General features: G+C 32.1%; 64 protein-coding genes (1 of these 64 running past the window's edge). 25 read left to right on the plus strand and 39 right to left on the minus strand.

Annotated elements, in window-relative coordinates; genetic code table 11:
* Positions 1-155: 155 nt before the first annotated feature.
* The 6 genes from VDP25_RS13935 to VDP25_RS13960 form a co-directional block, all read right to left on the minus strand.
* Complete coding sequence (locus VDP25_RS13935; RefSeq protein ID WP_334470786.1) at positions 156-1,181, minus strand: cytochrome-c peroxidase; 1,026 nt, start codon at positions 1,179-1,181, stop codon at positions 156-158.
* 68 nt (positions 1,182-1,249) lie between these two features.
* Positions 1,250-2,116: an MbnP family protein gene (locus tag VDP25_RS13940; protein ID WP_334470788.1), complete on the minus strand. Its 867-nt coding sequence runs from the start codon at positions 2,114-2,116 to the stop codon at positions 1,250-1,252.
* Between the two features lie 41 nt (positions 2,117-2,157).
* Complete coding sequence (locus VDP25_RS13945) at positions 2,158-2,544, minus strand: hypothetical protein (RefSeq protein ID WP_334470790.1); 387 nt, start codon at positions 2,542-2,544, stop codon at positions 2,158-2,160.
* A 4-nt stretch (positions 2,545-2,548) separates the two neighbouring features.
* A complete protein-coding gene (locus tag VDP25_RS13950; RefSeq protein WP_334470792.1) occupies positions 2,549-4,543 on the minus strand; it encodes a TonB-dependent receptor plug domain-containing protein in 1,995 nt (664 codons plus the stop codon).
* Positions 4,544-4,545: 2 nt separating this feature from the next.
* Positions 4,546-5,469: a hypothetical protein gene (locus tag VDP25_RS13955; protein WP_334470794.1), complete on the minus strand. Its 924-nt coding sequence runs from the start codon at positions 5,467-5,469 to the stop codon at positions 4,546-4,548.
* 308 nt (positions 5,470-5,777) lie between these two features.
* A complete protein-coding gene (locus VDP25_RS13960) occupies positions 5,778-6,143 on the minus strand; it encodes a hypothetical protein (RefSeq protein ID WP_334470796.1) in 366 nt (121 codons plus the stop codon).
* Positions 6,144-6,406: 263 nt separating this feature from the next.
* On the opposite strand from VDP25_RS13960, the gene VDP25_RS13965 reads away from it, so the two are divergent.
* The gene (locus tag VDP25_RS13965) at positions 6,407-7,363 is read left to right on the plus strand and encodes a bile acid:sodium symporter family protein (RefSeq protein WP_334470798.1); all 957 of its coding nucleotides are present in this window, start codon (positions 6,407-6,409) and stop codon (positions 7,361-7,363) included.
* Between the two features lie 12 nt (positions 7,364-7,375).
* Here VDP25_RS13965 and VDP25_RS13970 read toward each other — a convergent pair whose 3' ends face one another.
* Complete coding sequence (locus VDP25_RS13970; protein ID WP_215924424.1) at positions 7,376-7,528, minus strand: hypothetical protein; 153 nt, start codon at positions 7,526-7,528, stop codon at positions 7,376-7,378.
* Positions 7,529-7,539: 11 nt separating this feature from the next.
* Entirely contained in the window at positions 7,540-8,904 is a 1,365-nt protein-coding gene (locus tag VDP25_RS13975) for an NAD-dependent succinate-semialdehyde dehydrogenase (RefSeq protein ID WP_334470800.1), read from the minus strand.
* A 198-nt stretch (positions 8,905-9,102) separates the two neighbouring features.
* Here VDP25_RS13975 and VDP25_RS13980 point away from each other — a divergent pair, with 198 nt between their 5' ends.
* The 10 genes from VDP25_RS13980 (at position 9,103) to VDP25_RS14025 (ending at position 15,580) form a co-directional block, all read left to right on the plus strand.
* Positions 9,103-9,435: a YtxH domain-containing protein gene (locus tag VDP25_RS13980; RefSeq protein WP_334470802.1), complete on the plus strand. Its 333-nt coding sequence runs from the start codon at positions 9,103-9,105 to the stop codon at positions 9,433-9,435.
* A gap of 3 nt (positions 9,436-9,438) precedes the next feature.
* Positions 9,439-9,786, plus strand: a complete 348-nt coding sequence (locus VDP25_RS13985) for a hypothetical protein (RefSeq protein WP_334470804.1) — start codon at positions 9,439-9,441, stop codon at positions 9,784-9,786.
* Between the two features lies 1 nt (position 9,787).
* Positions 9,788-9,994 carry a DUF6327 family protein gene (locus VDP25_RS13990; protein WP_334470806.1) on the plus strand — a complete coding sequence of 69 codons (207 nt, stop codon included), beginning with the start codon at positions 9,788-9,790 and terminating at the stop codon, positions 9,992-9,994.
* 256 nt (positions 9,995-10,250) lie between these two features.
* A complete protein-coding gene (locus VDP25_RS13995) occupies positions 10,251-10,685 on the plus strand; it encodes a hemerythrin domain-containing protein (protein WP_334470808.1) in 435 nt (144 codons plus the stop codon).
* Between the two features lie 160 nt (positions 10,686-10,845).
* Complete coding sequence (locus VDP25_RS14000; RefSeq protein ID WP_334470810.1) at positions 10,846-11,295, plus strand: ferritin-like domain-containing protein; 450 nt, start codon at positions 10,846-10,848, stop codon at positions 11,293-11,295.
* Positions 11,296-11,500: 205 nt separating this feature from the next.
* Complete coding sequence (locus VDP25_RS14005; RefSeq protein ID WP_215924438.1) at positions 11,501-11,662, plus strand: DUF1328 family protein; 162 nt, start codon at positions 11,501-11,503, stop codon at positions 11,660-11,662.
* A gap of 296 nt (positions 11,663-11,958) precedes the next feature.
* Positions 11,959-13,755, plus strand: coding sequence for a tetratricopeptide repeat-containing sensor histidine kinase (locus VDP25_RS14010; protein WP_334470812.1), 1,797 nt, complete (start codon positions 11,959-11,961; stop codon positions 13,753-13,755).
* 3 nt (positions 13,756-13,758) lie between these two features.
* Positions 13,759-14,406 carry a response regulator transcription factor gene (locus VDP25_RS14015; RefSeq protein ID WP_334470814.1) on the plus strand — a complete coding sequence of 216 codons (648 nt, stop codon included), beginning with the start codon at positions 13,759-13,761 and terminating at the stop codon, positions 14,404-14,406.
* A gap of 109 nt (positions 14,407-14,515) precedes the next feature.
* On the plus strand, positions 14,516-14,938 hold the full coding sequence (locus VDP25_RS14020; protein WP_334470816.1) for a hypothetical protein: 423 nt from the start codon (positions 14,516-14,518) through the stop codon (positions 14,936-14,938).
* Positions 14,939-14,968: 30 nt separating this feature from the next.
* Positions 14,969-15,580 (plus strand): hypothetical protein, encoded by a 612-nt coding sequence (locus VDP25_RS14025; RefSeq protein WP_334470818.1) that lies wholly within the window; start codon positions 14,969-14,971, stop codon positions 15,578-15,580.
* A 94-nt stretch (positions 15,581-15,674) separates the two neighbouring features.
* Here the strand turns inward: VDP25_RS14025 and VDP25_RS14030 are convergent, their stop codons facing one another.
* Complete coding sequence (locus tag VDP25_RS14030) at positions 15,675-16,154, minus strand: hypothetical protein (RefSeq protein WP_334470820.1); 480 nt, start codon at positions 16,152-16,154, stop codon at positions 15,675-15,677.
* Between the two features lie 161 nt (positions 16,155-16,315).
* Here VDP25_RS14030 and trxB point away from each other — a divergent pair, with 161 nt between their 5' ends.
* The 5 genes from trxB (at position 16,316) to VDP25_RS14055 (ending at position 20,468) form a co-directional block, all read left to right on the plus strand.
* Positions 16,316-17,299: a thioredoxin-disulfide reductase gene (gene trxB, locus VDP25_RS14035; protein ID WP_215924450.1), complete on the plus strand. Its 984-nt coding sequence runs from the start codon at positions 16,316-16,318 to the stop codon at positions 17,297-17,299.
* A 15-nt stretch (positions 17,300-17,314) separates the two neighbouring features.
* Positions 17,315-17,719, plus strand: a complete 405-nt coding sequence (locus tag VDP25_RS14040) for a lipocalin family protein (RefSeq protein WP_334470823.1) — start codon at positions 17,315-17,317, stop codon at positions 17,717-17,719.
* 183 nt (positions 17,720-17,902) lie between these two features.
* Positions 17,903-18,493, plus strand: coding sequence for a YceI family protein (locus VDP25_RS14045; RefSeq protein ID WP_334470825.1), 591 nt, complete (start codon positions 17,903-17,905; stop codon positions 18,491-18,493).
* A gap of 38 nt (positions 18,494-18,531) precedes the next feature.
* A complete protein-coding gene (locus VDP25_RS14050) occupies positions 18,532-19,809 on the plus strand; it encodes a hypothetical protein (protein ID WP_334470827.1) in 1,278 nt (425 codons plus the stop codon).
* Positions 19,810-19,871: 62 nt separating this feature from the next.
* Positions 19,872-20,468, plus strand: a complete 597-nt coding sequence (locus tag VDP25_RS14055) for a YceI family protein (protein WP_334470829.1) — start codon at positions 19,872-19,874, stop codon at positions 20,466-20,468.
* A 9-nt stretch (positions 20,469-20,477) separates the two neighbouring features.
* Here VDP25_RS14055 and VDP25_RS14060 read toward each other — a convergent pair whose 3' ends face one another.
* The 5 genes from VDP25_RS14060 to VDP25_RS14080 all read right to left on the minus strand — a co-directional run bounded on the left by VDP25_RS14060 (position 20,478) and on the right by VDP25_RS14080 (position 25,076).
* Entirely contained in the window at positions 20,478-21,314 is an 837-nt protein-coding gene (locus VDP25_RS14060; RefSeq protein ID WP_334470831.1) for a GIN domain-containing protein, read from the minus strand.
* Between the two features lie 246 nt (positions 21,315-21,560).
* On the minus strand, positions 21,561-22,289 hold the full coding sequence (locus VDP25_RS14065; protein WP_334470833.1) for a head GIN domain-containing protein: 729 nt from the start codon (positions 22,287-22,289) through the stop codon (positions 21,561-21,563).
* Positions 22,290-22,387: 98 nt separating this feature from the next.
* Positions 22,388-24,175, minus strand: a complete 1,788-nt coding sequence (locus tag VDP25_RS14070) for a PspC domain-containing protein (protein ID WP_334470835.1) — start codon at positions 24,173-24,175, stop codon at positions 22,388-22,390.
* Entirely contained in the window at positions 24,172-24,513 is a 342-nt protein-coding gene (locus VDP25_RS14075; RefSeq protein ID WP_215924464.1) for a PadR family transcriptional regulator, read from the minus strand. The genes VDP25_RS14070 and VDP25_RS14075 overlap by 4 nt, the downstream gene beginning before the upstream one ends.
* 116 nt (positions 24,514-24,629) lie before the next feature.
* The gene (locus VDP25_RS14080; protein ID WP_215924466.1) at positions 24,630-25,076 is read right to left on the minus strand and encodes a DUF4870 domain-containing protein; all 447 of its coding nucleotides are present in this window, start codon (positions 25,074-25,076) and stop codon (positions 24,630-24,632) included.
* 146 nt (positions 25,077-25,222) lie between these two features.
* Between VDP25_RS14080 and VDP25_RS14085 the strand changes: the two genes are divergently transcribed.
* From VDP25_RS14085 to VDP25_RS14095, 3 genes are all read left to right on the plus strand, one after another.
* Positions 25,223-25,678 (plus strand): DUF4442 domain-containing protein, encoded by a 456-nt coding sequence (locus VDP25_RS14085; protein ID WP_215924468.1) that lies wholly within the window; start codon positions 25,223-25,225, stop codon positions 25,676-25,678.
* Between the two features lie 126 nt (positions 25,679-25,804).
* Positions 25,805-26,629, plus strand: a complete 825-nt coding sequence (locus VDP25_RS14090; RefSeq protein WP_215924470.1) for a TIGR00266 family protein — start codon at positions 25,805-25,807, stop codon at positions 26,627-26,629.
* Between the two features lie 224 nt (positions 26,630-26,853).
* A complete protein-coding gene (locus tag VDP25_RS14095) occupies positions 26,854-27,051 on the plus strand; it encodes a hypothetical protein (protein WP_334470840.1) in 198 nt (65 codons plus the stop codon).
* A gap of 51 nt (positions 27,052-27,102) precedes the next feature.
* On the opposite strand, the gene VDP25_RS14100 is transcribed toward VDP25_RS14095, so the two are convergent.
* Complete coding sequence (locus VDP25_RS14100) at positions 27,103-28,041, minus strand: LysR substrate-binding domain-containing protein (RefSeq protein WP_215924476.1); 939 nt, start codon at positions 28,039-28,041, stop codon at positions 27,103-27,105.
* A gap of 104 nt (positions 28,042-28,145) precedes the next feature.
* Here VDP25_RS14100 and VDP25_RS14105 point away from each other — a divergent pair, with 104 nt between their 5' ends.
* Entirely contained in the window at positions 28,146-28,625 is a 480-nt protein-coding gene (locus tag VDP25_RS14105) for a Dps family protein (RefSeq protein ID WP_215924477.1), read from the plus strand.
* Positions 28,626-28,696: 71 nt separating this feature from the next.
* Here VDP25_RS14105 and VDP25_RS14110 read toward each other — a convergent pair whose 3' ends face one another.
* The gene (locus VDP25_RS14110) at positions 28,697-30,013 is read right to left on the minus strand and encodes a hypothetical protein (protein WP_334470844.1); all 1,317 of its coding nucleotides are present in this window, start codon (positions 30,011-30,013) and stop codon (positions 28,697-28,699) included.
* Positions 30,014-30,146: 133 nt separating this feature from the next.
* Between VDP25_RS14110 and VDP25_RS14115 the strand changes: the two genes are divergently transcribed.
* From VDP25_RS14115 to VDP25_RS14125, 3 genes are read left to right on the plus strand one after another with little or no spacing between them, the layout of a single operon-like run.
* Complete coding sequence (locus tag VDP25_RS14115) at positions 30,147-30,659, plus strand: RNA polymerase sigma factor (protein WP_334470846.1); 513 nt, start codon at positions 30,147-30,149, stop codon at positions 30,657-30,659.
* A 48-nt stretch (positions 30,660-30,707) separates the two neighbouring features.
* Positions 30,708-31,628 carry a FecR family protein gene (locus tag VDP25_RS14120; RefSeq protein ID WP_334470848.1) on the plus strand — a complete coding sequence of 307 codons (921 nt, stop codon included), beginning with the start codon at positions 30,708-30,710 and terminating at the stop codon, positions 31,626-31,628.
* 2 nt (positions 31,629-31,630) lie between these two features.
* A complete protein-coding gene (locus VDP25_RS14125; protein ID WP_334470850.1) occupies positions 31,631-33,931 on the plus strand; it encodes a TonB-dependent receptor domain-containing protein in 2,301 nt (766 codons plus the stop codon).
* A gap of 77 nt (positions 33,932-34,008) precedes the next feature.
* Here VDP25_RS14125 and VDP25_RS14130 read toward each other — a convergent pair whose 3' ends face one another.
* The 7 genes from VDP25_RS14130 to VDP25_RS14160 all read right to left on the minus strand — a co-directional run bounded on the left by VDP25_RS14130 (position 34,009) and on the right by VDP25_RS14160 (position 40,809).
* Positions 34,009-34,425, minus strand: coding sequence for a DUF2141 domain-containing protein (locus tag VDP25_RS14130; protein ID WP_334470852.1), 417 nt, complete (start codon positions 34,423-34,425; stop codon positions 34,009-34,011).
* 172 nt (positions 34,426-34,597) lie between these two features.
* Entirely contained in the window at positions 34,598-35,929 is a 1,332-nt protein-coding gene (locus tag VDP25_RS14135; protein ID WP_334470854.1) for a DUF58 domain-containing protein, read from the minus strand.
* Positions 35,930-35,972: 43 nt separating this feature from the next.
* Positions 35,973-36,971, minus strand: a complete 999-nt coding sequence (locus tag VDP25_RS14140; protein WP_334470856.1) for an AAA family ATPase — start codon at positions 36,969-36,971, stop codon at positions 35,973-35,975.
* A complete protein-coding gene (locus tag VDP25_RS14145; RefSeq protein WP_334470858.1) occupies positions 36,953-38,176 on the minus strand; it encodes a DUF4350 domain-containing protein in 1,224 nt (407 codons plus the stop codon). Before VDP25_RS14145 ends, VDP25_RS14140 begins: the two co-directional genes overlap by 19 nt.
* Positions 38,173-38,907, minus strand: a complete 735-nt coding sequence (locus tag VDP25_RS14150) for a DUF4129 domain-containing protein (RefSeq protein ID WP_334470860.1) — start codon at positions 38,905-38,907, stop codon at positions 38,173-38,175. The genes VDP25_RS14145 and VDP25_RS14150 overlap by 4 nt, the downstream gene beginning before the upstream one ends.
* Positions 38,908-39,795: a hypothetical protein gene (locus VDP25_RS14155; RefSeq protein WP_334470862.1), complete on the minus strand. Its 888-nt coding sequence runs from the start codon at positions 39,793-39,795 to the stop codon at positions 38,908-38,910.
* A gap of 3 nt (positions 39,796-39,798) precedes the next feature.
* Entirely contained in the window at positions 39,799-40,809 is a 1,011-nt protein-coding gene (locus VDP25_RS14160; RefSeq protein ID WP_334470864.1) for a stage II sporulation protein M, read from the minus strand.
* A gap of 36 nt (positions 40,810-40,845) precedes the next feature.
* Between VDP25_RS14160 and VDP25_RS14165 the strand changes: the two genes are divergently transcribed.
* Positions 40,846-41,562: an RDD family protein gene (locus tag VDP25_RS14165; RefSeq protein ID WP_334470866.1), complete on the plus strand. Its 717-nt coding sequence runs from the start codon at positions 40,846-40,848 to the stop codon at positions 41,560-41,562.
* A 93-nt stretch (positions 41,563-41,655) separates the two neighbouring features.
* Positions 41,656-42,276: a trimeric intracellular cation channel family protein gene (locus VDP25_RS14170; protein WP_334470868.1), complete on the plus strand. Its 621-nt coding sequence runs from the start codon at positions 41,656-41,658 to the stop codon at positions 42,274-42,276.
* A 98-nt stretch (positions 42,277-42,374) separates the two neighbouring features.
* Here VDP25_RS14170 and VDP25_RS14175 read toward each other — a convergent pair whose 3' ends face one another.
* The 16 genes from VDP25_RS14175 to VDP25_RS14250 all read right to left on the minus strand — a co-directional run.
* On the minus strand, positions 42,375-43,019 hold the full coding sequence (locus tag VDP25_RS14175; RefSeq protein ID WP_334470870.1) for a YqjF family protein: 645 nt from the start codon (positions 43,017-43,019) through the stop codon (positions 42,375-42,377).
* A 16-nt stretch (positions 43,020-43,035) separates the two neighbouring features.
* Positions 43,036-43,680 carry a hypothetical protein gene (locus VDP25_RS14180; RefSeq protein ID WP_334470872.1) on the minus strand — a complete coding sequence of 215 codons (645 nt, stop codon included), beginning with the start codon at positions 43,678-43,680 and terminating at the stop codon, positions 43,036-43,038.
* Between the two features lie 64 nt (positions 43,681-43,744).
* Entirely contained in the window at positions 43,745-44,116 is a 372-nt protein-coding gene (locus VDP25_RS14185; protein ID WP_334470874.1) for a hypothetical protein, read from the minus strand.
* A gap of 162 nt (positions 44,117-44,278) precedes the next feature.
* The gene (locus VDP25_RS14190; RefSeq protein WP_334470876.1) at positions 44,279-45,715 is read right to left on the minus strand and encodes a S41 family peptidase; all 1,437 of its coding nucleotides are present in this window, start codon (positions 45,713-45,715) and stop codon (positions 44,279-44,281) included.
* A 63-nt stretch (positions 45,716-45,778) separates the two neighbouring features.
* Positions 45,779-46,552 carry an AraC family transcriptional regulator gene (locus tag VDP25_RS14195; protein ID WP_334470878.1) on the minus strand — a complete coding sequence of 258 codons (774 nt, stop codon included), beginning with the start codon at positions 46,550-46,552 and terminating at the stop codon, positions 45,779-45,781.
* A gap of 200 nt (positions 46,553-46,752) precedes the next feature.
* Positions 46,753-47,511: a hypothetical protein gene (locus VDP25_RS14200; protein ID WP_334470880.1), complete on the minus strand. Its 759-nt coding sequence runs from the start codon at positions 47,509-47,511 to the stop codon at positions 46,753-46,755.
* A gap of 318 nt (positions 47,512-47,829) precedes the next feature.
* Positions 47,830-49,272 (minus strand): TolC family protein, encoded by a 1,443-nt coding sequence (locus tag VDP25_RS14205; protein WP_334470882.1) that lies wholly within the window; start codon positions 49,270-49,272, stop codon positions 47,830-47,832.
* Positions 49,265-52,513: an efflux RND transporter permease subunit gene (locus VDP25_RS14210; protein ID WP_334470884.1), complete on the minus strand. Its 3,249-nt coding sequence runs from the start codon at positions 52,511-52,513 to the stop codon at positions 49,265-49,267. Before VDP25_RS14210 ends, VDP25_RS14205 begins: the two co-directional genes overlap by 8 nt.
* A 22-nt stretch (positions 52,514-52,535) precedes the next feature.
* Entirely contained in the window at positions 52,536-53,618 is a 1,083-nt protein-coding gene (locus tag VDP25_RS14215) for an efflux RND transporter periplasmic adaptor subunit (RefSeq protein WP_334471016.1), read from the minus strand.
* Between the two features lie 153 nt (positions 53,619-53,771).
* Entirely contained in the window at positions 53,772-54,185 is a 414-nt protein-coding gene (locus tag VDP25_RS14220) for a hypothetical protein (RefSeq protein ID WP_334470886.1), read from the minus strand.
* A 198-nt stretch (positions 54,186-54,383) separates the two neighbouring features.
* Entirely contained in the window at positions 54,384-54,803 is a 420-nt protein-coding gene (locus VDP25_RS14225; protein ID WP_334470888.1) for a hypothetical protein, read from the minus strand.
* 67 nt (positions 54,804-54,870) lie between these two features.
* Positions 54,871-55,344, minus strand: a complete 474-nt coding sequence (locus tag VDP25_RS14230; protein ID WP_334470890.1) for a hypothetical protein — start codon at positions 55,342-55,344, stop codon at positions 54,871-54,873.
* 160 nt (positions 55,345-55,504) lie between these two features.
* Positions 55,505-55,831, minus strand: a complete 327-nt coding sequence (locus VDP25_RS14235; RefSeq protein ID WP_334470892.1) for a DMT family transporter — start codon at positions 55,829-55,831, stop codon at positions 55,505-55,507.
* Positions 55,832-55,864: 33 nt separating this feature from the next.
* Positions 55,865-56,257 (minus strand): ACT domain-containing protein, encoded by a 393-nt coding sequence (locus tag VDP25_RS14240; RefSeq protein ID WP_334470894.1) that lies wholly within the window; start codon positions 56,255-56,257, stop codon positions 55,865-55,867.
* Positions 56,258-57,067: a type 1 glutamine amidotransferase domain-containing protein gene (locus VDP25_RS14245; RefSeq protein WP_334470896.1), complete on the minus strand. Its 810-nt coding sequence runs from the start codon at positions 57,065-57,067 to the stop codon at positions 56,258-56,260. It lies immediately after the preceding gene.
* A 152-nt stretch (positions 57,068-57,219) separates the two neighbouring features.
* Positions 57,220-57,488, minus strand: partial view of a Crp/Fnr family transcriptional regulator gene (locus VDP25_RS14250; RefSeq protein ID WP_334470898.1) — the final stretch only. It continues 295 nt past the right edge of the window; 269 of the gene's 564 nt are visible here — the last part of the coding sequence; its start codon lies off the right edge, out of view — the gene reads right to left on this strand; its stop codon occupies positions 57,220-57,222.

Below are 57,488 nucleotides of genomic sequence, written 5' to 3' on the forward strand. Positions count from 1 at the left end.
ATTAAAAATTCAGGAAGAATAAGTTTCAGTAGTTCTAGATAATTGTCCAAAAGTCTTTTTTTTTACAAAAATCAGAATCTTTTTTTAATCATCACACACAACTTTTAGCAATGACCCATGAAGTCGCTAAATTATTTCAAGCTATCTTATCAGGTTTAATATTCAAGACCTAAAAATTCAGCATCACTTAAGGTTTTCATAAAAGCAATTAAATCTGTTTTTTCTTGAGCTGTAAGTGGGATTCTATTGTTATTATCTTTTAAAATAGGGTCGAGGTTATCTGCCTCTAATACTCCGTTATCTAAATAATCGAGTAGGTCTTCTAAAGTTGCAAATTGTCCGAAGCTGCCGTAAGGAGCAGTATATTCTATATTTCTTAAGCTAGGCACTCTAAAACGCATATAATCTTCAACAAGACCTGTGATTCTGGCACGTCCTCCTTCTTCAGAATCTGGATTTATAGGAAACCCAATATTTCTAAAACTTTGATCTGTAAATAATTCTGTGCTGTGACAGCTTATACATTTGTTTTGAAAAACAGCATAGCCTTGTGCTTCACTTGTTGTAAATGTTTCTCCTTCGTTTTGTTTAACTCTATCGTATTTACTGTTTGAAGATATGAGCGTGTATTCATATTGCGCAATACTATTGTAAATACCATCTGCTGTAATACCTTCTCCTTGAAAAGCTTTATTAAATAGCTCTATATAAGAAGGATCGCTTTCAAGTTTACCAATAACCTCTAAAATAGAGGAATCCATTTCTTCGTGTGTAATGATAGGAGCCAATGGTTGGTTTTCTAATTGGAGTTTATTACCATCCCAATTATAAAATTGCATAAATGCCATGTTTTGTACAGGCGGAGCATTACGAAGTCCTATTCGTTCCTCAATTCCAATAGCTTTTGGGTTGTGATCAGCAAAGGCACTTTCTTGTATGTGGCAACTTGAACAGGAAATGGTGTTGTCTGCACTTAATTGTCTGTCAAAGAATAATTTTTTACCTAATTCAACTCCATATTGCGTTGGCATATTATTGTAAACCGAACTGTTTAGTTCTGGAAAATCAATTGGAATATTCAGTGTTAATTCAGGGTTGTCATATATAATAGGCTCAGTATCATTAGTGCTACATCCTGTAAATAAAAGGATGATAGCGATACTTTGTATTGTTTTTTTCATTTTGCTATAAAACTATAATAGAGTCGGCTATGGTGTTTTATCATAGCCGACCCATTAATTTTTTAGATTTAGTTTTCTACTGAAGTAACAGAGAACATTCCTGTATGGTCTGTTGTACCATTACCACCAATATTTTCGACAAACTTCATCATTTCAGTAGCTGTATGAGCACTTGGTGTTGCATTATTGGTAATGTCTTCTGTAGAGACTAATGTTACCGTATGACTTTCGCCACTTAAGAAATAATCAAAATCGGCTTTAATGTTAATTGTAGGTGCACTATTGCCAACAGTAGTTGTTGTAGGAAGTACAATTGTAATATCTCTATAAGCATCAACACCTTGCGTATAAGCACCTTCTTCACCTTCTACTGTACTTCCAGAATGGAAAGACAATTGCTTATTATCGGTATCATAGAACCCTTCGAGTTTTGTAAAACGGTATCCCGTTCCCCATTCCCAATGCATTTGTGTATCATTTGCTCCTGCATTTTCATAAAATGTAGGGAAACTTACTTGATCTAAAGTATTTAAATCAGATCTTACACCTAAACCAAATTTTATTTCTGTGTAATCTCCTGCAGGAATATCACTCATAACATAACTCAATGTTTCTGGTTTTGACTGATCTACAACCGTAGCTCCGTTATCTAAATCATTTACATGATAAGGAATTTCAGTGCCATCTGCTTTTATAAGACGAATGTTACTAATAACGTATTTAACTTCTTCAAAGTGGTGAATTTGTCCAGCATCAGAAGTGTTTTTAGTCGCAGCACTAGATGTTGCATCTCCTAGAACAATAGGTGTGTCGCCAAATGTGTTATTGAATTCTAAGGTTATATTATTTGCAACAGGATTATTGTCATCGCTACTACAAGACATGAATGCAACGACTACGGCTGCTGATAAAATATATTTTTTAAGATTTTTCATTTTTTTAAATTTATGTTAATTGATATGTTTATTTTTTTATGTTAAGCGTTTTCTAAATCAGCACTTAACATCGGAGGAGGTACTAGGACTTCTAGATAGGGTTCCGAATGATGGAACTCTATATATATCAATTTTACTTTGGTTTTAATGACGTTTGGAGTTTCTATTTCATATGCAATATTTGAATAAAAAACCAAATCGAAATTTTTGGTATTAAGTATTTTTTCAGAATCGGTGTTTTCCGTTTCTTGTAATTCTTTACTTAAATAACATTTTCCATTACAATGGAGTTCAGGTTTGTTTTTATTGATACAAAACTGCTCTGTAATTGCTTTTTGGTTGAGTTTAAAGTGCATTACAACGACGGCTTGCTGTGAAACAACAAACAGAAATATTAAAGTCATTATGGAGCTAAAAACTCGTTGCATTAGTTTAGAAGTTGAATTTTAAAGAGGTGAAAATATTGCGTCCCATTCTTGGTATATTTCCCCAATCTGCATAAGTACTGTAATATTCATTAAGTATATTTTCTGCGCCAACCTGAACAACGGTCTTGTAATCTTTAATTTTAAACGTGTAGTCTGCAGACAGGTTCCAAATGGTATAAGAAGGAGTTTGATCTTCTCCGTATTCTGGACTGTAATTAATTTGTTCTAAATCGCCATTAACCGACGTTTGAAAATTAAATCGGTTGTATCTATAATGTATTGATGATTGGTAACTTAAAGGTCTAATAAATGGTAAGTTGTTTTTGTTATCGTCTTTTCCGCGAGCATAAGTTAATACACCTTTCCAATGAAGATTGTCTAAAATGGTATAGCTAGTATTTAATGAAAAATTAAATAAGGTTGAGTACTCTAAGGAGGTATAACCTTTAACACCAACAGACTGATAATTCATGGGACTTCCCAAACTTAAAATTCGACCAATGATGTAATTCTCAATGTAGAAATAATTTACGTTTGCTTGTAAACTGAATTTATCATCTTTATAACCAGCACTAGCATTACCTTCGTATGATATCTCGTTTTTAAGGTCAGGATTACCAATATAATCGTAACGGTCAAAACTATTATAAATGTAATAGCCATAGCCTTCAGAAACAGAAGGAGCTCTATGGCCATAGCCACCTCCTACGGAAAAATTAAAATTTTTAATATCTAATTGATAACCTGCGTGTAAACTAGGTAGTATTCGTGTTTTTTCTTGAGGCGTTCCAGGGTGAAAAATCCAGTTAAACTCTACGTATTTAGAGTGGTTGTAATTGATGCCTAACGCCCCACCAAAATTAAGCTGACTTTTGTCTGAAATCTCCCAAGAGTTATTTAGAGAAAGTCCTGCAAAAGTCGTCGTAACTGCAGGCCAACTGTAAGCAAACATAGAGCGTTCACTCCGGTCTTGTGGATACATACGCATTTCGGCTGTAGATAAATTGTTATAAGCGTTCAGCTGAATTTCAGAACTAAAATTATTGCTTTTCAAATTTGCTTTAGATAGTAATCCATAAGTAGTGCTCCAGCCAGGCATATCCATATGTACTAAATTTTCTGGACGTGTGGTATCGTCCATATAATGTTCTATAGCATTAAAATAAATTTTAGTGTCTAAGGCTCTAAATAGTCCTTCTTTAAACAATTGCTTATATGTTGCTGATGTAATTAAGGCACGCGACAACCATAAATCCATAGGTAAAGCTGGGTAACCAACATCTTTAGCTTCATCATAAATTGCTTCAACTTTTACAGAAGATAATTCGCTTGTTTTATAGGCTAAACCTAGTGATGCATTGAATTTAGTAAATTGAGAGTGTTTGACTTCCTCAGTGTTACCATCACTATAGTTTTCAGCTTTTCTATACGCCAAGCTTCCATCTGCCGCAAATTTGCTGCCGGAATAAGATGCATTGGCCAAATTGAAAAATTGTTTGTTATTAAATTCAAAGCTGGTTTGGTAAGCTCCATTCCATTTTTTAGAAAGGTTAAATGGTGTGCTTTTTCGTTTTAAATCAATGCTTCCTGCAACAGTAGCTCCATGCATACTGCCTTCTTGTCCAGACTTGATATCAATTTTAGAGAGGTTGTTACTTTCTACATACGAGGTGATAGGATCCATTTTATCAGTACAAGCACCAAAAACATGCATACCATCAATAGTAATTGTAGAGCGTTCTGAGCTCATATTATTTAGCAAAGGTTCCCAAGCGTATGCTCCACGTTTTATAAAACTAATATTATCTGAAGACGCCAAAAACTCGTCAACTGTAACGGCCATTTTCATGTCTGTTTCAATTTTCTTTTTAATTATAGTAATTAACTGTACCTCGTCTAAAGCGACAATGCTGTCTTTCTTTTTCTCTTTTTCTGTGTTTTGTGCTGTGGTAAATAGGCTAACAAAAAGCAGTATGACTAGTGTTATGGATTTTTTCATTATTAAAACAGTATATCAATATGCAATTCGCTTCTTTCTCCTTCAATACCTGGTGTAAAATCAGTTGAAACTTCGGTGCCTTTAATAATGTCTCCGTCTGGATTCTGAAGTCTAAAATTTAAGGTCCAGTTTCCGGTCATGGTATAATTAACTGTTCCGTAATACAAGCCATCTTCCTGTTGTGTTAAATCTTGATTGTTTGGAGATGAGTGATTTCCCATTGAAGGTTCTGGCATTCTGGGATCTAATAATAAAGTGTAGTTGGAAACTTCTGTATATGAAAACTGTGAAGGGTCTGGGAATGTTCCAGCTTCATTGGAAGGCTGGTTGTATTTGTAAATTCCTGCAACCAATTCGTTTTCTGCAATTTTAGGTTTCTGTGGTGCAACCAAAACGATAAAATATTGCTCTCCGTCATTGGCTGTAAAAGCAACCATGTTTAAGTTCATGTTCGCCTGTTCTTCAACAATGATGTCTTGATTTACAGTAAAGGTTTCTCCATTATCTGTAAATGAAATATGCACTTCCCAGTTTTCTAACTCATTACTTTCGCTTGTAAATACAGCGTAACCAGAATAATAGTCGTTTTCTGTACTATAATTTAAGTTGTATTGATGTGGACATGAAGCGTTGTTGCCATTATAATTAGTGATAATGGGTAAGAACGTGACGTTAGACGTGCTAATGTTTTCGTTAGTTTGGGTATTAGTAATTGTTAAATGGATGTCATTATAGCCTTTATACAGTGTCCCATTTAAAGCTTCTATACGAATTTGATAGTTGTTTTTATTTATTGAAACGACTTCGTTGTACTCAAAATGCTCTACAACTTCAGTACTTATTTCAGCTTCGTAATCGGTTTTATCTAGGGTACAAGATGTCACTGCAACAAGTGCTGCAATGACAAAAAATATATTTTTTTTCATCACTTATAGGTGTTTTATTAAAAAAACTTGAAAATATAGCAGCGTATATCCCAACTAATAAATACCTATTGAAAACGCAATAGCATTGTATTAAATTAGGAATGTATGAAGACAGAAAAGGTCTTAATACCGCTACAAGAAATAAATAGAAGACTCGTGTATAAGATTACTTTTATTGTACGGATTGTACAACAAGACTAGTATGTACGCTCATATGTTAAATTATTAGTGTAAAGCATACCACATAATACCTATGTAAAGCGTTTGGCTATTGATAGGATTATAAATTACAAGGTCTCTATTTAAACTTAAGCTAAAGGAGGATGAAAGATAAAATTCATAAAATCGAATTTATAAATTTTATTATAAGAAGATTCAATTTTTAAATGTTCTGTATTAACAGCAATAACGAGATTGTCATCAAAAAGATCTTGAAAGAAGATGACTTGATGTTCTGTTGAAGAAGAGTGATTTTTGTCGTTACTTTTTTCGGAATCGGAAGCTTTTGCTAATTCTTTTTTTAAATGACATTTACCGTTACAAGCTAATTCGGGTTTGTCTTTATTGACGCAAAGTTCATTTTTAATGTAGTCATAAAAAGCAGCGTATTCCACAAATGGAATAGTAGGTTTGAGAAGCATAAACAATGCTAAAAAAAGTGTAGCTGTTTTCACAGCGTAAAGGTCTTTATTTTTTTTAAAACTTCCTAATATTTTAAGATTTGAAATGAGTCATATAAGCTTTTAAAAATGGTTGTTATATTAGCTTCAAAAAATCTAATACTGCTTTCAGTTAGACTTGATTTACTATTTGTAAACCTGTTTAGGTTTTCAAAAAATAAGATAATTAGCTTGTCTTTTTTGTAATTAAATGATATTATTTTAGAGCATTAAATAAAAGAGACTTTATTTAGCAGACAGAAACAAAGTGACCATACATGAGTATAAAGGTTGATAAATTCGTCATATCCATTATTATAGTAATCGTTTTAGCTTATTTCTTTCCAGAATGGGGAATAGAAAGTAGTCAAATTCCTATAGACGCTATTAGTGCGATAGGCATTTCGCTTATATTCTTTTTTTACGGACTTAAGCTAAATCCAACGCAACTTAAAGCTGGGATTAAAAACTGGAAATTGCATCTTTTAGTGCAAGGTTCTACATTTTTAATGTTTCCGTTGTTGATTTTATTACTACGCCCATGTATTCAAAATGAAGCTCAAGAAACCATTTGGTTAGCGTTCTTTTTTTTAGCAGCATTGCCATCTACAGTATCATCGTCTGTAGTGATGGTGGCTATGGCTAAAGGAAATGTACCAGCAGCGATTTTTAATGCAAGTATATCAGGTATTATTGGTATTGTGTTGACTCCACTTTGGATGGGATTGTTTGTAGATAGTATTCAAACGGATTTTGATTTTACTGAAATTTATATCAAGCTCATTGTTCAAATTATTTTACCTGTAATTGTTGGCCTCTTATTGCAACGTTATTTGGGCGATTTTGCTCGTAAGCATAGTAGCAAATTAACTTTGTTTGATAAGGCTATTATCTTATTAATTATTTACAAGAGTTTTGCGGCATCATTTGACAATAATATTTTTAGTGTGGTGTCATTTTTAGATTTACTCTTCCTTTTTATAGGAGTCGTAACGTTATTTATAATTGTTTATTCGCTAACGGGATTTATTTCTAAAAAACTTCAACTCAATAATGAAGATCGTATTACAGCACAATTTTGTGGTACTAAAAAATCATTAGTTCACGGTACTGTTTTTTCTAAAATACTATTCGGAAATATGGCAACTTTAGGTATTGTGTTGTTGCCATTAATGTTGTTTCATGCGACACAAATCTTAATTATAAGTGTTATCGCATCTAAGAAAAGCCGTTAGTTTTTATATTTTCTAAAACCATTCAAAGTGGATTCCAGAGGCAACTACAGCACCTACTAAAATGATAAGTATAAGAATTATTATTCGTGCTCCAAATTTTGTTTTGTTATCCTTTTGAAAGACGTAATCGCGTCTTTTTTCATCTTCTTCTTTTACAAACTTCATAATTTTAAATTTTACTTATTAATATATACGGTTTTCCTATTTACAAAGGCTAGCATACCTTCTTTTGATAATTCTCTGCCATAGCCTGAAATTTTAGTGCCTCCAAACGGTAATCTTGGATCTGATTTAACCATTTCATTGATAAAAAAAGCACCGTCTTCAATTTCTGATGTGCGTTGTAATGCCGCATCGTAATCTGATGTAAACACCATGGTACCTAACCCAAACTTAGACTTTGATGCCATTGTATATGCCTCGTCTTCTGACTGTACTTTAATAATGGCAGCTACAGGACCAAAAGTTTCTTCTTTAAATACAGGCATTTCCGCTGTAACATTAGTTAGGATTGTAGGTTGAAAATAAGCACCATCTCGTGTATTTCCAAGTGTTACTTTAGCACCTAAATCAATTGATCTTTGAACTTGTTTTTCTAAAGTTTCAGCTAAATCTTCACGAGCTAAACACGATATTGTAGTATCGTCTTCTAGTGGATTTCCATAGTTTAAGGCTTTTACTTTTGATGTGAATTTTTCAATAAAGTCATCATAAATATCTTCTACAACTATAAACCGCTTAGCTGCAATGCAACTTTGCCCAGAATTTTGCATTCGTGCTTTTACAATCGTTTCTATGTGTCTGTCTAAATCGGCATCTTTTAAAACAATACACGCGTTGTTTCCACCTAATTCTAATAGTGAAGGTTTAAGGTTTTTTCCTGCGAGTTCTGCTATTTTTCGACCTGCTTTTTCACTTCCAGTTAAGGAAACTGCTTTAACAATGTCATTTGACATAATTTTTTCAATGCCTTCATGATCTGTAACTAAAGTTTGAAAACATCCTTTTGGAAACTTAGCATTTAAAAAAAGTTTTTCAATAGCTATAGCACAACCTGTAACATTAGAAGCGTGTTTTAGAAGTGCTACATTGCCTGCTGCTAATGTTGGCACAGCAAATCTAAATACTTGCCAAAACGGATAATTCCAAGGCATTACAGCTAAAATACAGCCTAAAGGATCATAACTTATAAAGCTTTCATGTGCTTCGGTTGCAATAATGTCGTCTTGTAAAAAATGATCCGAATTTTGGATATAAAAATCAATGAGATAAATACATTTTTCTATTTCAGCTCTACTTTCTGCAATGGGTTTTCCCATTTCTTTTGTAATGAGTAGGCTTAATTCGGTTTTATTCTGGTGTAATTCATTAGCTAAATTTTGCATTAGCGCTACACGCGTTTTAATCTCTAATTGTTTCCATGTTTTAAATGTTGAATCGGCTAATTCTAATTTCTCTTTTAGTTTAGATTCAGAATCCATAGTATAGGTTTCTAAATGATTTCCGTTAAATGGATGGTATGTTTTAATACTTGTTTTCATAGGATTATTCTATTCTTCAAATCTAGATTTATTTATGTCTTTGAGTTAATTCAATTGCTAAAATGTTTGACGCTAACACTAAACTAGCATTACAGCTAATATTGCTATGTAAAGAGTTAAGCTGTGGCTTATCTTGACTATATCTTTGTGTAACAGCAGTGTGCTGAATAATAAAATTAACTATAAAAATTAAATAACATGAGTAATAACGGAAATACAGTTTTAGGGATACTAGCAGGAACAGCAGTAGGAGCGGTTTTAGGAATTTTGTTTGCCCCAGATAAGGGTAGTGTAACTAGACAGAGAATTGCAGACGAAGCAGCAACGAAAAGAGATTTGATGGCAGAGAAGGCTACTGAATTAAGAGATTCTTTAGGTAATAGCATTTCTTCTCATAAAGAAAATTTAGACCATCAAGTAGAATCTATAGTTTCTAATGCAAGTTATAAGGCAGAAGATGTCATCTCTACACTTGAGGCGAAATTAAAGGATTTAAAAGCTAAGAATAAGAATTTACAGAAAAAAGCCTAATAAATGAGTGTTTTTGACGACATAAACCATACAGCAAGCAAAGTTTCACATATTGGTGAGCGCTACGTTAAGGCGTCTCACCAATATTTTAGATTGAAAATTTTTCAACAACTAACATTGTCATTAAGTTTAGTGACTAAGGTATTGGCTGTAGGAAGTCTATTGTTTGCAGGCTTAGTATTCTTATCTATTGCAGCAGCATTAGAAATAGGTAATGCTTTAAATAGCTATGCGCTAGGATTTTTAATAGTAGGTGTGGCTTATGTTATACTGTCACTTATAATCTATAAGTTAAGAACAAAATTCAATTCGTTTATCATAAAAAAAGTAGGACTTAAATTTTTTAATTAATATGAAGACATACGCCACATTTGAAGAAATTGATAACGATTTAAAACGTTTTAAGCTAGAGCGTGATATTGCATGGGAAGAATTAAAATTGACAAAAGGTGAATTTAAGGAAGATTTACAGCCATTAAATTGGGTAAGTACAGCCTTAAAATTAACTGGGAAATACAGTTTTATTGCACTAATTAGAAAATGGATTTTTAAAAAGTAATTTTCAGCTTGTTTTAGTCTTACATGTCTAATAAATATAGTTTAGTTTTTATGTAAAATTTAAAACGACCTTAAAGTAAGATATGGGGTAAACTAAACTCCTTCAGATCGGTCCTCTAAATTATATGGTTTAGCAGGACTTTTTAATGCATTCTCACTAGCGCTCTAAGTTCTATACAGTTAACTTTTAAACTTATAGAGCAAATTTGTTGAGGTTCATAAAATTACCTTTGATTAGTAACCAAAAAGAATTACAAATGAACATATACGAAGCCATACGAATTGACCACGACATCCAAAGAGAGCTTTTAGACAAATTAATACAGACTAAAGGAGACTCAAAAGAGAGAACGGAAATTTTTAATAAACTAAAAAAAGAACTCGATTTGCATGCCAATGCAGAGGAGCGACACTTCTATAAACCCTTAATTCCAACAGATATGATGCAAGAACATGCCAGACATGGAATTGCAGAGCACCATGAGATTGATGAGCTTATAGAACAGTTGGAAGAGACTGAAATGGACTCTTCAGCCTGGCTAAAAACAGCCAAGGATTTAAAAGAAAAAGTAGAACACCATTTGGAAGATGAAGAGCATACTTTTTTTCAGTTATCAGGTAAAATTTTAACCGAAAATCAAAAGGAGGAATTAGCAACAAAATATAATGCATATATGGAAACGCATCGGTAAAAATTAAGAATTAAATCTGTTTTTTATTTGAGCTAAAACTGAAATCTTTTGCATTAAGTTAGGTTGGGTAATTCCCTTAATTTTATCAAATAAAGTAAAGATGTTAAGTGATACACATCTCTAAAATAAAGTATCATAAATTTTAAAAAAAAATAGAATTATGAGTACTTACACAGAAGAAGTCGGAGAAAAATTAAACAATTTATTAGAAAAAACATACGATGCTGAAAAAGGTTTTACTAAAGCGGCAGAAAATATAGAACACGCTTCATTAAAATCATACTTTAGAAACAAAGCGCAAGAGCGTCTTAATTTTGGACGTGAATTAAAGCAGGAAATTAGAAGCTTTAATCAAGATGTAGACAAAGGAGGAAGTTTAACAGGAAAAGCGCACAGAGCGTGGATGGATGTTAAAAGTTTGTTTTCAGCCGATGATGAACAATCGATGTTAAACGAAGCCATTAGGGGAGAAAAAGCTGCTATTGAAGAATATGAAGATGTAATAAATGAGACAAGCCTCCCAATGAGTACAAAATCAATATTACAATCGCAGAAATCCACCATTACTAATGGGTTGGCAAAAATAAATGTATTAGAAGACTTACATTAATAGCGGAACATAGTTAGATTAGGTTTGGTTAGGTTGGGAAAGGTGTCATATGTAAATATGGCACTTTTCCTTTTTATAAATATTAGTTATATGAGTTAGTAATCGTATGAAATGTGTTAAATGTTTGTAGGTTAGTTATTTATCTTTATATCATAAGGAATTAGACGAGCTAGTTTCGAATATTAATACTAAAAACCAAAAAATTATGTTACGTTGGACAATCACATTCGTTATAATAGCAATCATAGCAGCCATCCTTGGATTCGGAGGAATAGCAGGAGCAGCGGCAGGAATAGCAAAAATTATCTTCTTTATCTTTATAGTGCTTTTTGTACTATCTCTATTAAAAGGATTAATAAAGAAGTAATATAGATTATATAGCATTTATAAATAGCCTTGAGAAACATAAATCTCAAGGCTTTTTTTATTTTCACGGAAAACCGTGATAATTAGCATTTTCGATGTATGTAGTATTGTAATATTAATGAAAACACAATAGTAATGCCGTCTAAGTTTAGATAATAGAATAGCAATATATTACATTTGTCAATAGATTTTATAGCAATAATGCAAATTAGAAAAATAGTTTTTCTTGTATTCGGGGTGATGTGCTTTCTAGGTTTTACTCAAGAAAAGCAGCACAATTTTAGGGCGTTTGGTCACATGCCTAATGTTGTTAGCAATGATGTTTTTATAAAATTAAATGCAGCAGAAACACAGCAAGTCCGATTTCAATATTTAGATACTATTGCACAGATTTACCTTAAATCAGGTCATGCAGATTCTTTAATGCATTATGGTAAATTGATGAAAAGTGAAGCGTTTTATAAAGATTCAACGTTTCAGGATCTTAAAGAGATTAAGCTTAGAGCTTTATATTTTGAAGGGGTTGCTGCTCAAAAAATGGGATTGTTAGATGAAGCTACAAGCTCGTATATTCAAGGTATTGAAACATCAACTCCCAAAGATTATATTCATAATTATTTAAAATTACAATTAGCAGAAACGTATTTGTTTAAAGGTGAATTTAACAAAGCTCAAGAGCTTTTAGAAGAATTACCACAAGCCTATACAAATGATGATTTCTATTTGAAAAATGTGGTGATAAAAAGCTTTTTTTTAATTCTACATAAAGATTATGATTTAGCAAAAACGATGATAGATAAAGCATTGTCTAAAGCGTTTATAGAAGATTACCAAAAGTTAAAACTAGAATTACAACTCAATTTGGCAGAAATAGAGTTGAGGCAAGGTCATTACGAAACTCTAATTGATAGTTCAGAAACCATAAAAACTGAAGCTTTAAATAATGGGTTTTACGATTTGTACATTGAAGCAATTTTAGATATTGGCTATGGCTATGCGATGTTAAACAACTACGACATTTCACAAATGGCGTTAAGTACAGCCTATATAAATACCATTCAGTGGAACCGTTTAGAATTGCAACAAAAAGTTATAGATGCATTAGCAAGACTTTATAATGCCAAAGAAGATTATAAAAACGCCTATAGTTTAATGACCCAATACCAAAGTGTTAGTAAGGAAATAGCACGTAAGCAAAATCAACGTTTGGTAAAAGATTTAGAACTTAAATACGAAACCTTAAAAAAGGAAAAAGAGATTGATAAATTACAAAAAGATCAAATATTAAAAGAGGCAGAAATTGAAAGACAAACAACAATAAAGTATGCTTTTTTAATAGGTTTTTTAATCATTCTTATACCCGTTGTTTTATTGCTTGTGGTTTATTATCAAAAGCTACAAACGCAGAGTTTATTAAACAAGCAGCAAGAGGCTATAAATCAACAAGAAGTTAAGACTTTATTACAATCGCAGGAATTAGAATTGGCAAAAAATGCCATCGCAGTTCAATCTAAAGAACGCGACAGAATCGCTAGAGAATTACACGATAGTATAGGTGGTAATTTAGCAGGTATTAAATTAAAGATGAATAGTTTTGGTGACCATCAACCAGAATTTAGGCAGATTTTAAATCAGTTAGATATGACCTATAATCAAGTGAGAGAGATTTCTCATAGTTTAATTCCAAAAGAATTCGAAGGGGCTGCTTTTACGGATTTGCTTAATAATTATGTAAACACCCTAAGTAACACTTCAGTAGATTTGCGCCTAGACGTTTTTCCTAAAGAGGCTATCAATGAAATTAATGTGTCTATTCAAGTTGCCTTATTTAATATTATAAAAGAATTAATTACTAATGCTTTAAAACATGCTAAGGCCGAAGAAGTTAGTATTCAACTCACATCACTTCCCGAAGAAAAGAGTATAGAACTTATTTATGAAGACGATGGTATAGGATTCAATTTAAACGCTAATAATAAAGGCATAGGGCTACGTAATATTGAAACCAGAGTTGCCGATTTTAACGGGACAATTTCTATTAATACAGCTGAGAATAGAGGGACTGTAATAAGTATTAGCTTACCACAAACATAACTTATGAAAACACCATTTTCTATAATAATTGCAGACGATCATGCTATGTTTTTAGATGGCTTGACGAGTATTTTAGCAGAAGAAAAATCCATCAACATTATTCTTACAGCAAAAACAGGGACACAGGTTTTAAAGTATATAAGAATTAATACAGATCAAAAAGTAGATTTAGTTATTACAGATATAAATATGCCAGAAATGGATGGTGTAGAGCTCAATGCTGTAATAAAAGAAGAGTTTCCACACATCAAAACCCTTGTGGTTAGCATGCTTGAAGATGCTAAAAAAATAAAAACACTTACCGAAGCTAATGCAAATGGATATATTTCTAAAAATGCAGAAAAGACAGAGTTATTAAAAGCTATTACATCTATTTTAGGAGGTCAAAATTACTTTTCACCTCACATTAAGCAGATACTAATGGAAGCTATGTTTTCTGCTAAATCTGAACCTGAAATTTCATTAAGTAAACGAGAAACAGAAGTCTTAAAACTCATCGCACAAGAGTTTACAACTCAAGAAATTGCAGACCAGTTGTTTTTAAGTAAGCATACTATTGAAAGTTATCGTAAAAACCTTATCTCTAAGCTAGGAGTACGCAATTTGGCAGGTCTTACGCGTTATGCCGTAGAAAAAGGAATGCTTAAATAATATCTTTATCCCTGAAAACAGGGTAAGCACTTTTACTAGTTACCGTCTGTTTTGCACTGGCTTGTTTATTGAAATTTGCATCATAATTAATCACTAAAAATTAAACATTATGATTTACGGAATTTCATTAATTCTTTTGAGCATTATTGCAGTGCCATCACTTATTTTATCAAAAAAACCTAACGCACAAGAACTGTTAGACAAAGTCGCACCTTACCAAGGTTGGATAGGTATTGTCTTTTGCTTTTTTGGAGTTTGGGGAATTATTTCTGCCTTTCTTAATATGGGCTGGTTATCAGTAGCACCAATTTGGTGGATAACCTTATTAGCAGGAAGCTTTGTAGAAGCTGCACTTGGGTTTATGCTTGGCTTTGGTATGATAAACAAATTATTGCTAAGTAAAAACGAAGCGGCAAAGGAAAAAGCGGCCAAATTAAGAGAAACATTAGCACCCAAACTAGGTAAATTAGGTATTCTAGGCCTTGTAGTTGGCGGTTGGATGATTGCTGCTTCTTTTATGTTTACAGTATAACCACTATAATTCAAACCACTATATTTTATTATGAAACCTATTATTTTAATACTCATGCTATGTGCTTCAGTATATGCAAAAGCACAACAAATAACACCAGAAAGATCAATTACAGTTCATGGTACAGTAGAAAAACCATTAGATGATGTAATGTACAAAACAGAAGTCACCTTGTCATTAGAAAAAGGCTATTATGGAGATGGTCCATATAAAACTTTAGACGAGTTGTTGGCTAAGTATTACGAAGAGGTTAAAAGTCTAAACATTGATACTTCAAAGTTTATAAGGGATGATTTGGCTTTTGCGGCAATGGGTTATAGAACAGAGGGAACTGTTCTTAGATATGAAACCAAGAGCAAAAAAGATATTTTAAAACTTACTAATATAAAAATGTCTCAGGCCATGCCTTCTTATGTTCAGGTTAAATCTAAAATATTTGATGCAGAGATTAAGTTATTAACTCAAAAAGCTCTGGAAAATGCACGCAAAAATGCAGAATTACTTGCGGAAGTTTCAGGAGAGGAAATAGATAAAATATTTTCTATAAGTAGTTACGATTTAGGGGAGGAGTCGTATTGGAGAGCTGCAAATTCTGGCACGGAATATCTTAGATTAACCGTTGTGTATACATTAAAAGACTAATATTTAGTTTTTATTTAGGGGTAAAGTCTGCGTTACATTATTTTAAAAGATGTGCGCAGGCTTTATATATTTTAAAATTTTTACCGTTTGAGTTTTATTCTATACGTTTATAATTTTCAGAATAAATACGATTACCATCTTCATCTAACTCAATTTGTTGAAAACGATTGTTCTGTAATTGTAATTCAAATTTAAACGCTTTTTTTTCAGCAATCACCTCATTCATTACCGCAGATCCAAAATCTAAAACTTCAGTAAGAGTATCGTCTTTATACTTATAAGTGCCATACCCAAACCATTCAGAAGAATCTGCAGGTTTATGTTTACACCACATGACTTTTGTGTCTGTATACATTTTTAATTGTCTAGAGCTTGAAGATGTATTAAAAGAATCTACAGCCACATTATCTTTATAATTATAAAATCCAACTAATTCCCATGTGCCTTTGAGATTTTTGCTATTTGTATCAATAGTTTCCTCAACTTCAACAGCTGTTGTAGTCTTTTCGGGTTGGTCATTACAAGAAGATATAAACACCAATGCAAGGCTTAAAACTAAAATTTTACGAGACATAATTTCTTGGGTTTTACTATTAAACACCTTTAAATTACGAAATTATGAGTAAAAGAAGCCATGATTTAAAATATTTATGATACTATAATTACTGTTAATAACTTCTATGTAAGGATTTATACAAAAAACCTACTTTTGTTTTACGTAATAAAATACATAATATGTCTGATACAATTGAAAAAGTAAAGTGTTTAATTATAGGTTCTGGCCCAGCAGGTTACACAGCTGCAATTTATGCGTCAAGAGCTAATATGTTTCCTGTTTTATACCAAGGAGAGCAGCCTGGTGGTCAATTAACAACTACCAATGAAGTTGAGAATTTTCCTGGATACCCAGAAGGAATTACGGGACCAGAAATGATGATTGAGCTACAAAAGCAAGCAGAACGCTTTGGTACTGATGTGCGCCATGGTTGGATAACTAAAGTAGACTTTTCAGGAGATGTTCATAAAGTTTGGGTAAATGAAGAGAAAGAAATTCATGCAGATACTATTATTATTTCTACAGGAGCATCTGCAAAATATTTAGGTTTACCTTCTGAACAAAAATATTTAAAATTAGGAGGCGGTGTTTCTGCTTGTGCTGTTTGTGATGGTTTCTTTTATAGAAATCAAGAGGTAGTAATTGTAGGAGCTGGAGATTCTGCTTGTGAAGAAGCTCACTACTTATCTAAACTTTGTAAAAAAGTAACCATGTTGGTAAGACGTGATGAATTTAGAGCCTCTAAAATCATGGCACAACGTGTAAAGAATACTGAAAATATTGAAATACTTTTCAACACTGAAACAGATGAGGTTTTAGGTGATGGACAAGTGGTTACAGGAGTTAGAGTCTATAACAACAAAACCAATGAAAAACACGATATTGAAGCTACAGGATTCTTTGTAGCAATTGGTCATAAACCCAATACAGATATTTTTAAAGACTTTTTAGATTTAGACGAAACAGGTTATATTATCAACGCAAAACCAGGGACAAGTAAAACCAATGTAGAAGGAGTTTTTGTAAGTGGAGATGCTGCAGACCATGTGTACAGACAGGCAATTACTGCTGCTGGAACAGGCTGTATGGCTGCTTTAGATGCTGAACGTTATTTGGCAGCTAAAGATTCTGATTTTGAGGTGGCTACTTCTAGTTACAATTAAATAAAAGTAAGCTTAATGAAGAAATACTTATTAGGTGCGTTTGTATTTTTAATTTTGGTATCGTGCTCAAGTGATGACAGTACTGATAATGCAAATAATTCATTACTAATAGGAACATGGACAGGTGTCTCTAGTGTTTTTAATGGGAATAATATAGGTGTTCCTGATAGTAATACAGTGAAATTTACATCTAATAATCGCGTTGAATTTATATATGGAGGCTTCGGAATTAATGGAGAAAATATATCTGAATTTGGAAGCTGGACTAAAAATGAAACCACACTTACAATAACTTGGGATGACTCAGAAGCTGGTTTAGAAGCTTATGTTTTAGAAGTTAATGAGCTAACAGAATCTATTTTAAAGTGGACAACTAGTATAAGTGGAGAAGGAACGCTAGTTGAAACATACCAACGTTAGAAAAAGCTATTATTACAATCTTAATAACTAAAAGCCGAAGCAAATAAACTTCGGCTTTTTTTTATGCAAAATTTTAAAATACCTTAAGCGTTAATTTTTTGTAAGAAATAATTGATGTATGACTTTTGTCATAAATTAAAATGCTTTTTATGTAAATCTTTGCACAAACATAAAAACGCAACTATGAAACATTCAATTAAATTTCCGGTATTTTTTCTAACAGTATTTTTAAGCAGTCTTTTTTCTTTTCAGGTTGCTTTATCTCAAAATTATATCTTAAATAATAACGCTTCAGTTCTAGAAGTTCATGGTACATCTTCTTTACACGATTGGACCTTAGAAACAGAAAAGCAATCAGGTAAAATTGTTATTGCGCATTCAGGAGATTTAGAAATTAAAACTTTAAGTTTTTCTGTAGAAGCAGAGAGTCTTAAAAGTGGGAAATCTTCAATGGACAAAAACACTTATAAGGCCTTAAAAACAGAGGATTATAAAACTATGACTTTTGACCTTGTATCGGTTAAAAAAATAGAGAAGTTATCCGATAAATCGTTTAAAGTTTCTACAACAGGTAAAATGACTATTGCTGGTGTTACAAAAAATATGTCTATAGATATGATTCTAAAACTAGAGGGAAATAAGGTTTTACTCAATGGCGAAAAATCATTTAAAATGACAGATTTTGGAATTGATCCACCTAAAGCATTATTAGGAACTATTAAAACAGGAGATGCAATTAAAATCGAATTCAAATCTGTATTCGAAACCAAATAATATAATTCAAAATCAATTAAAAATTAAACCAATAAATTATGAAATTAGCACTAAAACTCGTAAGCTTTATCATTGTATTGACAATGGGGTATTCTTTATCTGCACAGACAAAAAATAAAAGAGACTTCGATAATTATAGGCAACCAGATCAACGAGGTGTCAATGTTTTTGAGGCAAAAAAGGATACAATCACTTCTTTTGAAGACTTGTATGTTAGAATTGGAGGTTCATTTGCTCTTCAATACCAAGCGCTAGATAACGAAAATTCAGGTACATTACCTTTAGCAGAAGTAGGTAGCAACTTTAACTTAGCAACAGCTAATTTAGATTTAGATGTAGCACTGTATGATGGTGTAAGCATGCATTTAAGAACGTATTTGTCTTCTAGACACCACCATGAGCCTTATGTAAAAGGTGGCTATTTTAAAATAGACAAATTAGATTTTATTAGAGAAGGTTTTATGGAAGACCTAATGAAGCATACAACGATTAAAATTGGACATATGGAAAACAACTATGGTGATGCGCATTTTAGAAGAAGTGATAATGCACAAGCACTATACAACCCATTTGTTGGAAACTTAATAATGGATTCATTTACAACAGAAGTTGGAGCAGAAGTATATTACACAACAGATATGGGACTTTTTGGTATGATAGGATTTACTAATGGTAAATTAAACCAAAGTACAACTGTATCTGATGGAACAACAGGTGGTGCTGCTTTTTTAGCAAAGTTAGGTTATGATAAACAAATCAATGATGATTTCAGATTCAGATTAACAGGATCTTTATATAATACAGGATATGCACCAAATGTATATTTGTATTCTGCAGATAGAGCAGGTTCTAGATATTATAATATTATGCAAGATGCTACTGCAACTAGTGATAATTTTAGATCTGGACGTTTTGATCCTGGATTCAAAAATCAAATTACTGCAATTATGATTAATCCATTTGTGAAATATGGTGGATTAGAAGTATTTGGTACGATTGAAATAACATCAGGTAAAGCATTAGCAGAAACAGACAGAAGAGATGCTAACCAATATGCAGGTGAAGTTATTTACAGATTTGGAGAAACTGAAAATGTGTTTTTAGGCGCACGTTACAATACTGTAAGCGCAGAATTAGCTGGAGGTGATGATGTAAGTATTGATAGATTTCAATTAGGAGCAGGTTGGTTCTTAACTAAGAATGTTCTAATGAAAGCAGAGTACGTAAGCCAAAGTTATAATGATTACCCAGCAGGAGACCTTCTTGAAGATGGTAAATTTGATGGAGTTATACTTGAAGCTGTAATTAGTTTCTAAGTACTAATAAATAAAAAGGCCTTTGTCATTACGATAGAGGCCTTGTTTTTTAATCTTTAGTTATGCTTAAGACATTATCATATATAATTTTATTTTTTTTAGGATCTGCGAGCTTTATTCCTAAAATGGACGTGTCTAAATTTAAGGAATCCACTATAAACCTTTCTTCTGAAAGTTATCTAAAAATTAAAGGAAAAACGAATGTCAGTACTTTTGAATGTCAGTTTGATATGACTGCCATTTCAGAAGCTATTAATATTACATACAAAGATGAAGATAGTATCGTTAAGTTTAACGATACCAAATTAATACTTCCTAATTTAGAGTTTAACTGTGGAGGTAAGGCTATAAATAAAGATTTTAATAAATTACTTAATACTGAAGAGTTTCCAGAAATAACACTCAAGTTAAAAAAGCTTTCTAAATCTAAAACAAAAGCAAACTCTATTACAGCAACTATAGAAATTAACATTAGCAATATCGTAAACACTTATACGATTCCTATTTCTGTAATTAATAATAACAATTTACATGTAAGTGGAGTAATGCCTTTAGATATCAATGATTTTAGTTTAACTGCACCAACAAAAATGTTAGGTATGGTAAAAGTTTCACCTAAAATAGAGATTCAGTTTTCTCTTAAAATACTAGAGCCTTAGTAGTCTTATTTAGCGTTTTTTCTTCTGCAATTTAGCTGTGTCTTCAAATTTCGTAATTGTTATTGCAGGACTTCCAAATAAATAAATTTCACTATTCCCAGAAGCCGCAATAGAAATCTGATCAATTGCAGCAATCGTTAAATCACTACTGCCTTCAATACTTGTATCTGCAGTTTTAACGTCGAATTTTGGACCGTTAAAGTTGGTTGAGTTATCTAATCTAATAACAGAACTATTTGCAGTACCTTCAATAACAGCATCAGAACGTTGGTATAAATCAAAGTCTGCAACTTTACTATTAATTAAGGCATCTAACTTACTGTTGTCACTTAATTCAATTTTTGTAGTATCTGCAGTAAGATTTAACCGTGTTTTCGATTTTCCTGAAGCTTTATAAGTGATAGTTTTAGCGTTAATATTTAAATACGCTCTAGAATTATCTGCAGTTGTTAAAGTAACATCGCCAAGCTCCATAGAGGTTAATGACCTAATTTCTCCGTCACCTCTAGTTTCAATAGTATGAAGGCCATCACTATAGTTTACAGTAATATTTAGTTTCTTTTTAGATGAAATACGAATGGTTTCAACAAAAGTAAGGACACCATCTACAACATTAAACTGAATAACTTCATGTAAGTTATCATCTGCTTCTACATTTACAGAAGGTTTACTATTATAGACAACTTCTATTGAAAAATCACCATCAACTACAATCGAATGGAAATCATCAATATATGTTTGTTTAATAGTGACATTTCTATCTCCTTTAATTTTTTCTGCCGATTGAGCTGTTGCAATAGGTGTAGCAACAATCATTAAAAGCAGAATGAGTAATATTTTTTTCATATTCTAAAGTTTACTGTCTTTTAAGAGACACAAAACGTATCAAATTGGTCACTTTTTAAGGTTTTCTACCGCTTAGATCTATTTTAATTGTCAATATTAATGATTTCTATTTAATATAGGTCAAATAAAAGTTATTAAACTAAGATATACAAAAATCATCCCAAACTCTAATTAGAATTTAGGATGATTTATAATTGATTGGTTGTTAGTGTTTTGTGGGTTAAATAAATATCTAAACTTAAATGATTATTGTTGTTTTACACTACCAGCAGATGTGTCAGTTTTTTCTACTTTTTCAGGATTTCCATAATATTTAATATCTCCACCACTTGTAGCCTTAGCGGTTAACGCTTTTGTGGTGTTTACAAAAATATCAGCACCACTTGTGGCTTTTACATCAGATGTTTCAGCTAAAAGGTTAGAGGCATCAATATCGCTTCCACTTGTTGCAGATGCAGTGAGTGCTTTTGTGGTACCGCTAATTTTTATATCGCTTCCGCTTGTAGAGTTACAATATAATGTTAGCGTTTTTACGTCTAATGTAATATCTGATCCGCTTGTTGTGTTTAATTCCAGTTTGTCAACTTCAATGGTGTTTGTAGAATAAACATCGCTACCGCTTGTGGCTTTTATTACAGAAATGTCTTTAAGGTTGAGTCTAATTTTTTTTGAAGATGCACTTCTTATATTTTGAGTAGAATAAATTCGTAATATATTATTTTCTACATCTGTCATAATTAGATCGTGAAGATTTGCATCTGCCTCAACGCTTAAATTAACATTATTAGATTGAGTAATGTAGAGGTCTAAACCTTGGCTAATTTTAATTTCGTTAAAGTCATTAGAAATAGTCCTCTCTTCTGTGATAACTTCTCTATTACCATCTATTCCTTGTCCAAAATTCATGGAAAAGTTACAGGATAGCATTAATAAACTAATAATACTGGTTACGATAATTCTTGTTAATGTAGTCATGATTTCTGTTGGTTTTTTGATTGATGAAATTTTTATAAATTTAAGTTGATTAGGCTTAATGGTATATTAAAATGTGATGACTTGTAGAATTTTTGGTTTCAATTGTCATTAATTTCAATATTAACACCATTCTCTTCGTTAATTGAGATGGTAACTTCTGATTTTTCTTTATTAGTAATGGTTTCAATAATTTCGCTTGTTTCTTCAATGAATTCTTCATTCTCAATTTCATCATCGCAATCTAAACACTCAACATCATCTTCTTTTACTTTTAGGAAATGGTTTTCCATTCCTCGCTTCAGAATTTCGTTTGAAGATTTATAATAGCGACGAAAATTTTGTGTATTGCTGTTGGCAATAAAGATGCTACCTTCAGGTAGGTACAATATCACTTCAATATGTTGATCGCTAAATTTATTTGAAGCATGCGTAATTAAATATGAATCTAATTTTAGTTCGTTATTTACTATAGAATAATTGTATTTAATTTCATTAGCTCGTTTTCTTGCTAATTCATAACTACTACCTCTTGCCAAAGCAATAATTTTTATGCTAGCTAAAGAGTCTGTGGTAGATTTTACAGTAAGCCTTATATCTGTTGTTGATATAATATTGTTACCATCATCTGTACTACTAATTCTATAGCCATTATTGTCGCTATACAAATGTTTGTTATATTCATCGTGACCAACCATTTTAATTTTTAGTGTATCTCCTGAAGCAATATTTAAAGTGTCGTCAACTTTAGTAAAATTCGCATCATATGCTTGTTCTGTGGCTTGTTTAATTCCTGTAATAATGAGTCCAATAATTGAGACAATCCAAAGACCTAATAATGCAAATTTTGCAATATTCCCTATAGACTTTAGGTTGTTTACCAAAATCTTTAAACCTAAATAGAATATAAAGAAAAATGGAATTCCTACAGCAAAAAATAGTAGTAACGACATTAGCCAAATAGGAATATTAGCCGCATTAGAGGCATTAATAAAATCCATCCCAGGGAAATGAATAACATCAGTGATTCCTACAGTAAATAAAGCGATTATCATGGCTATTAAAGCACTTATACCTACAATAATTAAGATAATACCAATGAATTTTGCAATCACTCTTAAGAAGAACATGATAATTGAACCAATGCCATCAAAAAAGTTTTGAGAGCTCGATTTTAGTTTACTGCCTTGCTTTTGAAAATTAACACCTTTTACGGTTTCCGATATATTATCAGATACATGATCAAAGCCTTCTTTTAGTTTGTCTCCATGTTTTTTTAAATCTACATTTTTTACCGTTTCAGAAACGGTATCAATACCATCTTTAATTTTTTTTTCGATATTACTGATATTTACCGGATCACCAGTCATGGTTAGTTTTTCGGCTGTAGTTTTTGCTTCAGGTATTAATGCCCAAAGTAAAATATAAAGCAGAAAACCTGTACCTGCACCAAATATTAAAAGAAACCAAACAATTCTAATCCACAAGGCATCAATACCAAAATAATGACCTAAACCAGCTGAAACACCACCAACATAAGAGTTGTCTGTGTCTCTAAATAATCGTCTCGATGTTGTTGATTTTTGTTTGTAGTGTTGTTTAGGTTCATCTTCAAAGATTTCGTCATCTACGAGGTAATCTTCTGGTTGCCCCATAATGGCAATAACCTCGTCAACGAGTTTAACACCAACCACTTGTTTTTCGTTTTGTATACGTTCAGAGAATAATTCTGCAATACGAGCTTCTATATCTGCTATAATTTCTGAACGACCTTGAGAGTCTGTAAATGAACGTTTTATAGCCTCAAGATAGCGTTGCAATTTAAGGTATGCATCCTCATCTATATGGAAGAATATACCTGCTAAATTTATATTGACTGTTTTATTCATTTCTTTGTTGTTTTTGTATTGGTTACTAGGTTAACGGCATTTTGTAAGTCGCTCCAGGTTGAGTTTAATTCATTAAGAAACAGCTTTCCTGTTTCGGTAAGTCCATAATATTTTCTTGGTGGTCCAGATGTCGATTCTTCCCAACGGTAATTGAGTAATCCAGCGTTTTTTAATCTTGTTAATAGTGGATATATGGTTCCTTCTACAACAAGCATTTTTGCGTCTTTTAGTGTGCCTAGAATTTCTGCAACATAAGCATCTTCATCTTTTAAAATGGATAATATGCAATATTCTAAAACACCTTTACGCATTTGTGCTTTTGTGTTTTCTATCTTCATATGATATAATTCTTAAATTCTATTAAACTGTTCATTTTTTGATTGATTTGTGATACTGAAGTACGTTCAGTACCGATTGATGAATATTTTGGTTGCTGAAATTAATTCAACATTAATTATTTTAAAAAATTGATGGTAAAAGGATATTTAAACGTCTGTCCATCTCTAGCCGATAAGCTCGCTTTAACAATAAGGGCTAATTCTATTATAAAAGCGATTACTGCCAATGCACCCAATCCACCTCCTATATATAATAAAGGGGAAGGCTCGCCTACATTAATATGAAAATCATGAAAACCATGAAAGTCTATAACATCTAAGCCTCTAAATAATTTAAAGATGAAAAAAGGAACACTTAAAGTGCCTATAATAATAGCATAGAGTAAAACACTAATCTGAAAATTAATGGCTTGCTTACCATGCGTATCTATAAATTCTGATTTATCCTTGTTGGCTGCCCATAATACTATTGGACCAATAAAATTCCCAAACGGAATTACAAACCTAGAAAAGGTAGACAAGTGTATAAATGTCGCTAAATTTTTATGATGATTGTTTAACATGTTTAAAAGTATATAATAGTTGCTTATACAAATATATGTCTTTAAAAAGGTATTATGTTACGCATAGTACTAAAAATTAACATTTTATTAACATTAGTTATGTTGAGTTTTTTCGATTATTTTAGTGAAAAATATTATCAATCTATATGAAAATCACTCCTTCTAAACTCAATAAATATCTAATGTTTAAGCTGCCTGCAGCATATTTTACAGGTGTGAGAACTCAAGAATTAAATAATAACTCTTGTGTTGTTACTGTAAAACATCGTTGGGTAAATCAAAATCCATTTAAATCTATGTTTTGGGCTGTTCAAGGTATGGCGGCAGAGTTAACTACTGGTGCTTTAGTTATGCAAAAGATAAGAGAAAGCGGAAAAAAAATATCTATGTTGGTTGCAAGTAATAACGCATCATTTACTAAAAAAGCTACAGGAAGAATTACATTTAAGTGTGTTGAAGGTGAAAAGATTAATGACGCAATATCAAAAGCAATAGAAACAGGTGAAGGGCAAACAGTTTGGTTAAATGCCAATGGAGTAAATGCAGATGGAGTAGAAGTCTCTTCTTTTAATTTTGAATGGACACTAAAAGTAAAGTCATAGGTTTTACTTTTAAAGTTTACCGTAAATAGGCATAATAAATTTAGTAATTGAAATTTTTATAAACTGTAACAATTTACATATTCTATCAACATATAAGTGAATCAATCTTAAAACAATACATTAATTATGGAAAAATTACCAGATTTTAGCGATAGAAACGCACACGAAATAGATTACCGAATTTATGGTGAAGAAATGCAATATGTAGAAATAGAGTTAGATCCGCAAGAAGCCGTAATTGCAGAATCAGGAAGCTTTATGATGATGGACGATGGCATAAAAATGGATACCATTTTTGGAGATGGTTCAGAAAAAGATACAGGCCTTTTAGGTAAAATACTTGGAGCTGGAAAACGTATTCTTACAGGCGAAAGCTTATTTATGACAGCTTTTTATAACGATCTTGTAGGTAAACGAAACGTGTCTTTTGCTTCTCCTTATCCTGGAAAAATAATTCCGATTGACTTAATGGAATATGGCGGTAAATTTATTTGCCAAAAAGATGCTTTTTTATGCGCGGCAAAAGGGGTTAGTGTAGGTATTGAGTTTTCTAAAAAATTAGGACGTGGACTTTTTGGAGGTGAAGGTTTTATTATGCAAAAGTTAGAAGGAGATGGCATGGCATTTGTTCATGCAGGTGGCACCACAGCCGTAAAAACTTTGGCCGCAGGTGAAACGTTACGTGTAGATACAGGGTGTATTATTGGTTTTACACAAGGTGTAGATTACGATATTGAGTTTGTTGGAGGTATAAAAAATTCCATTTTTGGTGGAGAAGGCTTATTTTTTGCAAGGCTTCAAGGACCAGGAAAAGTATATATTCAATCTTTACCATTTAGTAGATTGGCAGGACGTGTTTTAGCTTCTGTACCAAGAGGTGGAAAGTCTAAAGGAGAAGGTAGTATTTTAGGAGGCTTAGGCGATTTGTTAGATGGTGATAATAGATTTTAAAAATAAATAACTGGCTGTTTTGTAGTTTGTTACGGGTTTGGTGGTTTGTTTTTGCATTCATAAATATTTTAAAGGAGTTATTTCCAAACTTTTAACATAAGAAGCTGTTAAACTTTCTGTGAAAATGAGTTTCATTGTTAATTTTTATTATCTTTAAGACATAATTGAAACAATAGCCTATAGAGAACATCTACTTTTGTTAAACCTAAAACTAAAAATAAACTATGGCGAGAGCGATGTACGAGTACACTAAAATTGTACTTAGCAAAGTGAGTTTTGATGCGACATTATTCTGCAAGGAAGTACAAAAAGCAGTTAGGCGATTACTGCCTCACGAACTTGAAGAACTTAGAATATATATTCAGTCCCTAATCAATCAAAACCCGGAATTAAATCAATGTTTAATTTATTTAAAAGCATAAAAAAAGCGTCCCAATAACCTTGGGACGCTTTTTTTTAGTTTTAATCTTTTATTACTTAGCCTTTGGGCTAATAATTTCTACATTCTGAAATGCAATTGCACCTCTAATGATACCAGAAATAACATCGTGTAATGCGTTGATGATTTGCATTTTTAATTCACTTTTATGATAAATAATACTCACTTCTCTAGCAGGAGAGGGCTCTTTAAAGTGTCTTAAATTAGGGTTTAATTTTTCTCTCACATCTAAAGTGTGTAAATACGGCAATAATGTCATGCCCAAACCTTCATTAGATAATTTTATGAGCGTTTCTATACTGCCACTTTCCAATTGAAAATTTTCATCAATTTGATCTTTAAATGTTTTACAGAGATTAATAACGCCATCTCTAAAGCAGTGACCATCTTCTAAAAGCAGCATGTCATCAATACTTAAATCAGAAACTTCAATGGTTTTTTTGTCTTTTAATCGGTGGTTTTCTGGGATGTAAGCCACAAAAGGTTCATAATATAAAACACGCTCTTTTATATTGTCACTCTCTAAAGGTGTGGCTGCAATAGCGGCATCTAAATGGCCATCACTAAGACGCGTTAAAATTTCTTCAGTGGTTAATTCTTCAATTTTTAATTTAACTTTTGGGAATTTCTTTATAAAATTCTTTAAAAACATTGGTAACAATGTTGGCATAACGGTAGGAATAATACCTAACCTAAACTCACCACCTATAAATCCTTTTTGTTGATCTACAATATCTTGAATTCTATCGGCTTCATTTACAATGTTTCTGGCTTGAAAAACAATTTTTCTTCCAACATCTGTTAATTCAATTGGTTTCTTACCTCTGTCAAAAATAGTAATGTCTAATTCGTCTTCTAATTTCTGAATCTGAGTACTTAAGGTAGGTTGTGTTACAAAGCATTTTTCTGCTGCTTTGGTAAAATTCTTATGTTCTGCTATGGCTAAAGCATATTTTAGTTGTGTAATGGTCATAACTATTAATTTAGACTATAAAAGTATATAAAGTATTCATAAAAACTATACGAAATAAGGCTTATTTAAATCGTAACTTTGAATAAACAAAAAAACAACACATTATGACACTTAATAGCATCGGTTTAGATACCGAAAAAACAAAAGTATTAGCTGATGAATTAAACCAGTTATTAGCAAATTTTCAATTGTACTACCAAAATTTAAGAGGTATACATTGGAACATAAAAGGACGTGGCTTTTTTAATCTTCATGTGAAATTTGAAGAATTATATACAGATGCGAACCTTAAAGTAGATGAAATAGCAGAGCGTATTTTAACACTAGGCGCTACGCCATTACATACCTTTGAAGACTACACTAAAGCGGCAAAAGTACCGGTTGGAAAAAATATTTCTAAAGATGAAAAAGCAGTTCAACTAATTGTAGATTCATTGTCAGAATTATTGAAAATAGAAAGAGGAATTTTAGAAACAGCTGGAGAAGCTAATGATGAAGGAACTAATTCAATGATGAGTGATTTCATTACTGAACAAGAAAAAACGGTTTGGATGATGAAAGCGTGGTTGGGTGAAACTGTATAATCAAGATAGAATAAAAGCAAAATCCCCTCAGTAATATTACTGAGGGGATTTTTTTTTAACAAAAATAGCTATTAATCACATTCACGACTCACAATCATTTCGTCTCCATTATTAGACTGAAGAGTTATTGAGCAAGGAAGGTCACAGTCTGCTATTCTCCATTCTCCAGTTGCTTGTTGTAAATCTGGGCCAGAGAAGCTCATTGAAAGCATGTTGCCAGATGTTGGATTCTCTTCCACAGACCATGTTCCAGAAAAAGTAGATCCACTAGACATCCATTGTAAAGTTCCATTAGAATTAAACGTGATTTCATAAACGTTTAAATCTTGAGAACCATTGTAACTGTTAATTGTCCATCCTGTAAAACCTTCTAAGGCATCGGATATGGCTGTTGGTAAACAAAGATCATTACTAGAATTACAATATACAAGGTCAAATTCTGTATAACCATCGCAGAATGCGAGACAAGCATTATTATATACAAATGTTATGATACTACCATCTAGTTGTTCAATTTCCACACAAACAGGATCAACATTTGCAGGACAAGGACAGTCATAACAGCTAGTAATTAATGCATCCATGTCATCTGAGTTATTAACTTCTGCTGTATCTCCATTTTCTAATGTTACAGTAAGTGGATACACAAAGTCAAAATGATACATATCGTAAAGCGCTGTTCCTAATTCTTCATCAGAATTAACAACAACAGTATTGTTGTCTAAAACAATTGATATAGGATAGTTTAAAGTAAAACAGTCACTACCAATTGGATTATAATCTTCTTCACAGGTATCTAAAAAGTCTTCTTCTGTAAATCCATCACAAGCAGCATAACATGCATTAGGATACGTTACTGTAAATATAGCACCACTAGGGTCAGAGATTTCTACACATACAGGATCGTACACTTCGTAGCATTCGCAAGGTTCAGCCACATTAAAGTCGCAACTTTCTAATAATGCAATAAATTCATTTTCGTTATTAATTGTAACAATTTCAATAGCATTTGTAATATCACTATAGGTTTCAACATTAAACGGAAAAGCAATACCATTAATAAATAAATCTTCAGTAGAATTTAACATGATGTCTATTAAACCTTCTAAATCTGCAACTGTAACCGTTGTTCCGTTGTTATAAGCTAAGTTTAATGGGTACACAAAATCGAAACAAAAATCTAAAACAATGTTTCCTGCCGGATTGTTGGGTTGTGTTACATTTCCGCTATCATCAAATTGAGTTCTTAGTTGTAAGAGTGCATTGGTGATAGATCCACTTTCTTCTGTGTGTTGTTGTTCCTCGATTACCGATTCGTTGTTAGTACATGAGGTTAGCACCATAAGTGCCATCACAAGACTAAATAAGGTTAGTTTTAATGTTTTCATTTTGTTGAAATTAAAAAGGTTAAAATTAAATTATCGAGGTTAATCTACTCTAAGACAACACACGTTTTAAAAACCCTACTTTTTTCTCAAACTATTTTTTTCATAGTTTTGAATGCAAAAATAAATTAATTCAATGTCTAAAAATAGCCGTAATATTTGTCATTCTAAAACCTTTGAGTTTATATACAATACTTACGCAAAGGCAATTAGGCGTTTTTTGTTTTTTAAAACACAAGATGTTGAAGCGGCAGAAGATATATTGCAAGATGTTTTTGTTAAGCTTTGGGATAATTGCAGTAATGTAGATTATGATAAAGTAAAAAGTTATCTCTATAGCATAGCAAACAACATGTTTATAAACGAAAAGAAACATCAAAAAGTAGTGCATAAGTATAACGAGAATCATAAAAAGCATGATACCAATGAATCTCCAGAATTTATTATGCTCGAAAAGGAGTTTATGGAAAAACTCGAAAGAACCATTGCGTCATTACCAGAGAAACAGCGTGAAGTATTCTTATTAAATAGAATTGAAAAGAAAAAATATAAAGACATCGCAGACATGCTAAATATCTCCGTAAAAGCTGTTGAAAAGCGAATGCATCATGCTTTAGTTGTAATGCGAACAGAAATAGGAAAAGTTTAAATTTAAGTAGGGTTTTTAAAATGTGTGTTGTCTTAGTAATAGAAGAAAATGGAAAGTCAAAAATCAAATATAGATAAAGATACGTTTTTAGCACAATGGCTAGAAGGTGAGCGCTCAGATATGGAGTTGAAAAACTTAGTAAATGATGACGACTTTAATGCTTATAAAAAACTAAAAAAAGGAATTGAGGTTGCTGAACAATTGGATGCTCCAATTAATTTGAGTTATGATAAAATTCAAAAACGTATTTCTACTAAGCAACCAAAAGTCCGATCATTATATAAAACTTGGACCATTGGTATTGCTGCTTCTCTTATTTTGCTCTTTGGATTGTTTTCTTTATTTGGAAATGATAATGTAATAGTTGAAACTGGTTTTGGTGAAAACAAAACTATTGCACTTTTAGATGGTTCGGAAGTAATTCTTAATTCTAAATCTAAAATAACTTATAATAAGAGTGACTGGACAACGAATAGAGAATTAACCTTAGAAGGTGAAGCTTATTTTAAAGTGCAAAAAGGAAATACATTTACCGTTAAAACAGCCAATGGTTCAGTATCTGTTTTAGGGACACAATTTAATGTAAACTCTACAAGTGATTTTTTTGATGTGGTCTGTTATGAGGGAAAAGTTAGCGTTAAAACTAATGCTTCAGAACACCTCTTATTACCAACTAATAGTGTTAGAAAAATTAATGGTTTTCCTTCGGAGAATTCTGTAACACAATTTATACAACCAACTTGGATAACTGGAGAAAGTACTTTTAAAAGTATACCTATTAAGTATGTTATTTCCGCACTAGAAGAGCAGTACAATATTACCTTTAATACAGAGTCCATTGATGGATCAGTGTTGTTTTCAGGTAGCTTTCCTCATAATAATTTAAATGTCGCTTTAAAAACGGTTTTTGAAACTATGGACATAAAATTTTCTGAAAAAGAGAAACGTAACATTAAACTTAGATACTAAAGATGAGGTTAATCTATTTCTTTGTTTTAATGTTACTCCCATTACTAGCCTTTTCTCAAGAAGAGGCTTTTTACATTCAATTTACAGACGAAGATATTAGAGATGCATTCACTAAAATTGAAGATAAATACAATGTCTTGTTTTCATATAAAGATGAAGATTTAAGTAAAAACCGTATTACTATTAAGCGAGAAAAAAGAACTCTTTTAGAGGTGTTAGCAGCTATTAAAGATGTTACAGGTTTAAATTATAAAGTGTTAAATAATCGCTACGTTATTATTAACCAAAATTCAGAAAAAGACGTTGATTTTAATGCTTTAGATAAAGTGGTGATTCGTAGTTATTTAACTAAAGGAATTAAAAAAAACAGCAATGGTTCTTATAATATACAACCCGTAAAACTTGGTATTTTACCAGGTCTTACAGAACCAGATGTATTAGAAAGTATACAGTTATTGCCAGGTGTTTTAAGTCCTAATGAAACAGCCACGAGTTTTTTTGTTCGTGGTGGTGCTTCCGACCAAAATAGATTAATTTGGGATGGAATTACTATTTACCATAAAGGTCATCTTTTTGGTATGATTTCACCTTTAAATCCAAATGTTACTTCAGAAATTAAATTTATTAATAAAGGTGCTCATGCGCGTTATGGAGAGCGTTTGTCTAGTGTGATTGATGTCTCATCACGTACTGATATTTCTAATGAAACAACAGCTGAATTAGGTTTTAATGGTATTTCTGCAGATGCACTTTTAGATATTCCAATTATAAAAGATAAATTAAATATTCAAGCGTCTTATAGAAGAAGTTATATGGATGTTTTTGAAACAGTTACTTTCAATCAATTAGCGGATAAGGTTTTTGAAAGCACTAAAATTAAAGATATTGAAAACGGTAATAACGATTTTTTATTTTCAGATTATAACGTCAAATTAAATTATAAGCCTAATAAAAAGAATCGGTTATATGCGAGCGTAATTTCAATTGAAAATCAATTAGATTACAGTGTAAACGATTCAGAAAATAATACGTCTTATACTGATAGGTTAATGACGACAAATACGGGTTATGGTTTGGGTTGGAGTATTGATTGGAGCAAGAAAATAGCGCAAACGACAACAGCATTTTTTTCAGATTATAAATTGAATTATAATTTCATCACTAAAGAAAACAACGAACAAACTTCAGATTTTGAAAAACGAAATACAATTTATGACTCGGGTATTTCCTCTGAATTACGTATTAATGTTTCAGAGAATAGCAATGTCACCTTTGGTTATCAGTACACATTAAAAGATGTTGCTTATGCGTTTTTAAATACTACAAATTTGGTATTTGTTTTAGATACTGAAGATAACATAGTACAAACGCATAGTTTATTTGGTAGTTATGATTACAGTAATCTAGAGCTTATTGATGTGTCTGTTGGTTTGCGTGCGAGTTACTTTGAGGAATTAGATGCTGTAAGGTTAGAGCCCAGATTACAAGTGTTTAAATCAATAGTTAAAAACTTAAAGTTTCAAGCTACAGCAGAAATCAAAAATCAGATTATTAGCGAAATAGATGAAACTATTCTTAGTGATTTATCTTTAGAAAACAGAGTTTGGAGACTCGCAGATGGTAGTGCGTTTCCTATTATTAACAGTCAGCAAGTTTCATCAGGCTTTATATATAATAAGCAAGGTTTTAGTATTGATGTTGATGCTTATTTTAAAAAACTTAAAAATATTACAGCATTATCATTAGGATTCTTAAACCCAGAAAGTAATAACTTTAATATTGGGAAACAACGTGTTTTTGGTGTTGATGCTTTTGTAAAAAAACGATTTAATGGGTTTACTTCTTGGTTAAGTTATTCGTTTAATCGTTCTAAAAGTAACTTTGATAATTTAAATGATGACAGGGATTTTACTTCAAAATCTAATGTTACACATGCTGTATCTTCTGCAGTTAGTTATAATCTTAACGGGTTTCAATTGGCATTAGGTTGGAAATGGCAAACAGGAAAACCTTATACCATATCACAACAAGATGGTGATGGGTTGGTCTTTAATGAAGGTATAAATACAGGTGAATTGCCAAATTACCATCGTTTAGATTTTTCTTCAACTTATAGCTTTAAATTCTCCGAGCAAAATAAGCTAAAAGGTAAAGTAGGATTTTCAGTCAGAAATATTTATAATAGAAAAAACTTAATTAGTCGTGAGTATACTGGAAACAATAGCTTAAATGATCCTATAAAATTAATTGAGAAGTATGCTTTAGGTATTACTCCTAATTTAATGTTTCGGGTGTATTGGTAATAATAGATTGATATAAAAAAAGCCATTAATTTCTTAATGGCGTTCTGATTTTATAATTTGATTGATGCTGATGCTTTTTAGAAACGAATATTTAAATCTAAGTTTTTATCTGCAACTGTAAATTTTGCATCATTATAATTTGGTGGTCCAAAAGCCATAGAGTTATTAGACATACCATAAGATTCTAATGGCATTCCATTTTCTCTAAAGTCCATTTTACTATTCTCATTTTCATCATGAAAAGCAATAATAGCATAGTCGCCTGGGTTAACATTTTCAAAAGTGACTGTAATTTTTCCATCTTTTATTTTAGATTGGGCACTCATGAGTCCTTTTCCTTTCATAAATGTGTCTACTGTATGTAAAGATAATTTAACGGTGCCTTTATCGCTTGTTACGTTATCTATAGTTACAGTGATGCTTGTTTTAGAGTCCTGAGAAAAGCTGAATAAAGTTGTTAATGCTAAAGCGAAAGTTAAAAGTAAATTTTTCATGATTTAAGTTTTTAATGGTTAGTGTAAGATCCTGTTCTTTTTTGTTGATGATTCAAATATCTAACAAACACTTCAGTTTATATAATTGACTTTACTGAATTGTAATTTTATACAGATGAACTGTTATTCGGGTTAAAAACTTATGAGTTACTTTTTAAATTTAGAAAAGTAATTACAAAAGTCCACGAGCTTTAATTTCTAAATACTTATTAATAGTATTAATTGTTAAATTCTCGGGAGCCGTTAAAATAGACTGTATGCCGTGTTTTTGAAGCTCTTTGACCATCAATCGTTTTTCAAAAGCAAATTTTTCGGCTATGGTTTTATGATAAATGGTTTGTAAATCTTCTGCATTTTCATTTAAGATTGTATCTAATTCTGTATTTTCAAATAAGACAACAACAAGCATGTGTTTTTTAGAAATGGCTTGCAAGTAGGGCATTTGACGCTTTAAACCACTAATGTGTTCAAAATTGGTGTAGAGTAGAAGCAGGCTACGATGGGTAACTTTTCGTTTTAATTGCGCATAAAGTAAACCAAAATCGCTATCGGTAAATTGTGTGTCTATGTTGTATAAGGTTTCTAAAATACGGTTGAGGTATGTTAGCTTTTGAATGGCAGGCAAAAAGGTTTCAATCTTTTTTGAGAATGAAATCATACCAACTTTATCATGTTTTTTTAAGGCTACATTACTAAAGGCCAAGGTTGAATTAATGGCATAATCTAATAGTTTTAAGCCATTAAAAGGCATTTTCATTATTCTACCAGTATCAATGATAGAGTAAATAGGTTGTGATTTTTCGTCTTGAAACTGATTTACCATCAACTGTGCGCGTTTTGCCGTGGCTTTCCAGTTTACGGTTCTAAAATCGTCGCCTTGGACATAGTCTTTTATTTGTTCAAATTCTGAAGTATTACCAATACGTCTAATTTTTTTTAAGCCAATTTCGGTTAGTGCGTTACTTATGGCTAGAAAATCGTACTTCTGCATTTGAATAATGGATGGATAAACCATTACCATTTGCTGATTTTGAAATTTATATTTTCGTTTTATAATTTTTAAAACAGATGATACAAATATATTGAGGTGGCCAAAGTAATATTCACCTCTATCTACAGGTCTTGCTAAATATTCAAAATTGTGATTCTGAGTTGGATTTAAAGAGGTTTGGTAAGAGAAATCCCGTTTTTGGAATTGTACAGGTAACTCGTCAATAACGTCTAAATGGATTTTAAAGCCATAATTATTGGTTATTGTAATTGGAATAGGGTTGTTGTCACTATTCGAAAATTTATCGGGTAAAATTCGCCTTGCATTTAAAGCGTTTTTTGGTTGATAGAGTAGTAGTATGTCAATTAATAATAATACAATTATGCAAATAGTTAATATCCAGGCTACAGCGTATAAAACAGGGATCCAATACGATAACAGAAAGCATACCGATGCCAGAGCTATATACATATAGAGCTGTTTGTGTATGTATAATGATTTTAAAAATTTCATATTTGCTTACTGCTTACTGCTTACTGCTTACTGCTTACTGAGACTATCGTGGCACTTCAACCGATTGTACAATCATTTCAATTACGTTTTCTGTAGTCATACCTTCCATTTCGCGTTCTGGCGTTAAGATAATACGATGGTTAAGTACAGGGTTTAACGATTTTTTTACATCTTCTGGAATCACAAAATCACGTCCGTTTATGGCTGCAAAAGCTTTGGCTGTATTTAAAATAGCGATCGAAGCTCTTGGCGAACCACCAAGATATAAATGTGGATGATTTCTAGTTTTAGAAACAATCTCTGCGATATATTTAATGATTTTTTCTTCAACAAGAATTTCTTGTGTTTTGCTTTTGTAATCTTCTAATGAAGCGACATCTAAAATGGCATTAATTCTTGTTTGTGGTTTCTCGCCTTTGCGTTCGTGATGTGAGGCAATAATTTTAATTTCATCTTCTAAAGACGGATAATCTACTTTGATTTTAAAAATAAAACGGTCTAATTGTGCTTCTGGTAACGCATAAGTTCCTTCTTGTTCAATAGGGTTTTGAGTTGCTAAAACCATAAAGGGATTCTCAAATTTATAGGTCGTGCCATCTATTGTAGCTTGACGTTCTTCCATGGTTTCAAATAATGCAGCTTGCGTTTTGGCAGGAGCTCTGTTAATTTCGTCAATAAGAACGATATTTGAAAAAATGGGACCATTTTTAAATTCAAATTCCGAAGTTTTCATATTTAAAATAGAGGTTCCTAAAACATCACTTGGCATTAAATCGGGTGTGAATTGAATTCGGCTAAATTCTGTTTTTAATACTTTTGCAAATAATTTTGCTGTTACGGTTTTAGCAATACCAGGAACACCTTCTATAAGAACGTGACCATCTGCCAATAATGCCACAATAAGTAGTTCTACAAAATGATCTTGCCCAATAATAACTTTTCGCAATTCGGCTTTAATACTTTCTACAGCATTTTTTAAACCTTCTAATTGTATTCTATTATCAAAATTTAAGTCGTCGTTTACTATGTCGGTATCTTCCATTGATTATGGGATTTAAATTGTTCTATTAAGCTATTTAGCCTTTCTAATTCGATATTACTTATTTCTGTTTTTTGATCTAAACTTCTAATAAGTTTAAATAAAGTCTGTGTGTCTTCAAGTGTATTATTACTTCTTGCAGCTAAGTTTTTTAAAAAACTAGTGTTTATGTCTGCAGTTGATAAGTGCATTGTATTTCTAATATACTCTAAAAAATGATGAATTTTATGTTGCGCAATATCTTTATGCTTTCCGTTTTCGTAATACATATTGGCAATCGTTTTGGTAAAGTCTACAGTCTGATTTTTTAAAGGTTTTATAATTGGGATGGCACGTTGTTTTCGTTTACCTTCGAAAATAATATAGATTAATGCTCCAATTAATACCAGATAATAGGCCCATTTTAAAGATTTAGTATTTAAAAATAAATACATTGGAGAAGTGTAAAAGGTCTTTCCTGTCTTGTAATAAGTGTCTACATAAATTGGCTTACTGGTATCTATATATGATAAAAGTCCTGCGGTATAATTTTGATTAGGGGATTGTAATATAAAGTAATTAGTAAAAGCCTGAGGAAATGTGTTTAGTATAATTTCACCTTTACCAAAGGGCTGTTTTATACTGCTGATTAAAGAATCTTTAATTGGTTTGTTTGGACCTCTGTATTTATCAATTAATCCAATAACTGAAGTTTTTAGAGTGTCAATTTTATTAAAATAATAGAATGTTGTTGCTTTTTCGTACTTATAGGACGTATTATTAGCTAACAAAGGGTTTACTAGTTTTACTTGATATTTGTTATTAAAATTGTCAATAATATTTACGGCTTTAGTATCTAGGTTTAAAGTATCTAGTAATTTATGTTCAAAACCAACGGCAGAAACCATTAGTGTGTTTCCTTTGCTTACCCAATCTAATAAACTATTTAATTCTTCGTTTCCAAAGTTAATTCCTCCATTATAAAACAGATAAGTTCCATTAATAGTGGTGTTTTTTAAGTACTCAAAAGGCGGTCTGTCTATAATATTAACAGTATCGGCAACACGTTTTAACTGCTCATTAAAGACATAAGAGCCAAAAGGGATTTTATGATGTGTAGCATAAGACGGAAACCAATTGAGTTGTTTAGGTTTGGTCATTTCTATTACAACAATTGATAAAATTGCGAAAGCCACAAGTACGATATATAGTTTTCCTTTTTTACTCAAGGTGCTGTAATTGTTTTATTTAAATTTTCGAAAGGCAATTTTAAAGTTTCAAACTTTATAGCATCGACATTAAACTCTCCGTACCATACATAATCATAAATTCTAGTGATATTTTTAAAATCGATTTTTAAATGATCTTTTTCAATTTCATTGATGTAATCTTCATTTGTTTTTTGAGGCTGCCATAAAATATGATCGCTTTCAGTTAATTGTTTTAAAGAAAGTAGATAGTAATACCGAATGGCCAATCTGTAATTTTTTTGCTGAATAGCATCTTTTATCAAAGCATTAATATCTTCATTTTTAATGATTTGTTCTTCTTCAGTAAACGATATTGAGGCTTCTTTTTTTGCTTTGGTTATTAGGTTGTTTGAATTAACTTTTAGGAAAAACCGAATTAATAAAAAGATTAAAACGCCTAATAATATATAGGGCAAAATTCGAAACATAAAGTAAAGAAATCCTGTGGCAGTGCCAACACCAAAAATAGATTCCCAAAACTTAATAAGGAAGTTTCTTAGCCATCGTTTTGCTTTATCAAAAAAGTTTTCTTCGGCTACAACTTCGGTATAATTAAAATCGTCATCGGCTTTATACGTTTCTAAGTCTTTTTCGGAAATGTGTTGCTTTTCTATTACGGAATCATCGTATAATATAGGTTGCTCGTTTTGTTGCGCAAAAGAAAATTGCCCAATACAAAAACAAATAAGAAACCATTTATATACAAGCATTTAGTCTTCTATTTTTCCAATTTCACTAATACGATCATAAGTTCCAGTAAAGTTTGTTTTTTCATGCAGATGAAAATATATAATAGCTCCACCAACAATTAAAATGATGTTTAAAAAGAACTGAAAGAATGTGTTAAGCACATTCAAGAAAATGAGAATAGGATCTTGAGAAAAAGTACTCATATTAGCGGGATCAATTTCGCCAGAAAAAACACCTGTACTAATTAGAGTATAAATAACTGTAGGAATAGAAAAGACCATACCAAGAACATAATAAATTATACCTAAAATAAGGAATGCTCCAAAAGCGGTCCAGAAATCTATATTTACTAATTTAAAACTCTGACTATATGCATCTGATGTAGAACGTTTAGGTTCAAAAACATAAATACTAAAGACAATTGCCATAGGGATCATTGCGTAGAATACAGGGAGAAAGCAAAGTAAAGCAGCTATAAATAAGGTAATACCTTTTAAAAAGCTTAACCCTAAAAAGGACCAAAACGACTTGTGTACATTGGTTTTTACCTCTGTTGGATCAACAACCCCTTTGTTATCAACATAGGACTTTATATAAAAAAGAACAGAAGCTACAGTAAGTATATATGCTGCAATTGCAGAAATTAAGTAAAAAATGGCTGTGGTTATTATAACAAAAACACTCGAAGAGTTAAAACTAGGCTCTCCAAAAGAGCTAAAGTTAAGGACATCTCCAGAGACATAATTGTAAGCTGCAAGTGCAATCATAAAAACAACAATAGCAGGACCTGCAATATTGACAACTGTTTTTATAAAAGGTTTAAATTCGTTTCTAATAAATCCAAAAGTATCACTTAAAATACTACTAAAATCGCGTTGTTTTCTAAATTCAATGTATGGTTTGTTCATTATTTAATTGGTTTGGGAAAGTGTTAATGTTGTTGTATTTTTTTGTTCAATATTTAATTTAGACTTCTTGTGTAATTTAATGGGGTAAATTACGTAGTAAAATAAGATTAGAGCAAGTGAACTCGAAATAATTAATATAGCGAGCCAATCTGGCATTTCGGTATGTCTGGTAACAAAACCTTCTAAAAAACCAGCGATTATAAAAAACGGTATAGTACTCATAAGAATTTTTAAGCCATTAATAACGCCACGCTTAAAGGATTCTAATCTAGGGAGTGTCCCTGTAAATAACATGCCATTTCCCATAACAAGACCAGCGCAGCCAGCGACAATAATAACAGATATTTCAATAGTACCGTGAATCCAAATGGTACGCGCAGATTCCCATAATAAGCCTTGCTCGTAAAAAAAGTATTGAAAACCACCTAGCATAATGCCGTTCTGCATCATAAAATATAAGGAACCAATACCAAGTAAAATACCATAGCCAAAAGCAAATAAAGCTACTTTTATGTTGTTTAAAGTAATACCTAAAAACATATTAAACTCACCTTGCTCTTTATATACAGCCATTGGATCACCTTTTTCTATATTCTCTAATGTCATATTTACATAAGCATCGTTAAGTCCAAAAGACCTTACGAAATCGGCATCAGTAGCCGTAGAGTATGCACCTATAAAAACAAAAAAAGCAAAGGTTAAAAAGGTAATAAATAGTTCGCGATGATGTTGATAGAACATCGTTGGGAACTCCGTTTTAAAAAAGCCAATGAGTCTATTTTTAGGTTCTTTTTTAGTTTTATAAATACGTTGATGAGCTTTAGATGCGAGCTGATTAAGGTAGCGTTCTGTGTTGCTATTAGAATAAAATGTTTTTGCGTAACTTAAATGATCGGTAACTTCTATATATAGATCAGAAAGTAAATCGGGATCGATTTGAGTATTATTAGTTAGAATATTTTCAAATTCTAACCATTTATCTTTATTTTGCTTTACAAAAGCTGCCTCGCGCATTATAATCCCTTTTTAGACTTCCAAAGAAAAGAAAATATGGATGAATTTCAAATAGAAACAGCCCAAAATGTAGGGATAAATCAAAATGTTGCTAGTATTGGTGATAGAATGTTTGGTTACCTTATAGATAGTGCTGTAATTCTTCTTTATTCTATATCTGCAATATTACTTTTAACCACTTTAAATTTGGATCCAGGTGATACTTGGGCTATTTATTTATTGGTGTCTTTACCTGCATTTTTGTATTATGTTTTGCTAGAAACTTTTTTCGATGGAAAAACTATAGGGAAAATGTTAATGAAGACTAGGGTTGTAAAATTAGATGGTTCTAAACCGAGTTTTGCGAATTACTTTGTAAGATGGATTTTACGTATTGTAGATGTGGCTTTGACCTCTGGTGGTGGTGCAGTAGTAACCATTTTATTAAAAGGCAATGGACAGCGCATTGGTGATATTGCTGCAGGTACAACTGTAATTAGTGAAAAAGAAAAATTGACCATTGAAGATACACTTATTAAAGATATTCCGTTAGATTATGTTCCTGTATACAGCCAAGTAACGGTGTTAAATGATAGTGATATGCAAACTATTAAAAATTTATATGATGATGCCATTAGAAATGGAAACCATAATGTCATAGTAAACTTACACTATCGCCTTTTAAAAGTGATGGCAATAGAGACAACAGAGAAACCAATAGATTTTGTAGCGAAAGTAATAAAGGATTATAACTATTACACTCAAAACATGTAATTAGAAAATCGTAGATTCAGCGTAGCTAATCTCATTAATCAAGTGAATTCTGTTTTAAGTACAGAATAACTAAAATGAAACCATAATACATTCATGTTTTTTCAAATTGTAGATATATTAGGAACTATAGCTTTTGCTATTTCTGGCGCATTAATAGCCATGAACAAACGTATGGATCCGTTTGGCGTACTCATAATTGCTTTTGTTACAGCAGTTGGCGGTGGTACATTACGTGATGTTATGATTGGCATTGAACCTGTCTCATGGATGCGAAATATGACTTTTGTGTATGTTATTATTGGTTCTGCTGCATTTGCTGTTGTTTTTAGAAAACGCATCAGTTACCTTAGAAAATCACTTTTTTTATTCGATACTATTGGTATTGCACTTTATACTGTTGTTGGTGTAGAAACTGGACTTGTGGCAGGATTACATCCTCTTATTTGTATTGCAATGGGAACCATGACGGCATGTTTTGGAGGTGTGTTAAGAGATATTTTATGTAATGAAATTCCTGTAGTTTTTAGAAAAGAAATTTATGCAACAGCTTGTATCTTGGGAGGCTTAACTTATTTTTTACTACTTCAATTTTTTGAGGACAGAAACTATTTATTTGTTATTGCAGGTTTGGTAGTTATTATTGTGCGATTAATTGCCGTGCGCTATAAAATTAGTTTACCTACTTTGTATAAGAAGGACGAAGATATACTCTAATTTTTAGACCTTGTTATAGCTAGTTTTATCTTTTTTGGTCTTTCCCCAAGCAACAACATTAACACCTTTAGAATATTGAACTTTGTTTGGTTCGTTTTTTAGAAGGTTTTAAACCTTTGGTAATTGAAGTCAATTGCAGTGATGTTAATGTGATGAATTGGCCATTCTAAATGGTGAATTTCAAACGCGTTTATAGCTTGTTTTGTATCTTGAAAAAGGGCGTATCTTTCCGTTAACCATCGGTCTAACTCTGATTTTGTTTTAAGCGTTTCTCCAATTGAGAATCTAACATCCAGTTTGTCATTAAAGGCAGCATTATATGATTGGTATTGGTTTGCTGTTCTCTTAATTTTTGAATAACGATATGGAAGTTCAGAAATTGCTTTTGCAATTTTACAAGAGAATCGTTTTCCCCCTTCAATACTTAAAAAATAGACACCGGTTTTAGATCCCGATTTTACATAAGTTCTAATATTAATTTCATCAAAATCTGAAACTGCGGAGAGCGATGGGAAGTATTTAGGTCTGATTTTTTCCATAGTGAATGCTACCACGGAAACCCAAGGTTTGCCCTCAAAAAGGTCCATTTCTAATTCTTTTGGTACAAATTTTTTGAGTTCCTCTAATTCAACTTCCCAATGAAGAAATATGGCATTATTCCACTCTTGATAGAATTTCCAATTTTCAGTGGGTATTTTCCAAGGTCTGTGCTCAGTGGTTTTTAATAGGTCTTGGATTTTCATTTTTTGAGTTGAATACTTAGTTTTTGTTAGAATCGTTTTTAAACACCATTAGCTTTATTGTTTTCTCAGAATCTTCTAAGATTATAATTTTATAATGCTTCCATTCTATAGTTATACCCTTATCTTCAGTATTATTTAGAGACGTAAAAGACACCATTTTCTGTGCCTCGTCTTCTGATAACAACATATGATATGAGTTAAAGGCATCGGTTTGGTTGCCATTTATATCCTCAGACCATTCTCCAATATAATCCTTAAATAGAATTTCAAGGTTACCAATTACAGCAGTTTGACCCAAATCTATAAACATTGGTTTTTCAAAGTCTAATTGTGTAATAACTAACGCTACGTCGTCTTTATCCATTTTTAAATCAAAAGAATAGTTTTGATATGCTTTTGGATAGTTTGCTTTTTTACGATCACTAAACGCATCATAACACCATAGGAAAGTAGCGTATTTAGTATTGTTTTCAAATACGTTTAATTCTAGCTGAATTTGCGGTGAGTCGTTATTTATTAATGTTGATTGAATGAATAGATTTGAAGGTTCTATAACTAATTTTTCAAATTGAATACTAGGATTTTTTCCTGTTTTTAAAGGTATTGTAATCGAATCGTTTGTCATGTTCTTTTCTGATTGTGTATATCCCGTGTATGGCATACATACAAGTAATAAAATCCATATGTTAAATGTGAGAACCTTCATAGTTAGGTATAATTTATCATTAATAAAGGCTATCAAATTTGAATGCTAACATATAATAAAGTAGGCCTATTGTTGTCAATAAATGAAGTCCAAATCCAATAGCATTTAAGACTTTGACGTAGGTTTTATTAAAAAAACCAAAAATAGCGCAAAGGGCAAATAGTAAAATACAAGCTTCTAAACCAATGACCACTATTTCTCTAAATTCAAAGTGATGCTCTTTTATATTCGGAATAGTGGTGGTCCAAAAGACAAATATACCGATTACCATAACCATATTTAAATACGGAATTATTAATGTTGATTTCCTCTTTTTGTATGCGACGATAATGGCTGCTAAATGGCAAATCAAGATAATAATTAGCGTTGTATTGATATATGTGTCATTCATAAGTGGCTGTAAGTGAGTTTGTGGCGTGTTTAAGTACCTAATTTAGCAAATAAAAACCGAATAGACATGAGTGAAGCGAACTGTGCGTAGCAAAAATTAACAAGGATTTTCAGTAGTAGGCGAGAACAAACAATTACTTATAGCCATTGTTAGGCAACGTTTTTATTCCATTATTTTTTTAATTGTAAAATCTTTTTTTGTGTTTTTTCCATTCAAATAAGCTTTCCAAGTTTGAGGTACTTCGTAGTTAGGTATTACCCCTCGTCCTTTTATTTTTGGTTCTACATTAATTTGAAAATGAACAGTCGGGATTTTTGCCTCAATTTTTGAATTTGGCAATTTCACATATTCTGAATACCCGCTAACATTTCCTTCGTAAGTTCCACCAGTTTCTTCTCCGATGAATATTCCTCTGTCAGTCATTTTTATCAAGCTGGCAAATTCTGCACCGCCCGAAAATGTTCTGCCACTTATCAAAACGTATAGTTTTTCATTGTAAATCAGTTCTTTTTGCGGTTTTTTATAGCCTAAATCGGAATAGTAATCGCTGTACAGGGTAAAATTTCCTCTCTTGGCAAAGGTGTTTTGAAACGTCCATTTATCCTCAATATAACCTTGTTTACTTTTGTTTTTTTGATAGGGTTTTGGAAGCATTGTTACTTGTTTGTATTTCTGAACGACTTTGTTAGATAAGTAGCTAAAAAGTAAATTTTCATTACCTTCTGTTCCTCCACCATTGGCTTGAATGTCAATAATTAGGTGCTTTATGTTCAGGGAATCTATTTTTTTGAAGTTTTTTTGATAAAACTCTTCGTAATCTAGGTTGTCATCGCCAAAACTAGGAATGCTCAAATAGGCAATGGAATCGTTAATTTGCTCAAATTTAAAATGATTATAGTCAAAATCTTGTGAAGCAAATTTGGCATTTTTGGTCTTGAATTTTGTAAATCGGATGGCGGGAACAGTCAATGTTTGAATTTTATCATTTCCGAACTCTTGAATCTGAAGTTCAAATTTTTTCTCTTTACCGTAAACCAATCTGTAAAGCAAAGAGAAATTCAAGCCTCCAATCCATTCGTGTTTTGAGGTTTCATTAAAACCGTCTGTTGGGATTAAAGGGTAAAGTCTTTCAAGAATATCGGTTGTTTTTCTACCGTTAACGGAAACTATTTTAACGCCTTTTTCAAGGTGTGTAATATTGCTTCCATAATTTTGTGTAACAATCAAGTCTCCACTACATAATTTAACCGTTAATGGTATGAAGGATTTTGAGAGTCCAAGTTTTACCATTGACCACTTTGGAAGCTCAATTGATGTATGTCCTTCGTTAGTTAATCCAATAACATACCTTAACTTTTCGTAGAACTCTAATTTTGTTTGACCTGTTTCTAATGTGTTCCGAATACTATCAATTTTCGCATTTGTTTCATTTTTTCCAACATATTCATAAAGTCCCTGATGTTGTAATTTTAGTTCAGTGATTAAATAATCAAAATCTTCAACGAATTTTTTATGTGAATTAGAATCATCTGTTGATTGAGCAAAAATTGAATTTGATATTATAAAAAAGAGAAGAGAGAGGGCTAATATTCTTTTCATTTGGTTTAAATTTTTTCCAAATGTAATGCAGTCATAATATTAGCACTTGTATAATATTGGCAATTATAGTTTTTCAATAATGCTTTGTTGGTATTTTTTAGGTGAAATTCCTACAAAACGCTTAAACGTTTTGGAAAAATGTGCCAAGTCTGTAAAGTTGTATTGATACGCTAATGTTGTAAGTTCTGTATTTGAATTAATTAACATTTTACTTGAAAAAACTTTTTTCATCAATATGTAATTAATTGGCGTCATACCTGTAGCTGCTTTGAATTTTTTAGCAAATCCATATTTATTAATATTCGCAATTTTCGATAGTTCATTTAGACTAAACTTTTCGCAAATGTGTTTTTCAATGTAGTTATTAATTTGCTTAAAACTATTTAGATTTAATTCAGAATATTCTTTATCGTTTTCTTGCGAGTGCGATTTGATGGTATTAATAAATTGATGTAGATTAAATTCAATATTTTCAGTTTCTTGTTTATCAATAGCATTTTTAAGTTCTATAAACAATTTGTTAGCGTTTTTACTATTTATTTTTCTGTTTATAAATTTAATATTCTTTCCATTTAGTATGTCTTTCATCAATTGATTAGGAATGTATATTGTATCAAATTTCAATTGAGTTGTTTTGTCAAATAGTGGATTAGAATGTATTTCGTAAGGGTTCGTTATTGAAATAGAACCAGCTTCACTAAAAAGGCTTTGATGTTCAAAATCAATTTGTTCAATTCCTGAATGTATTAGCGAAATGCAAAACGTTTCGTGAAAGTGCTTTGGAAATTCAGTAGTTTGGTTTTCAATAGTGATATATTCTAAATCATCTAAAATCATTCTTGTTTTCTCAATGTTTTTTCAAATGTTGTCTAACTCACGTGTTTGTGTTATGGCTAGTGGCGTGGTTAAGTAACTAATTTAGTAAATAAAAACCAGATAGACACGAGCGAAGCGAACTGTGTGTAGCAAAAATCCGCGAGGATTTTTGTAAGCAGGTTCGTACCAGGCAATTAATTTTATACGTTGTTGTGCTTTCGTTATTTTTTAATTTCGGTTTCCAAGAGATTAATTATTTCCTTATTCAGTTCAATACATTTTTCGTGTCTATCAAGTAATAATGATTTATATACAATCAGGTTTTCAACGATATTTTCAAATTCAATGTTTTTGAGTAGATCATTATTGTTTATTTCAAATCCTGATTTAGGAAATCTTATTTTAGTAATTTCTTCGTCATTGGTTTTTTCATCAGAATTTAACCAACTGCCATTTTTAATAATGTATCTAATAAAGTCATCAGAAAAATCAATTACAGATTTTTCTCTGTCTTTTAATGTTTCAAGTGTTGGTAACCAAGAAGAAAGTTTATTCCGTAAAATATCGTTTTTTATTATACCGAGATTACCCGAGTTAATCAAATCCAATAAAAACCCATTTTGAGGATAGTATTTTGGAACGTTTCCAACCGATTGCAGTAAACTATCGATATCGAATGAAGCTTGATATTTACTACCTGTATTATCAAGAATTATGAAACTATTTTTTTTAATTTCTTTTAGTTCTGCAATAGATTTATTTAATTCTGATTGATTGTACTCAAAATCCAGTTTAAGATTAAGAAGTGCCTTTCGTTCAAAATCATTTTTATTTAAGGCATCATTATAATTATTCAATTGCAATGCAATCAAAATTCCGATAACAACAAGAATAATTTCTCCAATGGCATAAATCAGGTACTTACGGAATTTATTTTCAGAGAGTAAATTTTGTCTAATTTTTCTAAAGAATTTTATCATTGGTTAGCGGTTTGTGGTAATGAAGCACAACTAGTTATATAACAATAAATATACACTTTATCCTTCATTGTTTTCGGGGTAAGGTATATTTTGTTCCAGATGATAAGCATCTATAAACCTTATTTTTATTCTTATATACCTCAAACAAAGGCTTTAACTAGACTTATGTTTTTTTTGTTATGAATAGGAATACTTTATTATAGGGTTTAACACATTTGTTACCCTATTTTGTATTAATGCCAAAACTCATTATAATTTTAAAAAGAAAGCCATTCTACAGTATTGTAAAATGGCTTTCAGATTTGGGACCGGCTTCAACTAATTCCATCCACCACCCAAGGCTTGATAAATTTTCACATTAGCCAAGAATTGGTCTCTTTTCGTTTCTATAATTTCAATTTTAGAATCTAAGGCCTCTCTTTGTGTCAATAACACTTCTGTATATTCTGCTCTAGCAGATTTGAAGAGTTGAATAGAAAGATCAATAGCTTCTGTCATTGCCTGAACTTGCTGTTCCTTTAATTCATAATTTTCTTTTAAATTATTGATGTTAGAAAGCGTATTAGCGACTTCAATATAACCGTTTAAAATGGCTTTTTCATATTCAAAAACGGCTTGCAGTTGTCTGCTATTGGCATTATTGTATTCCGCTTTAATCGCATTTCTATTAATTAATGGACTAACCACATCTCCAACTAAAGAATATAAAAGCGATTCGGGTGTATTAGTTAAATACTTTGTTTTAAAGGCCTGTAAGCCAATTCCAGCTTTAATACCAATAGAAGGGTAGAAGTTAGCTTTGGCGATTTTAACATTTAATTTTGAAGCTTCTAATTCATATTCTGCTTGTTTAATATCAGGTCTATTGGCTAAAAGTTGCGCCGGGATACCGGCTTCAATTGCATCTATCGGACGATTAATAAAATCGTCTGCATCTCTGTCAATTTTTTGCGGATAACGGCCTAAAAGAAAATTAATCTTATTTTCAGTTTCTACAATTTGTTGACGAATTTCAAATTTATTACTTTGGTTTTTAAAGACTTCGGCTTCAAAACGTCTTACTGCTAATTGCGTAGCTCTTGCAGCTTGCTTTTGAAGTTTGACCATTTCTAAAGCATTTTTTTGAAGCTCTAAATTCTGCTCAATAATGTTTAACTGATTGTCTAGAGCTAAAAGTTCGTAATAGGAATTGGCAATTTCTGAAACAATAGAGGTAACCATAAAATTCTTCCCTTCAATAGTACTCAGGTATTCTAAAACAGCCGCTTTTTTTCCATTGCGTAGTTTTTTCCAAACATCGAGTTCCCATGATACATCTAAGCCTACTGAAAAATCGGTTAAAGGTTCTGGGAATTCTTCGTTTTCACGAACATCTAGATGCTGTTCTACAGCTCCGTTTCTAGTGTATTCACCAACTTTTTCAACTTCTGCACCTGCGTAAACATTTACAAAAGGTAAATATTCACCTTTTCTAACTTTTACTTCATTATTAGCCATAGCAATGTGCTGTAGCATAATATTAAGCTCCTGGTTATTGGCTAGCGCAGTATCAATCAATGCGACTAGCTTTGGATCTGAAAAGAATGTTTTCCACTGTATGGTGGCACTATTTGCCGAATCTGTAGTTTTATCTTGGTAGTGCTTTGGTACTGCTACGTTTGCGTCTCTTACGGCCTTTTGCGTAGGTACACAAGCACATAGTAATAGTAAGGTGAGCACGCCAATAAGCTGTGATTTTCTAATCGATTTTATCTTATTCATCGTTTTTATTTTTACGAAGTTTTTTCAATAGTTTTGTGAGTTTGCTGATTTTTTCAGCATTGGTTGCACTTTGGTTTTTAGCTTCGCTAACGCGCATCATTTCTTCTGAAATAGGTTCGCTAGCTTCGTCTTTAATTAGACTTTTGCCATCGGCCATTTTTGCAAAAACGTAATAGAGACCAGGAATAATTAAAACACCACCAAGCGTACCAATAAGCATTCCTCCTAAGGCAGAACCACCAATGGTTCTATTCCCAATAGCTCCAGCGCCAGAAGCAATAACTAACGGAATTAACCCGGCAATAAAGGCAAAGGATGTCATTAATATTGGTCTAAATCGCGCTCTAGATCCTTCTATAGCAGCTTCTAAAATAGTAGCACCTTGCCTGCGTTTTTGGACGGCAAATTCTACAATTAATACGGCATTTTTACCGAGTAACCCAACCAGCATAATGACTCCAATTTGCGCATAAACATCATTAGCTAATCCCATGGCTTTAAGAAGAATAAATGAACCAAATACACCAACAGGTAGGGATAGAATTACTGCAAATGGCAATAGGAAACTTTCATATTGTGCAGCTAATACAAAGTAGACAAATATGAGTACAACTATAAAAATGTAAATAGATTCATTACCTCTTTGAGCCTCGTCAAAACTTAAGCCTTCCCAAGCAATATCATAACCCCTTGGTAATTGCGTGGCAGCCACTTCTTTAATCGCTTTAATGGCGTCATCACTAGTGAATCCTGCCGCAGGCAAGCCTCTAATGGATGCTGAATTGTAAAGGTTATAACGTGTAATTTCGTTAGGACCAAGTTTCTTTTCAATACTCATAAAAGCAGAATAGGGAACCATTTCGCCTTCTTCATTTTTTACAAATAATTTTTCGAGATCTGTAGGTAAGCGTCTGTATTCTGGTGCGGCTTGGGTGTACACTTTAAAGAAGCGACCAAAACGAATGAAGCCTTGCTCATAAGTACTACCAATTAAAATGTTGAGGTTTTCCATGGCTGTGCCAATAGTCACTCCTTTTTGCATGGCAATTTTGTTGTTAATTTTTAACTCATACTGCGGATAGTTGGCAGAGAAGAAGGTGAATAAACCTGTTAGTTCAGGGCGTTCAGATAAGGCTTTCATAAAGTCATTATTCACACTCTCAAAATGATGATAATCGGTAGAGTTTGTTTTATCTAATAAACGCATCGCAAATCCACCTGAAGACCCAAAACCTGGCACTGCAGGAGGTTCAAAATATTCTATAATGGCTCCTAGATCTTTAGTTTCGGCCTCTAGTTCTTCCATAATTTCATGAACGGAGTGCTCACGTTCTGACCAAGGTTTTAGGTTAATTAAGCAAGTGCCTGCATTAGATCCTCGTCCTTCAGTCATTATTTCATAACCAGCTAAAGAGGATACGGATTCTACACCTTCAGTTTCTTCACATATTTTCTGAAGTTTTTTAGCGACTTCATTAGTCCGTTCTAATGTTGCACCTGGTGGTGTTTGAATAATGGCATAGATCATGCCTTGGTCTTCATTAGGAATAAATCCGGCTGGTAAGACTTCATTTGTAAAGAAAATTCCAGCACAGAATGCGGCTAATATTCCAAAAGTGATAAAACGTCTTGCTACGATTTTATTTAGAATCTTAACATAACGTCCTGTCAGTTTTTCAAAACCACCATTAAACCAATCAATAAATTTATCTAAAGGTGATTTGCGTTTCTTATCATGATTATTCTTTAATAACATCGCACAAAGCACAGGAGTTAAGGTCAAGGCAACAATGGCTGAAATAACGATTGAACCCGCCATGGTAATTGAAAACTGGCGGTAGAATACTCCTACAGGACCAGTCATAAACGAAATAGGAATAAATACCGAAACCATCACCAAAGTTATGGCAACAATAGCACCTCCAATTTCGCCTAAAACTTCATAAGAGGCTTTGTAGGGAGTGAGATGTTCTTCGTGCATTTTTACATGGACGGCCTCTACGACGACAATGGCATTGTCGACAACAATACCAATGGCTAGTACTAAGGCAAATAGTGTAATAAGGTTAATGGATAACCCAAATAGTTGCATTACAAAAAAGGCACCGATTAAGGATACTGGAACCGCAATAATAGGAATTAAGGTTGAACGCCAATCTCCTAAAAACAAGAATACCACTATGGCAACTAAGATAAAGGCATCACGTAGTGTATGGATAACTTGATCTATAGAAGCATCTAAGAAATTAGAAACGTCATAGCTGATTTGGAAATCAACTCCCGGCGGTAAATCCACTTCAAGCTCTTTTAGCTTTTCTTTTACAGCATCAATAACATCACTACCGTTACTACCAAAAGTTTGTTTTAAGACAATAGAAGCAGATGGTTTTCCATCTAAATTTGAATAAATATCAAAAAATTCACTTCCAAGTTTTACGTCAGCAATATCAGCAAGGGTAACAATTTGGCCTTCTTTATTGGCTTTAACAATTATTTCTTCGTATTGTTCGGGTTCGTTGTAACGATTTTGGTAGGTGAGTACATATTCTAAGGATTGTGAGGTTTTACCCGAACTTCGCCCCAAACGTCCAGGACGTGCCAAAATACTTTGGTCTTCCATAGCTTCTAAGACTTCTTCCGCAGAAATATTATAAGCACGCATACGATCTGGTTTTAACCAAACACGCATAGCAAATTTTCGACTTCCTAAAATTTGAGCACTTGCAATACCTTTAATACGTTGTATCTCAGGGATTATTTTGGTGTAGGCATAATTGTAGAGAAACTTTTCGTCGTTAGCTTTATTTTCACTCGATAGGTTAACGTACATTAACATACTAGGTTGTACAGGTGTAATAATAACTCCTTCACGTTGTACCAACTCTGGAAGTAACGGCATTACCTGATCGACTCTTGTTTTTACCCTAACAACGGCTTCATTGGGATCTGTACCAGGTTCAAAAATAACACGTAAGGTGCCTTCACCAGCACTTGTGGCATCAGAAGCGATATAACGCATATCTTGAACACCGTTAATTGCGGTTTCTAATGGGATTAATGTAGAATTTACCAATACATCGGCACTTGAGCCTGGATACGCAATAAAAATATTGACTGTGGTTGGTGCAATTTGCGGGAACTGAGATATAGGTAGTTGCTTTATCGCTAAGCCACCTATAAATATAATGATCACCGAAATGACAATAGCCAAGACGGGTCTTTTAATAAATTTTTTAAACATGATGTGTGTAGATTAGTTAGAATTACTCTGCGTAAAGCTCTAGATTAGATAAAACGGTAACAGGATCTACAGTCTTTGTATGAATCTCTTCCTGATCTCTTACCATTTTAATACCTTCAAGTAGTATAGTTTCGGTTTCAGATACACCTTTATCTACAATAAATAAGTGCGGTAATTCTGCACCAATAGTGATTTCTCTTTGGTGTACAACATGGTTTTTATCAACAACAAAAACATAGGTTTTGTCTAAGATTTCAAAAGTGGCTTTTTGTGGTACAATAACAGCATCCTTGTAAGGAATTGTCATTAAAATACTACCCGTTTCACCGTGTCTTAAAATCCCATCAGGATTAGGAAATGTTGCTCTAAACGCAATGTTTCCGGTCTCGCTATCAAATTCTCCTTCAATAGTTTCAACAATGCCTTTTTGATTAAAACGCTTATTGTTTGCCATTAAAAGCTCAACATTTGTGTTGTTCTTTTTAGCTTCACTGGTAATATAATCAAGGTATTCTGCTTCTGGCACATTAAAATACACCCACATTTGGCTGTTGTCTGATAGTGTTGTAAGTAGTTCTCCTTCATCTAAAAGGCTACCTTCTCTAGCTTCCAAATGGTTAATGATTCCATTAAAAGGGGCTTTGATACTTGTAAAACCTAAGTGCGTTTGTGCTAAAGAGACTTCGGCATTGGCTTTCTCTAAATTAGCTTTCGCCATGGCCAATTCATTAGGCGATACTACATTACCATCGGCTAGTAATTGCGTGTTGGCGAGTTCTATTTGCGCGACTTTAGATTCGGCTTTAGCCTTGTTGAGTTCCGCTTGATAAATGTTAGGCATAATCTGAAATAACTGTTGTCCTTTCTTTACATGTTGCCCTTCATCTATAGAGATATGTTTTAAATAGCCCTTTTCTAAAGCTCTTAATTCGATATGTCTAATCGAGTGGATTTGACTCACATAATCTTTAATAAGCGTTGTGTCTTTTTTTATGGGGTTGGTTACGAGAAATGTTGATTCTTCGTGTTTTTCTTCTTTGTGTTTTTCACAGCTAGCTAGAGAAATAAGCATAAATAGGCCTGTGAAAATGGTTATTTTCTTAATGGTGTTCACGTGTAAAATGATTTTATAAAATGATATAATTTATGGGTCAGACCCCTAGAAAAATGGGAATGACATTTTTAGAGTTTTGGTGGAAACTCTACATCCTTTAATAAGAAACAGACCTTTAGCAATTGCTAGTCTGTTTTGAAGGAATCATATTATAAAAACTTGGAATTGTACATGAAGCCTAAGACTAGATTCATGGATAACGTTTTGTGGACGATATATGTTTTTTTGAAGCAGTTTAGAAGACTGCTCAAACAATAGCGCATTAATAAAGGCTGTTTCTAAATAGTCTTTGTAATACTGTTTTTTAGTTGAAGCTTCTTCGTCTTCTACTTTATTGCTTTCAATGATTTCGACATTTCTTCTGTCGTCTGTACCTTTATGATGCGGAATAAAAGTGGCACCACCTAATTGCTTTGTATAGTTTAGAGTTACACTGCAATGGTGGGTAGTAAGTGTCTTTGTTGAATTAGTAACAGCTTCACTAGCTTGTAGATTAGCGAATGTGCTTAGTAATAAAACAAATACTAAAGATAAGTATCTATAGAAAGTCTTTTTCATTTCAGGGTTCAAAACTATACCATAAGATTTACTTTACCAAAAAGTGACAGTTTAAATTTTAACATCATTATGATAAATATTTCTTAAAGAAATATAAATTCCAGTGTTCTGAGTAAGATCTTTTGTATGTCTAATTGTTTATGCTTTAAATAAGGCACTTCGATTTAGTCTCATTGATTTTATCCTTTAGGCTTTTGTTTATTCGTAATTGTAATAAGTTGTTATATCATCATCCTCTAAATCCTTTACAACTAATTCTGTTTCTGAAATGCTTATAATTTCATCTGATAAAATTAAGCCATTATTTGTGCCTTCATCTGAAGGGAAATTTCGGTATAAAATATTGTTTTCTATAGACCAATTTCCATTTTCAGTATAGTGTTGGCAAGTATTTCCACCAGCCCAATATTTATATTCAATATCTCCATTACCTTTTAAATTATAGTAATTATTCTCACAAGAAACCCCTTGTTCAATATCAAAGTATTGTGCGCCTGTGTACCATTTTTTTGCAAATCTTTGGTCAAGTGAATTATTTTCGTCATCATTTGATGAGCAAGACTGAAAAGTGAAGCTAAAAACGATTGTTAGCACTAGAATTTTGAATATTATTTTCATTTTTTATTTGAAGTTGGTTTGATTTTTATAGGGATAATGATCTTGGCTAAATATACCAAATGTAGTTTTAATTTGAAGTTGAATAAACGGATTCAAAAGTGTTGTTTTCGGTATTAAAAGTAACGGTTAATGTATTGTTGTCAATAGCACCTCCTGTTGAGGCTATTGATTCAGAATTAGTGACTTCGTAAGAAGAATTATTGTCTATGTTAGTTACTTTTACATAAGTGTTAGATAAATAATTACTTCCGCTATTTACTTTAAATGTTATACCAATTAAGTTTGAGATTTCAACTGTTTTTTCGTCTGCCAATTCAGTGTAAGCTACCGGGTTAATTAGTTGTGTTGTCTCACTTTGAGGTTGTCCATTTTCATCATTCCATAAAAATGTGATGTCCAAATTTAAATCTGCATCTGAAAGTTGAGATGTGTATTCAATTTTATAAAATCCGGTATTTTCGTTGTCTTCTGAAGTTTTGTCATCATCACTACTACAACTTATTAAAATTATAGCAAAAAAAAGTAAAGTAAGTTTTTTCATAAATTTTGTTTATTCATATAACACAAATCGTACTTACATATGTACAGTTGGGCTTTAGAATCGCCTAATTTAAGAAATAAAAGTAGTATAGCTAATAGATGGAGTAGAATTTAGAAGGAGTTTAGTAGGCTAGATAAATAAGGTATTAATAATTCTTGGCTTAATGCGAAACTACTTTTAGCCCAACAATAGAGATAATTAAGGTTGTGATAAAAAATAGGCGCCAAAATGTTGCTGGTTCTTTAAAAACCAAAATACCAATCAGAACAGTTCCCACAGCGCCAATACCTGTCCAAACGGCATATGCTGTTCCAATAGGTAAATGTTGCGTCACTTTTAAAAGAAGTCCCATACTTATGCCTAAACAAATAAAAAATCCGATATACCAATAGGTGGATTCAATTCCGGTAGTCTCTTTAGCTTTTCCTAGGCATGCGGCAAAGGCGACTTCAAATAGGCCTGCAATTATTAATAGTATCCAGTTCATTTGTTGTTCAATTTTTGGTCAACAGTGAAGTTTTTATTTTGAAAATGCATTTAAAATTGCCAGGGCTTTATCGGTGTCTTTTTTATCGACAAAAATATGGTCATGATAATAGGCTGCAACCACATTGCAACTAATACCATTTTCAGATAAAGCTTTAGAGAATGCAGCTGTTAAACCAACGGCTTCTAAAGAAGAATGTACAGTAAGTGTAATCCAAGATGCCACAAAAGCATAGTCTAAATTGAGTTGGTCTGCGACTTCTTTTTTAGTGATAAGGGTAATGCTTTCCTCTTCTTTAAAAGTCATTATAATTTGGTTCAAATTGATTTGTTCCAAATGATCTGTTTTACAAAATACAAATTCGCCGACATTATGTTTTGGTTGCATTGATTTTAAAAGTGTCTCTAAATTTTTTTCTCCAGTCATTTATTTAGCACTTTTAGTTAGTCTTTGTAATTCATTTAAGGTTGCTTTTCCAACACTATGAGCTGATTGTGGGTTTTGACCTGTTACTAATCTTTGATCTGTAACAACGTGTTTTGTAAAAGGTGCAGATTTTTCAAAAATAGCACCACGTTCTTTTAATGTATCTTCAAGTAAAAAAGGAACCACATCTTCTAATTTTACTTTAATCTCTTCTTCATTGGTAAAGGCGTTTACTTTTTTGCCATCTACGAGATAGGATCCATTACTTAATTTAATGTTTACAAGACCTGCAGGGCCATGACAAACAGCACTAACAACGCCGTTGTTTTCATATATTTTAGCTGCAATCTCTGCTATTTCTGTGTTGTCTGCAAAATCCCACATAGCACCATGACCTCCAGCATAATGAATAGCTATATAATCATCGGGATTAATTTCATGAGGTTGTTTTGTGTGTTCAATTTTGTTGCGGTAGATGTCGTTATCCCAAAATTTCTTATTGATTGTATCTGTCATATCAAAGGCATCAACAGGTGCTTTTCCTCCTTTTGGACTTACAAAATCTATTTCGTAACCAGCAGTATGTAATACGTCCCAAGGGTGTGAAACTTCTCCGAGATAGTAACCTGTTTTTTCACCTGTATTACCTTTTTCATTATGACTAGTAACCACAAACAATATCTTTTTTAATGCTTTAGTTTCTGTTTTTACTGTTGATTTCTCTGTGTTGTTATTATTGTTGCAGCCCATAAAAAGAATCATAAACAAAAATAGAACAAGAGCTGTTTTAAATTTTATTGTATTTGACATATCTAAACTATTATTTTAAAATTTGGTTTTAAATTATTCCGATTTATTAAAAGGTGAAAAACAATTTTATAACCTTTAATAGCGAATAATGTTAGAGGACAAAATTCTTAAACATTTTAGAGAAACTATTTAACAAATGATAAAAACGACATTTATTTTATGTTTGCCCTAATTCTACTTAAACTCACTTGAGTAATACCCAAATAAGAAGCAATATGAGAGAGTTGCACGCGTTGTATAATGCTAGGATGATTTTTGAGAAGAGCTAAATACCTTTCAGTTGCGGTATTAAATTGCAGAGAGATAAGTCGTTCTTCGGATTTAATGAGTTCTAATTCTGAAAATTTACGCCCCCAATTTGCAATTTGAATGTCTTCTAAAAAGAGTTTTTGAAGTTGTGCTATTTTTAACTCGTAGAGTT

Origin of the sequence: Winogradskyella sp. ECml5-4, assembly GCF_036903175.1 — a bacterium.
Lineage (GTDB): Bacteria > Bacteroidota > Bacteroidia > Flavobacteriales > Flavobacteriaceae > Winogradskyella > Winogradskyella damuponensis.

Bases quoted from the DNA above. Each gene is read 5' to 3' on its own strand.
- VDP25_RS14135 (WP_334470854.1), bottom strand. From the start codon at position 35,929: ATGAAATTTTTAAAATCATTATACATACACAAACAGCTCTATATGTAT.
- VDP25_RS13940 (WP_334470788.1), bottom strand. From the start codon at position 2,116: ATGAAAAATCTTAAAAAATATATTTTATCAGCAGCCGTAGTCGTTGCA.
- VDP25_RS14045 (WP_334470825.1), top strand. From the start codon at position 17,903: ATGAAACATTCAATTAAATTTCCGGTATTTTTTCTAACAGTATTTTTA.
- VDP25_RS14205 (WP_334470882.1), bottom strand. From the start codon at position 49,272: ATGAATAAGATAAAATCGATTAGAAAATCACAGCTTATTGGCGTGCTC.
- VDP25_RS14005 (WP_215924438.1), top strand. From the start codon at position 11,501: ATGTTACGTTGGACAATCACATTCGTTATAATAGCAATCATAGCAGCC.
- VDP25_RS14120 (WP_334470848.1), top strand. From the start codon at position 30,708: ATGGAAAGTCAAAAATCAAATATAGATAAAGATACGTTTTTAGCACAA.
- VDP25_RS14000 (WP_334470810.1), top strand. From the start codon at position 10,846: ATGAGTACTTACACAGAAGAAGTCGGAGAAAAATTAAACAATTTATTA.
- VDP25_RS14110 (WP_334470844.1), bottom strand. From the start codon at position 30,013: ATGAAAACATTAAAACTAACCTTATTTAGTCTTGTGATGGCACTTATG.
- VDP25_RS14180 (WP_334470872.1), bottom strand. From the start codon at position 43,680: ATGCCATACACGGGATATACACAATCAGAAAAGAACATGACAAACGAT.
- VDP25_RS14140 (WP_334470856.1), bottom strand. From the start codon at position 36,971: ATGGAAGATACCGACATAGTAAACGACGACTTAAATTTTGATAATAGA.
- VDP25_RS13995 (WP_334470808.1), top strand. From the start codon at position 10,251: ATGAACATATACGAAGCCATACGAATTGACCACGACATCCAAAGAGAG.
- VDP25_RS13975 (WP_334470800.1), bottom strand. From the start codon at position 8,904: ATGAAAACAAGTATTAAAACATACCATCCATTTAACGGAAATCATTTA.
- VDP25_RS14225 (WP_334470888.1), bottom strand. From the start codon at position 54,803: ATGAAAATAATATTCAAAATTCTAGTGCTAACAATCGTTTTTAGCTTC.
- VDP25_RS13950 (WP_334470792.1), bottom strand. From the start codon at position 4,543: ATGAAAAAATCCATAACACTAGTCATACTGCTTTTTGTTAGCCTATTT.
- VDP25_RS14160 (WP_334470864.1), bottom strand. From the start codon at position 40,809: ATGCGCGAGGCAGCTTTTGTAAAGCAAAATAAAGATAAATGGTTAGAA.
- VDP25_RS14240 (WP_334470894.1), bottom strand. From the start codon at position 56,257: ATGACTGGAGAAAAAAATTTAGAGACACTTTTAAAATCAATGCAACCA.
- VDP25_RS14065 (WP_334470833.1), bottom strand. From the start codon at position 22,289: ATGACTACATTAACAAGAATTATCGTAACCAGTATTATTAGTTTATTA.
- VDP25_RS14165 (WP_334470866.1), top strand. From the start codon at position 40,846: ATGGATGAATTTCAAATAGAAACAGCCCAAAATGTAGGGATAAATCAA.
- VDP25_RS13935 (WP_334470786.1), bottom strand. From the start codon at position 1,181: ATGAAAAAAACAATACAAAGTATCGCTATCATCCTTTTATTTACAGGA.
- VDP25_RS14100 (WP_215924476.1), bottom strand. From the start codon at position 28,041: ATGACCATTACACAACTAAAATATGCTTTAGCCATAGCAGAACATAAG.
- VDP25_RS14105 (WP_215924477.1), top strand. From the start codon at position 28,146: ATGACACTTAATAGCATCGGTTTAGATACCGAAAAAACAAAAGTATTA.
- VDP25_RS14220 (WP_334470886.1), bottom strand. From the start codon at position 54,185: ATGAAAAAGACTTTCTATAGATACTTATCTTTAGTATTTGTTTTATTA.
- VDP25_RS14015 (WP_334470814.1), top strand. From the start codon at position 13,759: ATGAAAACACCATTTTCTATAATAATTGCAGACGATCATGCTATGTTT.
- VDP25_RS13955 (WP_334470794.1), bottom strand. From the start codon at position 5,469: ATGAAAAAAAATATATTTTTTGTCATTGCAGCACTTGTTGCAGTGACA.
- VDP25_RS14010 (WP_334470812.1), top strand. From the start codon at position 11,959: ATGCCTAATGTTGTTAGCAATGATGTTTTTATAAAATTAAATGCAGCA.
- VDP25_RS13985 (WP_334470804.1), top strand. From the start codon at position 9,439: ATGAGTGTTTTTGACGACATAAACCATACAGCAAGCAAAGTTTCACAT.
- VDP25_RS14190 (WP_334470876.1), bottom strand. From the start codon at position 45,715: ATGAAAAGAATATTAGCCCTCTCTCTTCTCTTTTTTATAATATCAAAT.
- VDP25_RS13965 (WP_334470798.1), top strand. From the start codon at position 6,407: ATGAGTATAAAGGTTGATAAATTCGTCATATCCATTATTATAGTAATC.
- VDP25_RS14020 (WP_334470816.1), top strand. From the start codon at position 14,516: ATGATTTACGGAATTTCATTAATTCTTTTGAGCATTATTGCAGTGCCA.
- VDP25_RS14095 (WP_334470840.1), top strand. From the start codon at position 26,854: ATGGCGAGAGCGATGTACGAGTACACTAAAATTGTACTTAGCAAAGTG.
- VDP25_RS14075 (WP_215924464.1), bottom strand. From the start codon at position 24,513: ATGAAGATAGAAAACACAAAAGCACAAATGCGTAAAGGTGTTTTAGAA.
- VDP25_RS14200 (WP_334470880.1), bottom strand. From the start codon at position 47,511: ATGATAAAATTCTTTAGAAAAATTAGACAAAATTTACTCTCTGAAAAT.
- VDP25_RS14195 (WP_334470878.1), bottom strand. From the start codon at position 46,552: ATGATTTTAGATGATTTAGAATATATCACTATTGAAAACCAAACTACT.
- VDP25_RS14125 (WP_334470850.1), top strand. From the start codon at position 31,631: ATGAGGTTAATCTATTTCTTTGTTTTAATGTTACTCCCATTACTAGCC.
- VDP25_RS14025 (WP_334470818.1), top strand. From the start codon at position 14,969: ATGAAACCTATTATTTTAATACTCATGCTATGTGCTTCAGTATATGCA.
- VDP25_RS14070 (WP_334470835.1), bottom strand. From the start codon at position 24,175: ATGAATAAAACAGTCAATATAAATTTAGCAGGTATATTCTTCCATATA.
- VDP25_RS14090 (WP_215924470.1), top strand. From the start codon at position 25,805: ATGGAAAAATTACCAGATTTTAGCGATAGAAACGCACACGAAATAGAT.
- VDP25_RS14085 (WP_215924468.1), top strand. From the start codon at position 25,223: ATGAAAATCACTCCTTCTAAACTCAATAAATATCTAATGTTTAAGCTG.
- VDP25_RS14150 (WP_334470860.1), bottom strand. From the start codon at position 38,907: ATGCTTGTATATAAATGGTTTCTTATTTGTTTTTGTATTGGGCAATTT.
- VDP25_RS13945 (WP_334470790.1), bottom strand. From the start codon at position 2,544: ATGCAACGAGTTTTTAGCTCCATAATGACTTTAATATTTCTGTTTGTT.
- trxB (WP_215924450.1), top strand. From the start codon at position 16,316: ATGTCTGATACAATTGAAAAAGTAAAGTGTTTAATTATAGGTTCTGGC.
- VDP25_RS13970 (WP_215924424.1), bottom strand. From the start codon at position 7,528: ATGAAGTTTGTAAAAGAAGAAGATGAAAAAAGACGCGATTACGTCTTT.
- VDP25_RS14170 (WP_334470868.1), top strand. From the start codon at position 41,656: ATGTTTTTTCAAATTGTAGATATATTAGGAACTATAGCTTTTGCTATT.
- VDP25_RS14130 (WP_334470852.1), bottom strand. From the start codon at position 34,425: ATGAAAAATTTACTTTTAACTTTCGCTTTAGCATTAACAACTTTATTC.
- VDP25_RS14115 (WP_334470846.1), top strand. From the start codon at position 30,147: ATGTCTAAAAATAGCCGTAATATTTGTCATTCTAAAACCTTTGAGTTT.
- VDP25_RS14080 (WP_215924466.1), bottom strand. From the start codon at position 25,076: ATGTTAAACAATCATCATAAAAATTTAGCGACATTTATACACTTGTCT.
- VDP25_RS13990 (WP_334470806.1), top strand. From the start codon at position 9,788: ATGAAGACATACGCCACATTTGAAGAAATTGATAACGATTTAAAACGT.
- VDP25_RS13980 (WP_334470802.1), top strand. From the start codon at position 9,103: ATGAGTAATAACGGAAATACAGTTTTAGGGATACTAGCAGGAACAGCA.
- VDP25_RS14210 (WP_334470884.1), bottom strand. From the start codon at position 52,513: ATGTTTAAAAAATTTATTAAAAGACCCGTCTTGGCTATTGTCATTTCG.
- VDP25_RS14175 (WP_334470870.1), bottom strand. From the start codon at position 43,019: ATGAAAATCCAAGACCTATTAAAAACCACTGAGCACAGACCTTGGAAA.
- VDP25_RS14030 (WP_334470820.1), bottom strand. From the start codon at position 16,154: ATGTCTCGTAAAATTTTAGTTTTAAGCCTTGCATTGGTGTTTATATCT.
- VDP25_RS14245 (WP_334470896.1), bottom strand. From the start codon at position 57,067: ATGTCAAATACAATAAAATTTAAAACAGCTCTTGTTCTATTTTTGTTT.
- VDP25_RS14055 (WP_334470829.1), top strand. From the start codon at position 19,872: ATGCTTAAGACATTATCATATATAATTTTATTTTTTTTAGGATCTGCG.
- VDP25_RS14235 (WP_334470892.1), bottom strand. From the start codon at position 55,831: ATGAACTGGATACTATTAATAATTGCAGGCCTATTTGAAGTCGCCTTT.
- VDP25_RS14060 (WP_334470831.1), bottom strand. From the start codon at position 21,314: ATGAAAAAAATATTACTCATTCTGCTTTTAATGATTGTTGCTACACCT.
- VDP25_RS14050 (WP_334470827.1), top strand. From the start codon at position 18,532: ATGAAATTAGCACTAAAACTCGTAAGCTTTATCATTGTATTGACAATG.
- VDP25_RS14185 (WP_334470874.1), bottom strand. From the start codon at position 44,116: ATGAATGACACATATATCAATACAACGCTAATTATTATCTTGATTTGC.
- VDP25_RS14155 (WP_334470862.1), bottom strand. From the start codon at position 39,795: ATGAACAAACCATACATTGAATTTAGAAAACAACGCGATTTTAGTAGT.
- VDP25_RS14040 (WP_334470823.1), top strand. From the start codon at position 17,315: ATGAAGAAATACTTATTAGGTGCGTTTGTATTTTTAATTTTGGTATCG.
- VDP25_RS14230 (WP_334470890.1), bottom strand. From the start codon at position 55,344: ATGAAAAAACTTACTTTACTTTTTTTTGCTATAATTTTAATAAGTTGT.